This is a genomic window from Streptomyces wedmorensis (assembly GCF_000716445.1).
GTDB lineage: Bacteria > Actinomycetota > Actinomycetes > Streptomycetales > Streptomycetaceae > Streptomyces > Streptomyces wedmorensis.
This window is the reverse complement of sequence record NZ_JNWK01000006.1, coordinates 1-57,671: the sequence shown is the minus strand read 5'-3', so window position 1 is coordinate 57,671 and position 57,671 is coordinate 1. Positions and strand designations below refer to the sequence as shown.

44 protein-coding genes (1 of these 44 running past the window's edge) are annotated in these 57,671 nt (G+C 73.1%); 25 read left to right on the top strand and 19 right to left on the bottom strand.

The genetic code is table 11. The annotated features are described in order from the left end of the window. A protein-coding gene (locus tag OO54_RS42285; RefSeq protein ID WP_157856435.1) for a hypothetical protein crosses the window boundary here: on the top strand, positions 1-1,701 show its final stretch. Its footprint begins 1,818 nt before the window's first position; only the last 1,701 of its 3,519 coding nucleotides appear in the window; the start codon falls outside the window, past its left edge; the stop codon is at positions 1,699-1,701. On the opposite strand, the gene OO54_RS06675 is transcribed toward OO54_RS42285, so the two are convergent. The 5 genes from OO54_RS06675 to OO54_RS06655 form a co-directional block, all read right to left on the bottom strand. Beyond that, positions 1,678-2,697 (bottom strand): hydroxyacid dehydrogenase, encoded by a 1,020-nt coding sequence (locus OO54_RS06675; RefSeq protein ID WP_033201951.1) that lies wholly within the window; start codon positions 2,695-2,697, stop codon positions 1,678-1,680. The genes OO54_RS42285 and OO54_RS06675 overlap by 24 nt on opposite strands. Before the next feature lie 18 nt (positions 2,698-2,715). Continuing rightward, on the bottom strand, positions 2,716-3,570 hold the full coding sequence (locus OO54_RS06670) for a carbohydrate ABC transporter permease (protein ID WP_017239624.1): 855 nt from the start codon (positions 3,568-3,570) through the stop codon (positions 2,716-2,718). Beyond that, a complete protein-coding gene (locus OO54_RS06665; RefSeq protein WP_051786757.1) occupies positions 3,567-4,520 on the bottom strand; it encodes a carbohydrate ABC transporter permease in 954 nt (317 codons plus the stop codon). Before OO54_RS06665 ends, OO54_RS06670 begins: the two co-directional genes overlap by 4 nt. A gap of 4 nt (positions 4,521-4,524) precedes the next feature. Next, the gene (locus OO54_RS06660) at positions 4,525-5,841 is read right to left on the bottom strand and encodes an ABC transporter substrate-binding protein (RefSeq protein ID WP_033201950.1); all 1,317 of its coding nucleotides are present in this window, start codon (positions 5,839-5,841) and stop codon (positions 4,525-4,527) included. Between the two features lie 144 nt (positions 5,842-5,985). After that, positions 5,986-7,074, bottom strand: coding sequence for a LacI family DNA-binding transcriptional regulator (locus OO54_RS06655; protein WP_033201949.1), 1,089 nt, complete (start codon positions 7,072-7,074; stop codon positions 5,986-5,988). Between the two features lie 164 nt (positions 7,075-7,238). On the opposite strand from OO54_RS06655, the gene OO54_RS06650 reads away from it, so the two are divergent. Then, positions 7,239-9,038 (top strand): DUF2264 domain-containing protein, encoded by a 1,800-nt coding sequence (locus OO54_RS06650; RefSeq protein WP_033201948.1) that lies wholly within the window; start codon positions 7,239-7,241, stop codon positions 9,036-9,038. 30 nt (positions 9,039-9,068) lie between these two features. Here OO54_RS06650 and OO54_RS06645 read toward each other — a convergent pair whose 3' ends face one another. Beyond that, entirely contained in the window at positions 9,069-9,842 is a 774-nt protein-coding gene (locus OO54_RS06645) for an SDR family NAD(P)-dependent oxidoreductase (RefSeq protein WP_033201947.1), read from the bottom strand. Positions 9,843-9,870: 28 nt separating this feature from the next. Beyond that, positions 9,871-10,581: an MOSC domain-containing protein gene (locus tag OO54_RS06640; protein ID WP_033201946.1), complete on the bottom strand. Its 711-nt coding sequence runs from the start codon at positions 10,579-10,581 to the stop codon at positions 9,871-9,873. An 81-nt stretch (positions 10,582-10,662) separates the two neighbouring features. On the opposite strand from OO54_RS06640, the gene OO54_RS06635 reads away from it, so the two are divergent. After that, positions 10,663-11,556, top strand: coding sequence for a LysR family transcriptional regulator (locus tag OO54_RS06635; protein WP_033202082.1), 894 nt, complete (start codon positions 10,663-10,665; stop codon positions 11,554-11,556). Between the two features lie 131 nt (positions 11,557-11,687). Here the strand turns inward: OO54_RS06635 and OO54_RS06630 are convergent, their stop codons facing one another. Then, the gene (locus OO54_RS06630) at positions 11,688-12,083 is read right to left on the bottom strand and encodes a WhiB family transcriptional regulator (RefSeq protein WP_033201945.1); all 396 of its coding nucleotides are present in this window, start codon (positions 12,081-12,083) and stop codon (positions 11,688-11,690) included. A gap of 433 nt (positions 12,084-12,516) precedes the next feature. On the opposite strand from OO54_RS06630, the gene OO54_RS06625 reads away from it, so the two are divergent. The 4 genes from OO54_RS06625 (at position 12,517) to OO54_RS06610 (ending at position 16,848) form a co-directional block, all read left to right on the top strand. After that, positions 12,517-13,128, top strand: coding sequence for a response regulator transcription factor (locus OO54_RS06625; RefSeq protein WP_003948568.1), 612 nt, complete (start codon positions 12,517-12,519; stop codon positions 13,126-13,128). Positions 13,129-13,371: 243 nt separating this feature from the next. Beyond that, positions 13,372-13,974, top strand: a complete 603-nt coding sequence (locus OO54_RS06620) for a sigma-70 family RNA polymerase sigma factor (RefSeq protein ID WP_026058283.1) — start codon at positions 13,372-13,374, stop codon at positions 13,972-13,974. A 140-nt stretch (positions 13,975-14,114) separates the two neighbouring features. After that, positions 14,115-15,617: an IMP dehydrogenase gene (guaB, locus tag OO54_RS06615; RefSeq protein WP_033201944.1), complete on the top strand. Its 1,503-nt coding sequence runs from the start codon at positions 14,115-14,117 to the stop codon at positions 15,615-15,617. Positions 15,618-15,723: 106 nt separating this feature from the next. Further along, positions 15,724-16,848 carry a GuaB3 family IMP dehydrogenase-related protein gene (locus OO54_RS06610; protein WP_017239635.1) on the top strand — a complete coding sequence of 375 codons (1,125 nt, stop codon included), beginning with the start codon at positions 15,724-15,726 and terminating at the stop codon, positions 16,846-16,848. A gap of 66 nt (positions 16,849-16,914) precedes the next feature. Here OO54_RS06610 and OO54_RS06605 read toward each other — a convergent pair whose 3' ends face one another. The 3 genes from OO54_RS06605 to OO54_RS06595 all read right to left on the bottom strand — a co-directional run bounded on the left by OO54_RS06605 (position 16,915) and on the right by OO54_RS06595 (position 19,101). After that, entirely contained in the window at positions 16,915-17,439 is a 525-nt protein-coding gene (locus tag OO54_RS06605; protein ID WP_033201943.1) for a hypothetical protein, read from the bottom strand. A 49-nt stretch (positions 17,440-17,488) separates the two neighbouring features. Beyond that, positions 17,489-17,755, bottom strand: a complete 267-nt coding sequence (locus OO54_RS06600) for a hypothetical protein (protein ID WP_033201942.1) — start codon at positions 17,753-17,755, stop codon at positions 17,489-17,491. 104 nt (positions 17,756-17,859) lie between these two features. Then, complete coding sequence (locus OO54_RS06595; RefSeq protein WP_033201941.1) at positions 17,860-19,101, bottom strand: nucleotide sugar dehydrogenase; 1,242 nt, start codon at positions 19,099-19,101, stop codon at positions 17,860-17,862. Positions 19,102-19,398: 297 nt separating this feature from the next. On the opposite strand from OO54_RS06595, the gene OO54_RS06590 reads away from it, so the two are divergent. From OO54_RS06590 to OO54_RS06565, 6 genes are all read left to right on the top strand, one after another. Further along, positions 19,399-21,105, top strand: a complete 1,707-nt coding sequence (locus OO54_RS06590; RefSeq protein WP_033201940.1) for a glycerol-3-phosphate dehydrogenase/oxidase — start codon at positions 19,399-19,401, stop codon at positions 21,103-21,105. Positions 21,106-21,359: 254 nt separating this feature from the next. Next, positions 21,360-23,639 (top strand): serine/threonine-protein kinase, encoded by a 2,280-nt coding sequence (locus OO54_RS06585; RefSeq protein WP_200146733.1) that lies wholly within the window; start codon positions 21,360-21,362, stop codon positions 23,637-23,639. Positions 23,640-23,798: 159 nt separating this feature from the next. After that, entirely contained in the window at positions 23,799-26,906 is a 3,108-nt protein-coding gene (locus tag OO54_RS06580) for a protein kinase (protein WP_033201939.1), read from the top strand. Between the two features lie 114 nt (positions 26,907-27,020). Further along, positions 27,021-28,718, top strand: a complete 1,698-nt coding sequence (locus OO54_RS06575) for a serine/threonine-protein kinase (protein ID WP_033201938.1) — start codon at positions 27,021-27,023, stop codon at positions 28,716-28,718. A 318-nt stretch (positions 28,719-29,036) separates the two neighbouring features. Then, a complete protein-coding gene (locus OO54_RS06570) occupies positions 29,037-30,701 on the top strand; it encodes a succinic semialdehyde dehydrogenase (RefSeq protein ID WP_033201937.1) in 1,665 nt (554 codons plus the stop codon). Between the two features lie 73 nt (positions 30,702-30,774). Next, complete coding sequence (locus OO54_RS06565; protein WP_017239643.1) at positions 30,775-32,586, top strand: GMC family oxidoreductase; 1,812 nt, start codon at positions 30,775-30,777, stop codon at positions 32,584-32,586. A 628-nt stretch (positions 32,587-33,214) separates the two neighbouring features. On the opposite strand, the gene OO54_RS06560 is transcribed toward OO54_RS06565, so the two are convergent. After that, complete coding sequence (locus tag OO54_RS06560) at positions 33,215-33,505, bottom strand: chorismate mutase (protein WP_033201936.1); 291 nt, start codon at positions 33,503-33,505, stop codon at positions 33,215-33,217. 324 nt (positions 33,506-33,829) lie between these two features. Between OO54_RS06560 and guaA the strand changes: the two genes are divergently transcribed. The 4 genes from guaA (at position 33,830) to OO54_RS06540 (ending at position 38,450) form a co-directional block, all read left to right on the top strand. Further along, a complete protein-coding gene (gene guaA / locus OO54_RS06555; protein ID WP_033201935.1) occupies positions 33,830-35,422 on the top strand; it encodes a glutamine-hydrolyzing GMP synthase in 1,593 nt (530 codons plus the stop codon). Positions 35,423-35,548: 126 nt separating this feature from the next. Further along, a complete protein-coding gene (locus tag OO54_RS06550) occupies positions 35,549-36,337 on the top strand; it encodes a class II aldolase/adducin family protein (protein WP_033201934.1) in 789 nt (262 codons plus the stop codon). Positions 36,338-36,514: 177 nt separating this feature from the next. Further along, positions 36,515-37,747, top strand: a complete 1,233-nt coding sequence (locus OO54_RS06545; RefSeq protein ID WP_033202080.1) for a hypothetical protein — start codon at positions 36,515-36,517, stop codon at positions 37,745-37,747. Positions 37,748-37,838: 91 nt separating this feature from the next. Next, positions 37,839-38,450 (top strand): DoxX family protein, encoded by a 612-nt coding sequence (locus OO54_RS06540; protein WP_033201933.1) that lies wholly within the window; start codon positions 37,839-37,841, stop codon positions 38,448-38,450. Here the strand turns inward: OO54_RS06540 and OO54_RS43325 are convergent. Together OO54_RS43325 and OO54_RS06535 are read right to left on the bottom strand one after the other, a co-directional pair. Beyond that, a complete protein-coding gene (locus OO54_RS43325) occupies positions 38,360-38,620 on the bottom strand; it encodes a hypothetical protein (protein WP_078905079.1) in 261 nt (86 codons plus the stop codon). The two genes, OO54_RS06540 and OO54_RS43325, sit on opposite strands and share 91 nt — an antisense overlap. Next, positions 38,607-39,953 (bottom strand): PspC domain-containing protein, encoded by a 1,347-nt coding sequence (locus tag OO54_RS06535; protein WP_078905078.1) that lies wholly within the window; start codon positions 39,951-39,953, stop codon positions 38,607-38,609. Before OO54_RS06535 ends, OO54_RS43325 begins: the two co-directional genes overlap by 14 nt. Before the next feature lie 156 nt (positions 39,954-40,109). Between OO54_RS06535 and OO54_RS06530 the strand changes: the two genes are divergently transcribed. Further along, entirely contained in the window at positions 40,110-41,372 is a 1,263-nt protein-coding gene (locus OO54_RS06530) for an ATP-binding protein (RefSeq protein WP_017239650.1), read from the top strand. Continuing rightward, entirely contained in the window at positions 41,369-42,091 is a 723-nt protein-coding gene (locus OO54_RS06525; protein ID WP_033201931.1) for a LuxR C-terminal-related transcriptional regulator, read from the top strand. Before OO54_RS06530 ends, OO54_RS06525 begins: the two co-directional genes overlap by 4 nt. A gap of 11 nt (positions 42,092-42,102) precedes the next feature. On the opposite strand, the gene OO54_RS06520 is transcribed toward OO54_RS06525, so the two are convergent. After that, complete coding sequence (locus OO54_RS06520; RefSeq protein ID WP_033201930.1) at positions 42,103-43,206, bottom strand: C40 family peptidase; 1,104 nt, start codon at positions 43,204-43,206, stop codon at positions 42,103-42,105. Positions 43,207-43,549: 343 nt separating this feature from the next. Here OO54_RS06520 and OO54_RS06515 point away from each other — a divergent pair, with 343 nt between their 5' ends. Both OO54_RS06515 and pcrA read left to right on the top strand, forming a co-directional pair. Beyond that, on the top strand, positions 43,550-43,903 hold the full coding sequence (locus OO54_RS06515) for a hypothetical protein (RefSeq protein WP_033201929.1): 354 nt from the start codon (positions 43,550-43,552) through the stop codon (positions 43,901-43,903). Positions 43,904-44,006: 103 nt separating this feature from the next. Then, positions 44,007-46,454: a DNA helicase PcrA gene (gene pcrA, locus OO54_RS06510; protein ID WP_017239652.1), complete on the top strand. Its 2,448-nt coding sequence runs from the start codon at positions 44,007-44,009 to the stop codon at positions 46,452-46,454. 81 nt (positions 46,455-46,535) lie between these two features. Here pcrA and OO54_RS06505 read toward each other — a convergent pair whose 3' ends face one another. Both OO54_RS06505 and OO54_RS06500 read right to left on the bottom strand, forming a co-directional pair. Continuing rightward, positions 46,536-48,230 (bottom strand): M23 family metallopeptidase, encoded by a 1,695-nt coding sequence (locus tag OO54_RS06505; protein WP_033201928.1) that lies wholly within the window; start codon positions 48,228-48,230, stop codon positions 46,536-46,538. A 223-nt stretch (positions 48,231-48,453) separates the two neighbouring features. Continuing rightward, positions 48,454-49,248 (bottom strand): lipase family alpha/beta hydrolase, encoded by a 795-nt coding sequence (locus OO54_RS06500; RefSeq protein ID WP_033201927.1) that lies wholly within the window; start codon positions 49,246-49,248, stop codon positions 48,454-48,456. A gap of 303 nt (positions 49,249-49,551) precedes the next feature. Here OO54_RS06500 and icmB point away from each other — a divergent pair, with 303 nt between their 5' ends. Further along, positions 49,552-49,959 carry a coenzyme B12-dependent isobutyryl CoA mutase small subunit gene (gene icmB / locus OO54_RS06495; protein WP_017239655.1) on the top strand — a complete coding sequence of 136 codons (408 nt, stop codon included), beginning with the start codon at positions 49,552-49,554 and terminating at the stop codon, positions 49,957-49,959. Positions 49,960-50,081: 122 nt separating this feature from the next. On the opposite strand, the gene OO54_RS06490 is transcribed toward icmB, so the two are convergent. Together OO54_RS06490 and OO54_RS06485 are read right to left on the bottom strand one after the other, a co-directional pair. Continuing rightward, entirely contained in the window at positions 50,082-51,764 is a 1,683-nt protein-coding gene (locus OO54_RS06490; protein ID WP_033201926.1) for a DUF5691 domain-containing protein, read from the bottom strand. 38 nt (positions 51,765-51,802) lie between these two features. Beyond that, a complete protein-coding gene (locus OO54_RS06485) occupies positions 51,803-53,155 on the bottom strand; it encodes an SWIM zinc finger family protein (RefSeq protein ID WP_234439505.1) in 1,353 nt (450 codons plus the stop codon). A 189-nt stretch (positions 53,156-53,344) separates the two neighbouring features. Between OO54_RS06485 and OO54_RS06480 the strand changes: the two genes are divergently transcribed. The 3 genes from OO54_RS06480 to OO54_RS06470 all read left to right on the top strand — a co-directional run bounded on the left by OO54_RS06480 (position 53,345) and on the right by OO54_RS06470 (position 57,617). Beyond that, positions 53,345-53,758, top strand: a complete 414-nt coding sequence (locus tag OO54_RS06480) for a hypothetical protein (RefSeq protein ID WP_033201925.1) — start codon at positions 53,345-53,347, stop codon at positions 53,756-53,758. Between the two features lie 161 nt (positions 53,759-53,919). Beyond that, positions 53,920-55,077, top strand: a complete 1,158-nt coding sequence (locus OO54_RS06475; protein WP_033201924.1) for an ATP-binding protein — start codon at positions 53,920-53,922, stop codon at positions 55,075-55,077. After that, complete coding sequence (locus OO54_RS06470; protein ID WP_033201923.1) at positions 55,074-57,617, top strand: DUF5682 family protein; 2,544 nt, start codon at positions 55,074-55,076, stop codon at positions 57,615-57,617. Before OO54_RS06475 ends, OO54_RS06470 begins: the two co-directional genes overlap by 4 nt. The last annotated feature ends 54 nt before the right edge of the window (positions 57,618-57,671 follow it).

The following is a 57,671-nucleotide window of genomic DNA, read 5'->3' as shown; positions in this document are numbered from 1 at the left end:
GCGTCGGGACGCCAGGCGGAGGCGGATTCCCTGATCGCCCGGGCCGAGACGACAGCGCGGGGAACACCGGTCGTCACCGAGGCGATCGGCCTACTGGCGACGTTGGGTGAACGCGATCGCGCACTCGGTCTCGTAGCCGGTATCGCAGACGGCCCACTCCGCAGCCGGGGGATGACCGAGGTGGTTCATGCGTTGGCGGCAGCGGGCGCATGCGAGGAGGCCGAGGCATTGGCGTTCGCCATCGAGCAGCGTGAAGCCAGGGGGGAGGCGCTGCTTGCGGTCGTCTCCGAACTGGCGGGTGCGGGCCGGTGCGACGAGGCTCGGAGGCTGGGACGACGCATCACCGAACCGCACCTGCGGCAGGTGGCGTTGGGCAGTGTGGTCAAGCAGTTGGCGATCACCGGTGAGTTCGGTCCGGCTGAGGCTCTCGCCCGTGAATGCACCCATGACGACCACCAGCCGATGCGCTGGGTCGTGGAGGCATTGGCGGCTGCGGGCGAGTTCGCCCGCGCGGAGACACTTGCCCGCTCCATTGACTACGACGAGGGGCTTTTCGCTCTGGCACGCGGGGTGGCTCTCTCCACCGACTCGCGAGACCTGGCGGCGAGCCGCATCGCCGCAGTCGAGAGGGAGGTGCGGGTCGCCCGGCCGCCTGGGCTGATGGATCTCGTGGCGTACGCGAATGTTCTGGTGGAGACCGGTCACGGCTCAGCCGCGTTGCCGCTGCTGGCGGACGCTGAAGCAGAGTTGCCTGAACCGGCAGGGCCCCATGCGACGGAGTTCGAGAGGTTGCGGCGGAACCTGATGGTGGAAGCGATAGCCGCGACCTACGCCCGCATCGGGAAGCCGGACGAGGCGGAGTCGCTGATGCACGCCATAGGAAGGGCGTTCCACGAAGGATGGCTTGCCGTCATCGAGGCACATGCTCGGGCAGGCAACGAAGAGCGGCTCGGTGCAGCGTTGGCTGCGCTCGACGACAGTCCCAATGCCGACGCGATGCGGGCGATGGCCTGCCCGGTTCTGGCTGCCGAGGGGCTGGTGGAGACGGCGGTGGCCGTCGCCGGGAGGGTGGAGGGACCCGACGCCAGGGTGCGCGCCTGGGCCTCGACTGCGGCGGCGCTGGCTGCGGCAGGTGAGGACCAGCTGGCGAGGGTCGCCCTCGCGGAGGCCGAAGCCGTCCCGTCGTCCTCGTACATGTGGCTCATGGCGGGCAGCGATCTCGTTACGGCATACGCGCATCTGGGAGACGAGGAGGAAGTCGACCTGATCTCCGCGGAGGTTGAAGCGCACGCGGGTTCCCAGGCCGACTTCACCGCCCTACTTGTACAGGCCCTCGTCCGTCTTGGCCGGTACGAGGAAGCCGAAGCGCTCGTCCGGCGCATCGGCGAGCGGTTGGATGCGGACACTCGTTCCAACCCACCGAAGAGCGTGGTGACTGCTTTGGTGGCCGCGCTGATCGAGGCCGGACAGAACGACCGGTCCCACCGGGTGGCGATCACATATCTGGCGGTCCCTGAGCAAGGGGACACGGAAGCGTGGGCCTTGCTCGCGCCGGTTCTCGGGCCTCGGCGTGGTCGTGTGCTGGCGGCCCGCACGCTCCAGGCCGGCGACTTCCCCGAGGCGTTGCAGGCTGCCCTGCGCCTTGAACCCCGCGCTGTTCCACTCGTCGTCGACGCTCTACGCCGACCACGTCAGGTCTGATTCCCGGATCTCCTCCACGAACGGCTCGCCGACGGCGTACCGCCGCACCTCCTCCAGCGCCTGGTCCGTCATGCGGTGGAGTTCGTTGCCGAGGGAGCCGGCGACGTGGGGGGTGAGGAGGACGTTGGGGAGGGTCCACAACGGCGATTCGACGGGCGGGAGTTCGGGGTCGGTGACGTCGAGGACAGCGTGGAGGCGTCCGGAGACGAGGTGGGGGAGGAGAGCGGTCTCGTCGACGAGGGAGCCGCGGGCCGTGTTGATCAGGGTGGTGCCGTCGGGCATGGCGGCGAGCTGGGCCGGGCCGATCATGCGGTACGTGGAGGGCAGCTGGGGCGCGTGGACGGAGACGACCGAGCTGCGGGCGCAGAGTTCGTCGAGGCCGACGAGTTCGGCGCCGGGCGGCGGGGTCGTCGCGTACGGGTCGTAGAGGAGGATCTCGCAGTCGAAGGGGCGCAGGAGTTCGATGACGCGGCGGCCGATGCGGGAGGCGCCGACGATGCCGATGGTGCGGCGGTAGTTGCCCCGGGGGGTGGACTCGGTGAGCCAGGAGTCCTCGGTGCGGAGTTCGGCGTAGCGCTGGGCGGAGCGGAGGACGCCCTTTCCGGCGAAGAGGATCGCGGCGAGGGTGTACTCGGCGACGGGGAGGGCGTTGGCGGCGGCGGCGGAGGTGACGCGGAGGCCGCGGTCCCAGCAGGCGTCGGTGATGTGGTGTTTGACGGAGCCGGCCGCGTGGACGACCGCCTTGAGGCGGGGGGCGCGGTCGAGGATGTCGGCGGTCAGGGGGGTCGCGCCCCAGCAGGTGAGGAGGAGTTCGGCCTCGGCGAGGGCGGCGGCGACGCGGGGGCCGGGTGCGGTCAGGTCGTGGGCGACGAGGTGCGGGTCGGTGCGGGTGAGGGCGGCGAGGCGGTCGCGGTGGGCGTCGGTGAGGAGGCGGTCGGCGACGTCGGGGCTCATCGCGAGCAGGAGGGAGGGGCGGTTGTCAGTGGTCGGGTGCATCGTGGTGACTGGCCTTCCTCATTTGACGCTGCCGGCGGTGAGGCCGGCCTTCCAGTGGCGCTGGAGGGAGACGAAGGCGACGACGAGGGGGACGACGGCGAGGAGGGACCCGGTGACGACGAGGGGGTAGAAGTCGGGTTCGGCGTGGGCGTTGCTGTTCCACGCGTACAGGCCGAGGCTCAGCGGGTAGAGCTTCTGGTCGGACAGCATGACCAGGGGGAGGAAGAAGTTGTTCCAGACGGCGGTGAACTGGAAGAGGAAGACGGTCACGAAGCCGGGCATGACCATGCGCAGCCCGATGGACCAGAAGACGCGGAGTTCGCCGGCGCCGTCGATGCGGGCGGCCTCCAGGGCCTCGTCGGGGATGTAGCCGGCGCAGAAGACCCGGGAGAGGTAGACGCCGAAGGGGTTGACGAGGACGGGGATCAGGACGGCCCAGTAGGTGTTGACGATGCCGACCTCGCTGGCGAGGAGGTACATCGGCAGGGCGAGCGCGGTGGTGGGGACGAGCACGCCGAGGAGGACGACGCCGAAGAGCTTCTCCTTGCCCCGGAAGTCGTAGACGTGGAAGGCGTATCCCGCGGCGACGCTGACCAGCGAGCAGGCGAGGGCGCCGAGGCCCGCGTAGAGGAGGCTGTTGGCGTACCAGTGGAAGTAGACGCCGTCGTTGTACGCGGCGAGTCGGCTGAGGTTGCCGCCGAGGTCGAAGCCCTCGAAGGAGAAGGCGTTTCCGGCGAGGAGGCCGCCGGCGTCCTTGGTGGCGGCGGTGAGCAGCCACACGAGGGGGAAGAGCATGTAGACGACGGCGAGGAGGAGGGCGCCGTTGACGGCCGCCTTGGACAGCCAGACGTTCGGTGTGCGGGGCTTGCTCATGCCGTCTGCTCCTTCCGGGCCGTGTCCGCCTCGCGTGCGGCGCGTGCCGTGCTCGCCTCGCGTGCCGTTCCGGCCTTGCGGCGGCCGGTCAGGCGGGTGACCGCGAAGGAGAGGAGCGCGGCGGTCAGGGCGAGGAGTACGGATGCCGCGGCCGCGAGCCCGTAGTCGTTGCGGTCGAAGGCCGCGGTGTAGGCGTACATGTTCGGCGTCCAGGTGGAGGTGACGGCGGAGCCGGTGCCCTTGTTGAGGATCAGCGGCTCGGTGAAGAGCTGGAGGGAGCCGATGATCGTGAAGAGGCCGACCATCGCGAGGGAGGCCTTGACGAGGGGGATCTTGACGGCGAAGGCGATCCGCCAGGCTCCGGCGCCGTCGACGGTGGCCGCTTCGAGGACGGAGCGGTCGATGGCCTGGAGGGCCGCGTAGAAGATGACCATGTTGTAGCCGAGCCATTCCCACAGGGCGATGTTGACGACGGAGGGCAGGGTGCCTTCGGGGGAGAAGAAGTCGAAGCCGACGCCTCCGGCCTCCATGGCCTGGACGACCGGGCTGAGCTGGGGCGTGTAGAGGTAGACCCAGATCAGGGCGGCGATGATGCCGGGGACGGCGTGCGGCAGGAAGAGCGCGAGCTGGAAGAAGCGGCGGGCGCGGGCGAGTGCCGAGTCGAGCAGGAGGGCGAGACCGAGGGCTCCGGCGAGCAGCAGCGGGATGTAGAGCAGGCAGTATCCGAGCAGGATGCCGAAGCCCTCGCGGAAGGCCCGGTCACCCAGCGCCACGGTGTAGTTGTCGAGGCCGGTGAAGACGGTCTCGGTGCCGCCGAAGCCCAGTCCGGACTGCTTCTCGGTGAAGAGGCTGAGCCAGACCGCGTATCCGATCGGCAGCACCATCACCGCGGTGAACAGGAGGAAGAAGGGGGTCAGCAGGATCGCCGCGGCGCGGGTTCGGGCCTTCACGCGGTCAGCCCTCGACCTTCAGGCCGCGCTTGGTGAGTTCGGCGACGGTGGCGTCGTGGCCGCCCTTGACGGCGTCGGCGATGCCGGGGCCGCCCTTGGCGATCTTGCCGAACCGGTCCTTGATCGCGGTGTTGGTGGTGCCGGTGGTGGGGCCCCAGGACCAGTTGGGGTTGATGGAGGCGCCGGCGGCCTCGAAGAGGGCGTAGATGTCCTGGCCGCCGTAGTAGCTCGCGTCGAAGGCCTTCTTGGCGACCGGGCGCAGGGCCGCGGCGGCGGGGAAGGCGGAGGAGGTGCCGGAGGCGATCCGGGCCTTCACGCCGTCCTCGGTGGTGGACATCCACTCGGCGAAGGTGACGGCGGCGGCCTTCTGCTTGCTGTCCTTGGTGACGGCGAAGGAGGTGCCGCCGAGCATGCCGCTCGCGGGCTTCCCGTCCCAGGTGGGGATGGGTGCGACGGCCCACTTGCCGCTCAGTTCGGGCGAGTTGCCCTTGAGGACGCCCGCGCCCCAGGAGGCGCCGAGGTAGCCGATGGTGGTGCCGTTCTTGAGGGAGCCGACCCATTCGGGGCTGAAGGAGGCGTCCTTGTGGACGAGGTCGGCGTCGAGGAGGCCCTGCCAGTAGTCGGTGACCTTGGTGGTGGCCGGATCGGTCGTGTCGATCTTCCAGGTGTCGTTCTCGGCCTTGAACCACTGGGCGCCGGCCTGCCAGGCCATGGCCTCGAAGGTGGTCGGGTCGTCGGGGAAGAAGGTGGCGATGCGGGCTTTGGCGTCGGCCTTCTTGACCTGCGCGGCGGCCTTCTGGAACTCGTCCCAGGTGGCGGGGACCGCGACCTTGTACCGGGCGAAGAGGTCCTTGCGGTAGAAGAAGGCCTGCGGGGCGGCGTCGAAGGGGACGGCCCAGGACTTGCCGCCGAGGGTGGTGAGTTCGACGGCCTGGGGGAGGAGCTTGGCGCGGTCGGTCTCGGTGAACTGGTCGCCGATGTCCTGGAGGGCGCCGGAGCTCACGAACTCGGGGAGCGAGGAGTACTCGATGGAGACGAGGTCGGGGGCGTTGCCCGCCTTCACGGCGTTGGAGATCTTGGCGTAGCCGCCGGCGGTGCCGGAGGGGATCTCCTCGAACTTCACCTGGATGTCGGTGTGGGAGGCGTTGAAGGCGTCCACGACGTCCTTCGAGCCCTTGGCCCAGCCCCAGAAGGTGATGGTCACGGGCCCGCTCGACTTGTTCGCGGTGTCGTCACCGCCGCCGCCGCAGGCCGTGAGGACGGCGAGGGCGGTGGCGGTGCCGGCTATGACACGGGACGTTCTGCTCCAACTACGGGTCACGGCTCGACTCCTGGGGGCGGCGCGGCTGGGAGGTTGTGGCCGTGATCCTGTGACCGTTCATGACCGAAGTCAAGAGCGAAAGATTGATTGATCGAAAAAAGATCAGATCGATCGTCTGCGGGGCCCCGCCGGGCGGGCGGCCCGTCAGGCGCCGGGCGCCCCGCACGAGGCCCGCACCCGAAGCCTCGGCAGCAGGCTCAGATGGCGCCGGGCCGCGTCCTCGTCGGGACCCTCGGTGAGCCGCTCGACCAGCAGCTCCGTGGCGTGCCGCCCCACCTGCCGCTTCGGCGGCGCGACCGCCGTCAGCGGAGTGTCGGCGAGGGCCGCGACCTCGTCGTCGTACGCGATCAGGGCCAGGTCCTGGGGCACCCGTACGCCCAGCTCGGCGAGGCGCTGCACGATCTCGATCGCGTCCACGTCGTTGTGGACCAGGGCCGCGCCCGCCAGGCCCGAGCGGACGGCCTCGTGCAGGGCCCGCACCGCACGCTCGAAGCCCTCCGGGTCCGCCTCGGCCGGTACGGAGTCGATGACGGGGCGCGGTTCCTCCAGGCCGAGCGTCCGCAGCGCCTCGGCGTACCCGGCGCGCACGGCGAGTGCGGTCGGGGAGTCTCCCCGGGCCACCAGCAGCGGCGTCGGGTGGCCGAGGGAGAGCAGGTGGCGCAGGGCGAGCAGGACGCCGTGGCCGTGGTCGGAGACGACCCGGTCCAGGCCGTCGAGGGGGCTGCCGGGATCGGCCCTGCGTTCCAGGAGCACCGCCGGCACGGGGAGTTCCGCCAGCCAGTCCCCGTACGCGAGGCGGTCCTCGGGGCCCCGCCAGCCGGGCGCCACGAGCACGCCCTCGGCGCCGGCGGCGAGCAGTCCTTCGGTCCGGGCGCGGTCCTCCTCGGGCCGGTAGTCCGAGATGCGCAGCACGAGCCGGGCGCCGACGCGCGCCGCCGCCTCGTGTGCGCCGCGGATGACCTCGGCGAAGTAGTACGTGGCGGAGGGGGCGAGCAGGCCGAGGACCAGGCCCTCGCCCGCCCGCCCGGCGCCCGGCGCGCTCTGCCCGCGCGGCCAGGACACCTGGCCGTGCACCCGGTCGAGCAGCCCCTGCCCGGCCAGCACCTCGACGTCCCGGCGGGCGGTGACGGGGGAGACCCCGAGGCGCTCGGCCAGTTCGGAGACGCGGGCGGTGCCGCGCTCGCGCACCAGGGCCAGCAGTCGGTCGTGTCGTTCGGCAGCACTCTCGCGCACGGCGCAGTTCCCCCTCGCGGTGGTGGTGGTTCCCCGACCCTAGCCCAGAAATGATCGAACGACGGAAGTTTCGATCATTCGCTCCGATGCTCTTGACGTTCGATCGGAGTCTGTCGAGGATTCCCGGCGACGCAGACGTCATCGCAGGGAGTCCAGGGAGCATCATGCCCACGCCGCCCGAGAACCGTGAGCTCAGCCCGTACACCGGCTGGACCCGTGCCCACTGGGAGGCCGCGGCCGACCGGCTCCTCCTCGCCGTCCGCCCCCACGCCTCGCCGGGACGCGCGCTGATCGACCTCCCCGGCCCCCGTCCCAGCTGGTCCGGCGCCCGCTCCGACGGCCTCGAAGGCTGGGCCCGCACCTTCCTCCTCGCCGCCCTCCGCACCGCGGGCTCCCGTGGCGACGACCCGCACGGCCACCTCGACCGCCATGCCGAAGGGCTCGCGGCCGGAACCGCGACACCGGGGCACGCGGACCCGGACTCCTGGCCCCTGATGGCCGACACCCGCCAGGCGATCGTCGAATCCGCCTCCGTCGCGCTCGGCCTCCGCCTCACCCGTCCCTGGCTCTGGGACCGCCTCGACGACCGCACCCGGCAGCGGGTCGCCGCATGGCTCCTGCCCGCCCTCGGCCCGTCCCCGGTCGACAACAACTGGTGGCTCTTCGGCCTCACCGTCGCGGGCTTCCTCCAGGACGCCGGCATCGAGACCGACCGCGCCGCCGCCACGATCGACCGCTCCCTCGCCCGCGTCGAGGACTGGTACCTCGGAGACGGCTGGTACAGCGACGGCGACAACCGGGCCTTCGACCACTACAACGCCTGGGCCCTGCACTTCTACCCCGTCCTGCACGCCCACCTCGCCGACGACCCGAAGCTCCTCGACCACTACGGGCCCCGCCTCCGCGCCCACCTCGACGACTACGTCCACCTCTTCGACGCGAGCGGCGCCCCCCTCCCGTACGGGCGCTCCCTGATCTACCGCTTCGCCGCGGCCGCCGCCCCCTGGCTCGGCGCCCTCACCGGGCACACCCCGCTCACCCCCGGCGCCACCCGCCGCCTCGCCTCCGGAACCCTCCGGTACTTCCTCGACCGCGGCGCCACCGACGAGCGCGGGCTCCTCACCCTCGGCTGGCACGGCCCGTACCCGCCCCTCGTCCAGGACTACTCCGGCCCCGGCTCCCCCTACTGGGCGTCCAAGGGCTTCCTCGGCCTCCTCCTGCCCGCCGGCCACCCGGCCTGGACCGACCCCGAGGAGCCCCTGCCCGCCGAACGCGCCGACACCGTCCGCCCCGTCGCCCCGGCCGGACTGCTCGTCCAGACCACCGCCGCGGACGGGCTCGTACGCCTCCACAACCACGGCACCAACCACGTGCACAGCGCGGAAGCGGGCGAGGACGACCCCGGGTACGCCCGGCACGCCTACTCGACCCGTACGGGACCCACCACCGGGCCCGACCCCGCCGACAACCACTTCGCCCTGATCGCCGACGGGCGGGCCACCCGGCGCGGCCCCGCCACCCCGGCCGGCACCGGCCCCGGCTGGGCGGCCTCGTCCCACCACCCGCTGCCCGGCGTCCGGGTCCACTCGGCCACCCTCGCCCACGGCCGCGCCGAGGTCCGCGCCCACCTCGTCCTCGGCGCCCCGGAAGGGACCCCCGTACGGCAGACGGGCTGGGCCACGCACGCCGGAGGCCCCGTCTCCCAGCTCCATCCGGTCCTCGGCTACGGGCCCGACGTCGCCGAACTCCCCACCGGGGCCACCCTCCAGGGCCCGGGCCCCACCCGTACCCCCGCGCTGCACGGGGTCACGCACGGCCCCGAGAGCCTCTTCGTGGCCCTCGCCTCCCTCACCGGCGAGCCCGCCCCCGCCCCCGTGTCCGACCTCGCGGACGTCCGGGTCGCCGGCCGTACCCTGCACGTGACCTGGCACGACGGCACGGCCACGCGACTCCCGCTCGCATAGGGGAGTGCCGATCGGGCCGGGCTCACGTGCCTACTTCGGCCCGTACTTGCGTCCGGCCTTGGACGAGACCCCGCCGAGCAGGCCGCGCGGGGCCAGCTTCACCACACCCATCAGCGCCTTGTAGCGGGGGTCGGGGATCGACAGGGTCTTCCCCCGCTCCAGGTCGGACAGCGCCGCGGACACCAGCTTGTCCGCGTCGAGCCACATCCAGCCGGGGATGTTGTCCGTCCCCATGCCGGCCCGCTCGTGGAACTCGGTGCGGACGAAGCCGGGGCAGAGCGCCATGAGCCGTACGCCGCTGCCCGCGAGGTCCCGCGCCGCGCCCTGGGTGAACTGGACGACCCACGCCTTCGAGGCGCCGTACGTGCCGCGGGGCACGAAGGCCGCCACCGAGGCGACGTTCACGACGGCACCCCGGCCCCGCTCCTTCATCGAGGCGGCGGCGGCCGAGGTCAGCCGCAGCACCGCCTCGCAGTGCACCGTCAGCATCTTCAGCTCGTCGGCCATGGAGACCTCGAGGAAGCGGCCCTTGTTGCCGAAGCCGGCGTTGTTCACGAGCATGTCCACCGGCCGCTTCGGGTCCGAGAGACGGGCCTCGACGGCGGCGATGCCCTTCTCGTCGGAGAGGTCCGCCGCGAGCACCTCGGCCTCGACGCCGTGCCGGTCGTGCAGCTCGGTGGCCTGCTCCCGGAGCCGCTTCATGTCCCTCGCCACCAGCACGACATCGTGGCCGTCCGCCGCGAGTCTCCGTGCGAAAGCGGCCCCGATGCCCGCGGTGGCGCCTGTGATCAGTGCAGTCGTCATACGGGCACGGTAGTGCCCCGCCGAGCGGCTACGGGGCGGCGTCCGCCCCGCCGTCCACCCCGCCCCGCCCGGCGTCGTACTTGTCCGCGTACCGGCGTGCCAGCGCGAGCAGTCCCGACTCCATCCACTCCGCGGCCACCAACATCTCGGGCAGCAGGGAGCGTTCGGCGGTCGCCGCGTGGTGCAGGAGCGCGACGGTGACGTGGTGGTCCGGCCGGTGCACGACCGTGACCGGGTCGCCGGCCCGGATCTCGCCGGGCTCGATCACCCGCAGCAGCGCGCCGGGGCCGGCCGTCGACCCCGTGAACCGCTTGACCCACCCCTTCTCGTCGAGGAAACCCGCGAAGGTGCGGCAGGGGATGCGGCCGCCGGTGACCTCGAGGACCACCTCGTCGCCGATCCGCCACCGCTCGCCGATCAGGGCCCCGTTGACGTCGAGGCCGAGGGTCGTGAGGTTCTCGCCGAAGGAGCCGTTGGCCAGCTCACGGCCGAGCTCCGTCTCCCACCGGTCCAGGTCCTCGCGGGCGAACGCGTACGCGGCCCGGTCGTTGCCGCCGTGGAACCGCAGGTCGCAGACGGTGTCCCCGGCGAGTCCGCTGGTGCCGACACCGGGCGGCCCCGGGGCGGCTATCCGTACGGGGCCGTCGACGGGGCGCTTGTCGATGCCCGTCATCCCCGACGCGGAGTCGGTGTACTCCACCGCCTTGGCACGGCCCACATTCACACTCAGCAAGGTCATGGGGGCACCTTAAGGGCATCCATCCCAAAGTTTTCGGCGAAAATTCTCCGCCCCATCCAAGATTCGCTTATGATCGAGCGCATGATCGAGGCCCGCCACCTCCGCGTCCTGCGCGCCGTCGCCGCCACCGGCTCCTTCTCCGCCGCCGCGCGCGAACTCGGCTGCACCCAGCCCGCCGTCAGCCAGCAGATGAAGGCCCTCGAAGCCTCCGCCGGCACCCCGCTGCTGATCCGCACGGGGCGCGAGATGCGCCTCACCCAGGCCGGCGAGGTCCTGGTGCGGCACGCCTCCGGCATCCTGGCCGGGCTCACCGCCGCCGAGGAGGAGGTCGCCGCCATCGCCGGGCTCCGGGCCGGCCGCGTCCGCCTGGTCTCCTTCCCCAGCGGCAGCTCCACCCTCGTCCCCACCGCGCTGGCCGCGCTGCGGGCCGCGCACCCCGGCACCCGGGTCTCCCTCGTCGAGGCGGAACCGCCGCGCTCGATCGAGATGCTCCGGGAGGGCGACTGCGACGTGGCCCTCGCCTTCCGGTACGGAGCGGGGCAGGCCGAGTGGGACGACCTCGTCGTCCGGCCGCTGCTCGCCGACCGTCTCGTGGGCCTGGTGCCCGAGGGGCACCGGCTCGCCGGGTCGGACACGGTCGGCATCGCGCAACTCGCCGACGAGTCCTGGATCGCGGGCTGTCCGCGCTGCCGCCGCCAGCTCGTGGACGTCTGCGAGGAGGCGGGCTTCACCCCTCGCATCGACTTCGCCACCGACGACTACCCGGCCGTCGTGGGCCTGGTCGGCGCGGGCCTGGGCGTGGCGGTCCTGCCGGAGCTCGCCATCGAGTCCGTACGCCCCAAGGGCGCGCGCACCGTCACCGTGGAGCCGGCCGTGGAGCGGGAGATCGTGGCCCTGACACTGCCCGACCTCGCGCAGGTCCCGGCCGTCGCCGCCACGCTCGACGAGCTGACCCGGGCCGCCGCGCGCGCTTGACCGCCGTCCGGCCGGATCGGCGGGACGCTCCCAGGGCGCGGCAGGGCCGGGCCCGAGCCGCCACGCGCGCGTGGGCACCGCCCGGCGCGCGCGTGCGCGAGGCTCCCGGCCTTAGTTGAAGAAACGTTCCTTCACATACGCTCCACGATCGGCCGGCCCGTGGCCGCCGATGTCGTCATGGATGTCATGGGTGTCATGGACGCCGTGCCGGCGGTCGACGCGGTCGCCGGTGCCGCCGAGATCAGGCGGTTCCGGGCGCGTCCCATGAGCTCTTCGCGTTCGTCCTCGGTGAGGCCGCCCCATACGCCGTAGGGCTCGCGTACGGCGAGTGCGTGTGCCGCGCACTCCGCGCGTACCGGGCACCGCATGCAGACCTCTTTCGCCGAGTTCTCACGCGCACTCCGTGCCGCGCCGCGCTCTCCCTCGGGGTGGAAGAACAGGGAACTGTCGACGCCGCGGCAGGCCGCGAGCAGTTGCCAGTCCCACAGATCGGCGTTGGGTCCGGGAAGGCGGGAGAAATCTGCCATTGCGCTTGTCCCCTTGAAACCGTGTCGAACGGATAGGTGGGCGGGTGGATGGCTGATCGCCGGGGCTCCTCCGGGTCCCCGTGAGTCCGGGTCGGACACCTACTGTCGAAGTAGATGTAAATATGACTCATTGCGAATCTAGCCACAGACACCATGAAAAGGGAAGAAAACCCACTAAATGGGGCATAGCTTTCGATGAAGGGCGGATCGCCCGCGAGGCTCTCCTCCGTGTGCGACCCCTCACGTAGAGTGCCGAAGGCCGCCGTCCGACCCGTAACTCTTTCGAGTGACCGTCGTTGAGAGTGCGGAGGCGGTTGAAGGAAGAAGCGATCGGGCAGGTGTCCGAGAGCGTCAATCGCACAGGTGACGATTACGTACAGCCCTGGAGGCTCAAGGTGACGCGCAACAGCTGCGAGAGCCGCGGAGGTCAGGCATGACATCCGTCCTCGTCTGCGACGACTCCCCGCTTGCCCGAGAGGCGCTCCGCCGCGCGGTCGCGACCGTGCCCGGCGTCGAGCGCGTGACCACCGCGGCCAACGGCGAGGAAGTCCTCCGCCGCTGGGGCGCGGACCGCTCGGACCTGATTCTGATGGACGTACGCATGCCCGGTCTGGGCGGCGTGGAGACCGTCCGCCGGCTGCTGTCCGCGGACCCCGGCGCCCGCATCATCATGCTCACGGTCGCCGAGGACCTCGACGGCGTCGCCCTCGCGGTCGCCGCGGGCGCCCGTGGCTACCTGCACAAGGACGCCTCGCGCGCCGAACTGCGGGCCACGGTCACCCAGGCGCTCGCCGACCCCACCTGGCGGCTCGCCCCGCGCCGCCTCCGTTCGGCGGAGATGGGCGCCGCGCCCACCCTCACCGCACGCGAGATCCAGGTACTCGAAGGCATGAGTCACGGCCGGTCCAACGCGGAGATCGGGCGCGAGCTCTTCCTCTCCGAGGACACGGTCAAGACGCACGCCCGGCGCCTCTTCAAGAAGCTGGGCGCCTCGGACCGGGCGCATGCCGTCGCGCTCGGATTCCGCTGGGGCCTGGTCCGCTGAATCGCAGGTCACCCGCCATGCCCCCGTCCGAGTCCGCGTCCGTCGCGGGGCGGACGGGGCCGGCTTGTGTCACTTCCCCGCCGGATGACGCATCCTTGAGATGTGGAGTTCCTCGGGGACGAGTCGATCGAGCGGGAGGGGAGGGCGCGGGAGATGAGTTCCGGCGCACCTGCTCATAACGCTTCGGTGCACAACTACGGACGCGGTGCCGCGAACGGAGAAGCGTCGGGGCACCATGGAGCGATGCGCGACGACGAGACCGTGAGGTCCCCCATGCCTGCCGGGCAGGGGGAGATCGGCGCGCTCGTCGGTCGCGCGGTCGACGGCGACGCCCAGGCGACGCACGACCTGCTCGCCCGGGTGCACCCGCTCGCCCTGCGGTACTGCCGCACCCGCCTCAACCGGCTGCCGGGCGACGCCCGGCACTTCGTCGAGGACCTGGCCCAGGAGGTCTGCGTCGCCGTCCTGATGGCGCTGCCGCGCTACAAGGACACGGGCAGGCCCTTCGAGGCCTTCGTCTTCGCCATCGCCGGACACAAGGTCGCCGACCTCCAGCGGGCCGCCATGCGGCACCCGGGGTCCACGGCCGTGCCCTCCGACGAGATGCCCGAGCGGCCCGACGACTCCCTCGGTCCCGAGGAGCGCGCCCTGCTCAGCGACGACGCCGAGTGGGCCAAGAAGCTGCTCGCCAACCTTCCGGAGAACCAGCGCGAGCTGCTGGTGCTCCGGGTCGCCGTCGGGCTGACCGCCGAGGAGACCGGCCAGATGCTCGGGATGTCCCCGGGGGCCGTCCGGGTCGCCCAGCACCGCGCGCTCAGCAGGCTCCGCGCGCTGGCCGAGCAGTAAGTGTTGCCGGGGCTCCTCGTCCCTTTCGTATACGTGCGAACGTCCAAAGCTGTCCACCGATCTTGATCGTGGAATGAGACACGGGTTTAGCCCGTTAGCATGGACATCCCGCACCGATCAAGGCCATTTGGGAAGGTGTCATGACTGCCAACGTCGACGGAGTGCCCGAGAAATTCGCGACACTCGGGCTGACCTACGACGACGTGCTGCTGCTGCCGGGCGCATCCGAGGTGCTCCCCAACGCGGTCGACACCTCGTCCCGCATCTCGCGCAACGTCCGCGTCAACATCCCGCTGCTCTCGGCGGCGATGGACAAGGTGACCGAGTCCCGCATGGCGATCGCCATGGCCCGGCTGGGCGGCGTCGGCGTGCTGCACCGCAACCTCTCCGTCGAGGACCAGGTCAACCAGGTCGACCTGGTCAAGCGGTCCGAGTCCGGCATGGTCACCGACCCCATCACCGTGCACCCCGAGGCGACCCTCGCCGAGGCGGACGCGCTGTGCGCCAAGTTCCGCATCAGCGGTGTCCCGGTCACCAACCCGGACGGCAAGCTGCTCGGCATCGTGACCAACCGCGACATGGCCTTCGAGAGCGACCGCAGCCGCCAGGTCCGCGAGGTCATGACGCCGATGCCGCTGGTCACCGGCAAGGTCGGCATCTCCGGCGTCGACGCCATGGAGCTGCTCCGCCGCCACAAGATCGAGAAGCTGCCGCTGGTCGACGACGAGGGCGTCCTCAAGGGCCTCATCACCGTCAAGGACTTCGTCAAGGCGGAGAAGTACCCGAACGCCGCGAAGGACGCCGAGGGCCGCCTGCTCGTCGGTGCCGCCGTCGGCGCCAGCCCCGAGGCGCTGGAGCGCGCCCAGGCGCTCGCCGCCGTCGGTGTGGACTTCCTGATCGTCGACACCTCGCACGGCCACAACAGCAACGCGCTGAGCTGGATGTCGAAGATCAAGTCGAGCGTGAACGTCGACGTGATCGGCGGCAACGTCGCCACGCGTGACGGCGCCCAGGCGATGATCGACGCCGGCGTCGACGGCATCAAGGTCGGCGTGGGCCCCGGCTCGATCTGCACCACCCGCGTGGTCGCCGGCATCGGCGTCCCGCAGGTCACCGCCATCTACGAGGCCTCGCTCGCGGCCCGTGCCGCCGGTGTCCCGCTCATCGGCGACGGCGGCCTGCAGTACTCCGGCGACATCGGCAAGGCGCTGGCCGCCGGCGCCGACACCGTGATGCTCGGCAGCCTCCTCGCGGGCTGCGAGGAGTCGCCCGGCGAGCTGATGTTCATCAACGGCAAGCAGTTCAAGTCGTACCGCGGCATGGGCTCGCTCGGCGCCATGCAGTCCCGTGGCCAGGGCAAGTCGTACTCGAAGGACCGCTACTTCCAGGCGGAGGTCACCTCCGACGACAAGCTCGTCCCCGAGGGCATCGAGGGCCAGGTGCCGTACCGCGGCCCCCTGTCCAACGTGCTGCACCAGCTCGTCGGCGGCCTGCGCCAGACCATGGGTTACGTGGGTGCCGCCACCGTCGCGGAGATGGAGTCCAAGGGCCGGTTCGTCCGGATCACCTCGGCGGGCCTCAAGGAGAGCCACCCGCACGACATCCAGATGACGGTCGAGGCGCCGAACTACAGCAGGAAGTAACACAGCGCGACGCGTGGGGGCGGTTCCGGCATGTGGCCGGAGCCGCCCCTCACGCTTGTGTCGGGGATACTGGTAGGCGCAGACGTAGAGGGAAAGGCCACACATCGTGACTGAGATCGAGATCGGGCGCGGCAAGCGCGGCCGCAGGGCGTACGCGTTCGACGACATCGCCGTCGTCCCGAGCCGGCGCACCCGGGACCCGAAGGAGGTCTCGATCGCCTGGCAGATCGACGCCTACCGCTTCGAGCTGCCGTTCCTGGCCGCCCCGATGGACTCGGTCGTGTCGCCGCAGACCGCCATCCGGATCGGCGAGCTGGGCGGCCTCGGTGTCCTGAACCTGGAGGGTCTCTGGACCCGGTACGAGGACCCGCAGCCGCTCCTCGACGAGATCGCCGAGCTGGACGAGGCGACCGCGACCCGCCGCCTGCAGGAGATCTACGCCGCCCCGATCAAGGAAGAGCTGATCGGGCAGCGCATCAAGGAGGTGCGCGACTCCGGTGTCGTCACCGCCGCCGCGCTCTCCCCGCAGCGCACCGCGCAGTTCTCCAAGGCCGTCGTCGACGCCGGCGTGGACATCTTCGTCATCCGCGGCACCACGGTCTCCGCCGAGCACGTCTCCGGCGCCTCCGAGCCGCTGAACCTGAAGCAGTTCATCTACGAGCTCGACGTCCCGGTCATCGTCGGCGGCTGCGCCACGTACACCGCGGCCCTGCACCTGATGCGCACCGGCGCCGCGGGTGTCCTCGTCGGCTTCGGCGGCGGCGCCGCGCACACCACCCGCAACGTGCTGGGCATCCAGGTCCCGATGGCGACCGCGGTCGCCGACGTGGCCGCGGCCCGCCGCGACTACATGGACGAGTCCGGCGGCCGGTACGTGCACGTCATCGCCGACGGCGGCGTCGGCTGGTCCGGCGACCTCCCCAAGGCCATCGCCTGCGGCGCCGACTCGGTCATGATCGGCTCCCCGCTGGCCCGCGCCACGGACGCGCCCGGCAAGGGCCACCACTGGGGCATGGAGGCCGTCCACGAGGACGTGCCGCGCGGCAAGCTCGTCGACCTGGGCATCGTCGGCACCACCGAGGAGATCCTCGCGGGCCCGTCGCACACCCCGGACGGCTCCATGAACTTCTTCGGCGCCCTGCGCCGCGCCATGGCCACCACCGGCTACAGCGAGCTCAAGGAGTTCCAGCGCGTCGAGGTCACCGTCGCCGACGCCCAGCACAAGCGCTGACGCCCGTCTCGTACGCGAAGGGGCCCCGCACCGGACGGTGCGGGGCCCCTTCGCGTACGAGCGGGGTCAGGCGGAGAGCTTCTTGGTGAGGACGTAGCCCTCGTAGCCGGCGATGCCGAAGAACAGGAGATCCATGGCTCCCAGCTCTTCCTTCCACGCCGTGAAGAGGTCGGAGAAGTGCGCGGTGAAGATCTCCGACACCGGCAGGGCCTTGCCGTCCAGCTCGGCCCACCAGCTGGCCATCAGGGCGTAGCCGAAGAGCTGGCCCGCGAAGACGCCGAACAGGGCGATCGGCACGCCCGCGAACGGCAGGACCGGGTTGGAGCCGCCCACCTTGGCGAGGGCGAAGCCGACCAGCGCGCCGACGCCGAGCGCGAGGATGCCGAGCTGCGTGTAGCTCCCGTCCTCCTTGGCCATGGCGCGCATGATGCCGCCGAGTACGAGGGCGCCGACGACGGCGGCACCCAGGCCGGCCAGCAGCCCGAGCGCCAGGTTGTCGCGGGCCGGTGCGGGCGGCGGGGCCATCGGGTAGGACTGCGGGGCGGCGCCGTCGGCGAACGGGTTGCCGGGCGGCGGAACAGGCTGGGACATGTGGTGATCCCCCCAGGGAACGGTGAAGTGCGGTCGGTCGTGAGCGGCGTCAGCCGAGGAGCGCGGCGATCAGCGGCGCGAGGATCAGCCCGAAGCCGAGCAGGGTCAGTACCCCACCGGCCACGCGGAATCCGGTGGCGGTGAGGAGCCGGTCGTGCGGGCCCGGATGTCCGGCGGCCTGTGCGCGCAGGTCGAGGTTGCGCGGGTGCCACCGCTCCAGCCGGACGGCGGATTCCTTCACGTTGAGCGCGACCCAGAGGCCGCGGACTCCTGCCGTCAGGAAGAACGCGAGGAGCAGGAGGATGACGAAGAACACGAAGGGCCCCCGGGACGATGCGCGCACGGAGAAGGGCGCGCGGTGGTCCCGGAGGCTAGCAGCCGCATATGACGCCGGCACAGGGAATTCCGGTGGGGGTGTCCTCAGAGGCGGTGGGCGGCGCCCGCGGGCGTGGCGCCCCGGGTGTCCAGGAGGAGTTGGGCCTTCACCGAGAGGCCGTGGAGGTCGTAGGTGCGGTGGTGCTGGAGGAGGATCGTCAGATCCGCGTGGGCGGCGGCTTCGTAGAGGGAGTCGGCGCGGGGGACGGGTAGTTCGCGGACGCGCCAGTCGGGGACGTGGGGGTCGTGGTAACTGACGGCCGCGCCCAGGTCCATGAGGCGGCGGGCGATCTCGTCGGCGGGGGAGCCCTGCCGGTCGGGGAGGTCGGGCTTGTACGTGATGCCGAGGAGGAGGACCCGGGCGCCGCGGGCCGACTTGCCGTGCTCGTTGAGAAGGGTGGCGGCGCGCTGGACGACGTACCGCGGCATGCGCTCGTTGACCTGGCCGGCGAGTTCGACGAGGCGCAGCGGGCGGTGCGCGCCGACGGTGTCGACGGGTGCGCCGTGGCCGCCGACGCCGGGGCCCGGGCGGAAGGCCTGGAAGCCGAACGGCTTGGTCTCGGCGCAGCGGATGACGTCCCAGAGGTCGACGCCGAGTTCGTTGCAGAGGACCGCCATCTCGTTGACGAGGGCGATGTTGACGTGCCGGAAGTTGGTCTCCAGGAGTTTGACCGTCTCCGCCTCGCGGGGGCCACGCGCGCGTACCACCTTGTCGGTGAGCCGGCCGTAGAACGCGGCCGCGGCCTCGGTGCAGGCCGGGGTGAGGCCGCCGATGACCTTCGGGGTGCCGGCGAAGCCGTGGGTGCGGCTGCCGGGGTCGAGGCGGCCGGGCGAGTACGCGAGGTGGAAGTCGCGGCCGGCCCGGAGGCCCGAGCCGGTCTCGAGGACGTCGCGCAGGAGGCCCTCGGTGGTGCCCGGCGGGACGGGGGACTCCAGGAGGACGGTGGTGTGCGGTCGCAGCCGGGCCGCGAGCACGTGGGCCGCCTCGGTGACGGCGGTGAGGTCGAGCGTGCGGTCGGGGCCGAGGGGTGTGGGGGCGCAGAGTACGGCGGTGCGGACCCGGCCGAGTTCGGCGGGGTGGGTGGTCGGCCGGAAGCTCCCCGCGAGCATGCGGCGGATCTCGGGGGCGGTGAGGGAGCCGTCGACCGGGGAGCGGCCGGCGGCGAGTTCGGCGACGGGGCGGGGGTCGGTGTCGTAGCCGATGGTGTCGATGCCTGCGGCGGTGGCGGCCTGGGCGAGGGGGAGCCCGTGGTGGCCGAGGCCGATGACGGCGAGATCAGCGGGCATGGGGGGTGGACCGTCCTTCCCAGTAGCCGGAGGGGAAGCGAGGCGCAAGCCCCGTGGACAGAACGGGTCGAGCGCAATGTCACACTAGGCGTAAATATGACCGATGTGCGGCATTGTCTGCTTCAAGGTCGCCGAGTGTTATCCACAGGTCGGCGGCGAGGCGGTGGCTGAAGTCACCGGACCGGGACAGAATCAACTCTGTGAGCCGGGCCACACGGGCCCGGCTCGTGCGGTGCGCACCGCTCGTGCGGAACGGGCTCGTGCGGAACAGACGGGGGACGACGGGAGGCAGCAGCCGTGAGGACAGCGACACTGGGACCCGCCGAGCGCGTCGAGGCGCTCGCGGACATGGCCGAGCGCGAGCTGGACGTACTGGTGGTCGGCGCCGGAGTCGTCGGGGCGGGAATCGCGCTCGACGCCGTCACGAGAGGGCTCTCCACCGGCATCGTCGAGGCGCGCGACTGGGCCTCCGGCACCTCGAGCCGGTCCAGCAAACTCATCCACGGCGGCCTGCGGTACCTGGAGATGCTGGACTTCGCGCTGGTCAGGGAGGCGCTCAAGGAGCGCGGACTCCTCCTGGAGCGGCTCGCACCCCACCTGGTGAAGCCCGTCCCCTTCCTCTACCCGCTCCAGCGCAAGGGCTGGGAGCGGTTCTACGCCGGCTCGGGAGTCGCGCTGTACGACGCGATGTCCCTCTCCTCCGGCCACGGCCGGGGCCTCCCCGTCCACCGGCACCTCTCCCGCCGGAACGCCCTGCGGGTCGCGCCCTGCCTGCGCAAGGACGCCCTCGTCGGCGCCCTGCAGTACTACGACGCCCGGATGGACGACGCCCGCTTCGTCACCACCCTCGTGCGCACCGCCGCCTCCTACGGCGCCAGGGCCGCCAGCAGGGCCCGCGTCGTCGGCTTCCTGCGGGAGGGCGAGCGGGTCGTCGGCGCGCGCGTCCAGGACGTCGAAGCCGGAGCCTCGTACGAGATCCGGGCGAAGCAGATCGTCAACGCCACCGGGGTCTGGACGGACGACACCCAGGCCCTCATCGGCGAGCGCGGCCAGTTCCACGTCCGCGCCTCCAAGGGCATCCACCTGGTCGTGCCCAAGGACCGCATCCACTCGACCACCGGACTCATCCTGCGCACCGAGAAGTCCGTGCTGTTCGTGATCCCCTGGGGACGGCACTGGATCGTCGGCACCACCGACACCGACTGGGACCTCGACAAGGCGCACCCCGCCGCGTCCAGCGCCGACATCGACTACCTCCTCGAGCACGTGAACACGGTGCTCGCCACACCGCTCACCCGGGACGACGTCCAGGGCGTCTACGCCGGACTGCGCCCGCTCCTCGCCGGCGAGTCGGACGCCACCAGCAAGCTCTCCCGCGAGCACACCGTCGCCCACCCGGTCCCCGGCCTCGTCGTGGTGGCCGGCGGCAAGTACACGACGTACCGGGTCATGGCGAAGGACGCGGTCGACGAGGCCGTGCACGGCCTCGACCAGCGCGTCGCGCCCTGCGTCACCGAGGACACCCCGCTCCTCGGCGCCGAGGGCTACCGGGCCCTGTGGAACGCGCGCGCCAGGATCGCCGCCCGCACCGGACTGCACGTCGTCCGGATCGAGCATCTCCTCAACCGCTACGGCTCCCTGACGCAGGAGATCCTCGACCTCGTCGCCGAGGACCCCGGCCTCGGCGAGCCGCTCGCCGCGGCCGACGACTACCTGCGCGCCGAGATCGTCTACGCCGCCTCGCACGAAGGGGCCCGCCACCTCGACGACGTCCTCACCCGGCGGACCAGGATCTCCATCGAGACCTTCGACCGCGGCACGCTCAGCGCCCGCGAGTGCGCGGAACTGATGGCGCCGGTCCTGGGCTGGGACGCCACCCAGATCGAGAAGGAGGTGGAGCACTACGAGAAGAGGGTGGAGGCGGAGCGCGAGTCGCAGCGCCAGCCCGACGACCAGACGGCCGACGCGGCGCGGCTGGGCGCGCCCGACATCGTGCCGATCTGACGCCCGTGCGGCGGCCACCGGCGCGGATCCGGCGGCCACGCGGTGTCGGCGGGAGTCGATATGACAGTACGTCCGGGTCGTCCCGACTCCGGTGGGAACCTCGGGGGCGTGGAACGCGTCGTCATCCCGGAGTACGGACCCGGGGGCGCCCCCCGTCCCGAGGTGAGGGACAATGGGCTCTCTTCCAGGGCGGGTTACCGCATCGCGCGGGAAGCGGCAGACGCGGCGAAGATCAGGGATCGCAGAGGGGACGCATGTCGGAGGCGGAGCAGTCGCGGGACACGGCGAAGGACCCCAGGCGGGACGCCGCCGCGGGGGCCGCGACCGACGGCGACCGAGGAGCGGTCCCGGCCGCGCGTGAACCGGGTCGGGACGAGCGGGAAGCGCAGGTCGGAGGGCCTGCGCCGGAACCCGAGGACGCACGTCCCGAGCAGGACGGGCGGCCCGTCGAGGACGCCCGAGACGACGCCGAGGTCGTCGGCGACGGCGTCCGGGACGGTGTCGCGGGTGGCGCCGCCGTGGCCGGTCGGCTGCGGGGGACCGAACCGTCGACCGGACGGGCCGGGTTCGGCGCCGGGGACGGCGACGGGGAGAGCGGCCGGGCCGCCGCCGGTGCCGCGCGGACGTCCGGGAGCGACAGGCTGCGCAAGGATCCGGCGGGCGAGGGGCGACTCCTCGCGGGCCGCTACCGGCTCGGCGTGGTCCTCGGGCGCGGCGGCATGGGCACCGTGTGGCGCGCGGTCGACGAGACCCTCGGTCGCACCGTCGCCGTGAAGGAGCTCCGCTTCCCCACCAGCATCGACGAGGACGAGAAGCGACGCCTCATCACCCGGACCCTGCGCGAGGCGAAGGCCATCGCCCGGATCCGCAACAACGGCGCCGTGACCGTGTACGACGTCGTCGACGAGGACGACCGCCCGTGGATCGTCATGGAGCTCATCGAGGGCAAGTCCCTCGCGGAGGCCGTGCGCGAGGACGGCACGCTCACGCCCCGGCGTGCCGCGGAGGTCGGCCTCGCGATCCTCGACGTGCTGCGTTCGGCGCACCGCGAGGGCATCCTGCACCGCGACGTGAAGCCGTCCAACGTGCTGATCGCCGAGGACGGCCGCGTCGTCCTCACCGACTTCGGCATCGCCCAGGTCGAGGGCGACCCCTCGATCACGTCCACCGGCATGCTCGTCGGTGCCCCTTCGTACATCTCCCCGGAGCGCGCCCGCGGCCACAAGCCCGGTCCCGCCGCCGACCTGTGGTCGCTGGGCGGACTCATCTACGCGGCGGTCGAGGGCAGCCCGCCCTACGACAAGGGTTCCGCCATCGCCACCCTCACGGCGGTGATGACCGAGCCGGTCGACCCGCCGAAGAACGCGGGACCCGAGCTGGAGCAGGTCATCTACGGCCTGCTCGCCAAGGACCCGGCCCAGCGGCTCGACGACGCCCGCGCGCGGGTCCTGCTGCGGGCCGTGCTCGACGCGCCCGACCCGGTGCCCGCGCCCTCGCCCGAGGTCACCACGGTCGTACCGCTGCCGCCCCGCCCCGAGCAGGCGCCGGTGGCGCCGCCGGTCGCGTCGGCGCCCGACCGGACCCAGGGGGCCGAGGCCGCGGCCGACCGGGTGCGGGGCGCCCTGAAGTCCGTACGCAACGCGGCCGCGTCGGCGTCGGCGTCGGGGAAGGCCGAGCCGATCCAGGGCGGCGCGAAGCCGGCAGCGGCCCGCGCGCCGCTCACCGACGTCGTCCCGCGCCGCACGCTGGTGATCATCGCGGCGGTGGCCGTGCTCGCCATGCTCGGGACGATCCTGGCCGTCTCCCTCGGCGGGGGCGGCGACGAGAAGGACCAGGGCAAGGGGAACGGCGGGACCACGGCGTCCGCCGGCGCCTCGGCCGGCGGCGACGCCTCCGGCGGATCCGAGGGCTCCGACGGCGGCAAGGGCCAGTCGTCGGGCGGCCCCGGCCAGCAGGGCGGTGTGCAGCCGGGTGACACCAACTCCACCGGTGCGAACGGCACGACGGCGTCCACGGACGGGGCGAACGGCAACGGCACCACGCCGTCCGCCAAGCCTGGCGGCGGCGCTACGCGGCTGCCCGCCGGCTACGCCGTCGTCACCAACGCCCGGTTCCACTTCTCCATGGCGATGCCCTCGTCCTTCAAACTCAGCGCGATAGCGGGATACGACTCCGGCGGGATCTTCAGCGAGAACGGCGGCTTCCCGCGCGTCCAGGTCGACTTCAACGACAGCCCGAAGGACGACGCGGCCGCCGCCTGGGCCGCGGCCATGACCGGGGTCGCCGCCACCAGCAACGGCTACAAGCACATCGGCATCCGCACGGTCTCGTACAAGGGCTACCCGACCGTCGCCGACTGGGAGTTCGAGCGCACGCAGAAGGGCGTGCGCGTCCACGTGCTCAACCGCGGCTTCAAGGTGGACGCCAAGCACGGCTACTCCATCATGATCACCTGCAAGGCGGACGAGTGGAACGGCGCGGAGTGCCGGACGCTGCGGGAGACGGCGTTCGCCACGTTCACGCCCAAGGACTGACCGGCGCCACGTATCGTGAGAGTTCGTGGACCGTACGCAGCCGAACAGAGCCGTTAACTGCACGGTGCCAGACCGGAATTGACGGACTCGCGTGATCCCGCCCGATCCCGAGGGATCCGCGGGCCCACGGGGGACAGCGTGCGCGCGTGGGGAGGCGTCGTGGACGACTACGCGGGAAGGGTGCTCGCGGACCGCTACCGCCTGCCGCTGCCGCCGGCGGACGCGGACCCGTACGCGGACACGTACGCGCTCGTCGAGACGCGCGCGTTCGACACGTACAGCGGACAGGAGGTCCTGGTCCGCCAGGTGCCGCTGCCGGAGTTCGTCGACGCCGAGGTGCTCGACGGCGAGGGCCGCACCGCCGACCCCTACGGCGGCACGGGGCGGGCGACCCGCCGGCCCGCCGAGCCCGTCGTCCGCCGGGCCATCGAGGCCGCCCAGGCCGCCGCGCAGATCCCCGACCACCCCTTGCTCGACCAGGTCTTCGACGTCTTCGCCGAGGCCGGTTCGCTGTGGATAGTGAGCGAGGTCGTGGCGGCCAGACCGCTGGCCGCGCTCCTCGCCGAGCGCCCCCTCAACCCGTACCGCGCCGCCGAGATCGGCGCCGACGTCCTCACCGCCCTGCGTGCGCTCCACGCCCACGGCTGGGTCCACCGGAACATCACCGCCCGGACCGTGCTCGTCTGCGACGACGGCCGGGTCGTCCTCACGGGCCTCGCGATCGGCGCCGCCGAAGAGGCCCTCTGCGGATACGCACCCGTTCCCACCGAGTCCGAGCCGTTCGGATCCGAGCCGCCCCCGCCCGAGCCGTACACGGTCGAATGGCCCGCGGCCGAGGAGGCGTACGGCTCCGAGCAGTACGTACCCGAGCTGTTCGAAGCCGAGGTCTACGAGGCGGAGGTCCACGAGGCGGAGGTCCACGAGGCGGAGGTCCACGAGGCGGAGGTCCACGAGGCGGAGGTCTACGAGGCGGAGGTCCACGAGGCGGAGGCGCCCGACGCGGCAGCGTCCGAGGAGGCCACCCCGCACGGTACGGACGCGTACGGCACGGAGGCCGACGGTGCCGACCCGTACGACTCCGACTCGTATGGCACCGGCACCGACGGCGCGTACGGAAGCCCCCACGACCAGCCAGAGGAAGCCGACTCGTCCGACCCCGGCGCGGGCGGCGACCTCACCCCGTACGGCGCCACCCCTTACGGTGTCGATCCCTACGGAGCCGACCCCTACGGTCGTGCCGCGCCCGAGCCCGCCGCCACACAGCCCGCGGCGACGCCGCCGACCGCCGATGTGCGGGCCGCGCGGGCCGACGCCATCGCCGCGTACCGGGCGGGTGCGCGCGCCGCGGCTCGGCTCGGTGAGATCGGTGCGCTCCCCGGCCAGCGCCCCGCCCCGCAGGAACCGCACGAGCCGCAGGGGCAGCACGAACCGCAGGAACCGCAAGGGCCGCCGCCCCCGCCGCCGCGGGCCGCCGCCGCGCCCGAGCCGCAGTGGTGGGCGCGGGTGACGGACGAGGACGACGACGAGGACGACGACGAGGACGAAGGCGACGGGCCGTACGGCGGCCGGGGGCCGCAGGCGGGTCCGCCGCGCCTGATGCTGGCCGGCAGCTGGAGCGACGGCCCGCACGCGTCGAGGGACGGCTCGGGGTCGGTCCCGGCCGGTGGCGGTGCGGTACTGCCCGGTTCGGGGCGGCCGGCGCTGCCCGCCGGGTACACGGCCGCGACCCCGGACCCGGCGCGCGTCCCGGCCCCCGCGGGCGCCCGTGACGACGAGCGGGAGCTCGTCGCCGTCACGGCCGGGGAGTACCGCGGCCCGGCCACGCGACTCGACGCCGAACGGGCCCGGCAGACCAGGATCGCGGTCGTCGGCGCCGTCACCGAGCGCTGGGCGCCCGAGCAGGCCGGCCCCGTCCACGAGAACTGGCGCCTCGCGCCGCCCATCGGCCCCGCCACCGACCTCTGGGCGCTGGGCGCGCTCCTCTACCGAGCCGTCCAGGGGCACGCCCCGTACCCGGAGGACAGCGCGGCAGAGCTGGTCCAGCTGGTCTGCGCCGAGCCGCCGGCCTTCGCCGAGGAGTGCGGGCCGCTGCGGCCGGTCGTGGAGTCCCTGCTGCGTCAGGACCCCACCGAGCGGCCGGACTTCGAGGAGCTGCGCGGCTGGCTGCGCTCGCTCGTCCGGTCGGCGCCCGAGCCGGAGGCCGGGGCCGGCGTCGTGCCGCTGCCGTCGTTCGACGAGAAGCGGTTGCCGATCGTGCGCCGGCGCGGCGAGCTGGTGCGCCGTCGGCGCGGGGGAGCGGGGGCGGGCCGCCACCGCCACAAGCGCGGCAAGGACCCGCGCCCGGCCGCCCGCGGCGAGGGTGCCTCCGAGTACGCCCCCGAGCACGACTCCGCGCACGAGCGGGCGTACGAGCGCGGCCACACGTACGAGAGCGCGCGGGCGTCCGAGCGCGAGCCCCGGCGCGTACCGGCGGAACCTCCCGGCGGATTCCGGGAGGAGTACGACGAGGAGATCCCGCAGCGCGCGCCGCGCGCGCCCCGTGCCCCGCGCGGCCCGTCCTCCGGGGGGCAGGACTCTCCGCGGTCCCTCGGCCGTACGCTGCTGATCCTCGTCTTCCTGCTGCTCGGCGGAGCCGTCGCGTACGCGGTCCTCTTCATGCCCGGGGACGGGGAGACCCCCGCGGGCCAGGCCGCGCCGACGTCCGGCGAGCCGACCACGGTGCGGCCGAGCGGCCCGTCCAACGGCCCGTCCACCGATCCGACGACCGAGGCGCCCACCACCGCGCCGCCGGCGGACCCGTCGGCCCCCGCCCCCGCCGCCGGGTACACGGTGCGCCAGGACCCGGAGGGCTTCCGGATCGGGGTGCCGAACGGCTGGCGGCGCAGCCCGATCAACGACGCCGGGCAAGTGCGGTACACCAGCGGCGACTTCACCATGATCGTCGTGCCGGGCCGGGACAGCGTCCGCGACAACGGCGGCGACCCCCTGGAGTACCAGAACTCCAAGGAGCGGGAGCTGGAGCCGTGGCGGGTGTCCAGCTGGTCGGGGGCGGAGCGCACGCGCCGGGTCGACATCGGCAGGACGGTCACGGCCACGGGGAGTTACTGGTGGCTCGACGGCACCGGGCGCGAGGTCTTCGTCCGCAACCTCGCCCTGATCGACGGCGGGAGGTACCACGTCGTCCAGGTCATCGGGCCGTACACCGAGCGCGACAAGGTCGGCGAGATCCATGACGAGGCCACCAAGGCGTTCCGTCCCGGACGATAAGCGGAAGGATCGCCACCGGCCCCTGGTCACAGTGCTGTTCCTATGACCGCCCCGAGGTTCCGCCGCCCGTACCCCCCTCCGTAACCTGTTCTCCGAAGGAATGGGCGGGGGCAAGTGGAACATTCTCAGAGCACAGGCGAGGGGCTGCTGCTCGCCGGACGCTACCGGCTGGGCGAGTCCATCGGGCGCGGCGGCATGGGCAAGGTCTGGCGCGCGCACGACGAGGTACTGCACCGTGTGGTGGCGGTGAAGGAGTTGACGGCCGGTCGTTTCGTGGCCGAGGCCGACCGCCTCGTGCTGCACGCCCGCACGCAGAAGGAGGCGCGGGCGGCCGCCCGGATCACCCATCCGGGTGTCGTGACCGTCCATGACGTCCTGGAGCACGACAGCCGGCCCTGGATCGTCATGCAGTACGTCGACGGGCCCTCGCTCGCCGACGCCGCCAAGGAGGCGGGCACGATCGAGCCGCGCGAGGCGGCCAGGATCGGGCTGCACGTCGTCGGCGCGCTGCGGGCCGCGCACGCGGCCGGGGTGCTGCACCGGGACGTCAAGCCGGGCAACGTCCTGCTGGCGCGCGACGGACGCGTCCTGATCACCGACTTCGGGATCGCGGCGATCGAGGGCGACTCGACCATCACCCGGACCGGCGAGATCGTGGGCTCCATCGACTACCTGGCGCCGGAGCGGGTGCGCGGTGGCGACCCCGGTCCGGCCTCCGACCTGTGGTCCCTCGGCGCGACCCTGTACACGGCGGTGGAGGGCACCTCGCCGTTCCGCCGCACCTCCCCGATCAGCACCATGCAGGCCGTGGTGACCGAGGAGCCGCCGCACCCGGAGAAGGCCGGGCCGCTGGCGCCCGTCATCGTGGCCCTGCTGCGCAAGGACCCGGACCAGCGTCCGCGCGCGGACGAGGCCGAGCGGATGCTGCTCGACGCGATGGAGGGGCGCAGGCCGGAGGCGGCGCAGGCGTACGTGCCGACCCAGCGCGTCGCCATGGAGGACCTGGAGCCGGCACCGGTCGGGAACGCCCCGGCGTCCGGCCCGGCCGGCGGAGCGCGTACGGCGGACGGTGCGGGCGCGGACGGCACGACGGCCGGCGCGCCGCGGAAGACCACCGCGCAGTGGCCCCAGCCGCCCCAGGGGCCCCATCCGCCGCAGTCGCCTCCCACGCTGGTGCCGTCGACGCCCTCCTCGTCGGGCCGTGGCCGCTGGCGTACCGCCGTCCTCGCGGCGCTGCTCGCCGGGGTGGTGGCGGGGGGTGCCGTCTTCGCCGCCATGAACTACGCGGGCGGCGACCGCGACGGCGGGCGGGCCACGCCCCCCACCTCCGCCCCGGCCACCAAGGGCGCCGCCGACGCCGTCCCGGCCGGCTGGCACCGGGTCCAGGACCCGGAGGGCTTCAGCCTCGTCGTGCCGGACGGCTGGAAGCGGCAGACGGAGGGCGACCAGATCGACTACACCCCGGACAACGGCCGCCACCGCATCCGGATCAGCATCGACCGCAGCCCCGACTTCGAGAACCCGTACATGCACGCCATCGACCTGGAGCGCGTGCTGCAGAAGCGGATGGACTACGTCCGGATCAAGCTCAACCAGAACACGTACCGGGACCAGGTCCGCTCCGCCCTCTGGGAGTTCAGCTGGACCGAGAGGAAGGACTTCCCGGGCCCCCGGCACGCGATCGACCAGATGTACTACGAGGACGACGGCACCGAGTACGCCGTGTACATGTCCTCGCCGGAGTCGAGCTGGGAGACCACCCGCGAGCAGTTCGACATCGTCCTCAGGTACTGGCGGGCGCCGGGCGACTGAGCCGCGCCCCGCGCCTCCGGTGGGCGACGGCCGGTCCAGAGGTGGGCGACGGCCGGTCCAGAGGGGGACGACGGCCGGTCCCGAGGGGGACGACGCCGGGCCCCGGGCGGGCCGCGGCCGGCCTCGGGGCGGACGACGGCCGGGCTCCCGCGAGGACGGCGGCCGGTGCGGAGATTTTTCTCCGCGCCCGGCCGTCGGGGGCCGTAAGCCGCTGATCAGGACTTATGTGCCAGTGATCGCTGGCGTGATGTGCACACCCGGTGAAAACGCGTTACCGACGGGTACCCAAAGGGCGGAACGCGGCCTACGCTCGCCCTCATGACGGACTCGCAGGCCCCCGCCGCCCCTCCGCTTTCCGACGCCCCCGCCGCGAAGGGCGGAGCGTCCGCCCCCGCCGGCGCGACCAACCCGGTCGCGCCCGCGCCCGCCGGCGCGCGGACCGCGGCCGACGTCGTGACGCCCGAGGTGGTCGCCCGCCTCACCCGCGGCGTCGTCGGCTCCGGCCGGACCGCCAACCACACCCCGTTCACCGGGAAGAAGCTGGCGGACCTGCCCGAGTCCACCCCCGAGGACGTCGCCGAGGCCTTCGCGCGCGCCCGCGCCGCCCAGGGCGCCTGGGCCGCCACCCCGGTCAAGAGGCGCGCCGCCGTCCTCCTCCGCTTCCACGACCTCGTCCTCCAGCGCCAGTCCGAGGTCCTCGACCTCATCCAGCTGGAGACCGGCAAGGCGCGGCTGCACGCCCACGAGGAGGTGCAGGCGGTCGCCGTCGCCGCCCGCCACTACGGCCGCCGCGCCGCCGCGTACCTGCGCGCCAAGCGCCACACCGGCGTCGTCCCGACCCTCACCAAGGTCACCGAGCTGCGCCAGCCGCGCGGGGTCGTCGGACAGATCGCCCCCTGGAACTACCCGCTCGAACTCTCCGTCGGCGACGCGCTGCCCGCCTTCGTCTCCGGCAACGCCGTGGTCATGAAGCCCGACACGGAGACCGCGCTCACCGCACTCTGGGCCCGCGACCTGCTCATCGAGGCCGGCCTGCCCGCCGAGGTCTTCCAGGTCGTCCTCGGCGACGGCCCGGTCGTCGGCCCCGAGGTCGTCAAGCACGCCGACTACGTCTCCTTCACCGGCTCCACCCGCACCGGCCGCGAGGTCGCGCAGGGCGCCGCGGCCCGCCTCGTCGGCGTCTCCCTCGAACTCGGCGGCAAGAACGCGATGCTCGTCCTGAAGGACGCCGACATCGAGAAGGCCGCCGCCGGCGCCGTCCGCGCCTGCTTCTCCTCCGCCGGACAGCTCTGCATCTCCATCGAGCGGCTGTACGTGCACGAGTCCGTCGCCGACGCGTTCCTGGAGCGCTTCGCCGCCCGCACCAAGGCCATGCGGCTCGGCAGCTCCCTCGCGTACGGGGCCGACATGGGCTCCCTCGTCGGCGACCGGCAGCTGGAGACCGTCAGCCGGCACGTCGAGGAAGCCGTCGCCAAGGGCGCCAAGCTCGTCGCGGGCGGCGTCGCCCGCCCCGACATCGGCCCCCTCTTCTACGAGCCGACCATCCTCGACGGCGTCGAGGCGCCGATGGCCGTCTGCTCCGAGGAGACCTTCGGCCCGGTCGTCTCCGTCTACCGCTTCACGGACGAGGACGAGGTGATCGAGCTCGCCAACGGCACCCCGTACGGCCTGAACTCCTCCGTCTGGACGAAGGACTCGCGGCGCGGCCACGCCGTCGCGGCCCGGCTGCGCACCGGCACCGTCAACATCAACGAGGGGTACGCCCCCGCCTACGGCAGCGTGCAGTCCCCGATGGGCGGCATGAAGGACTCCGGGCTCGGCCGCCGCCACGGATCCGAGGGCATCCTCAAGTACACCGAGGCCCAGACCGTCGCCCAGCAGCGGCTGATGCCGCTCGCGCCGTCCTTCGGCATGGACGACGAGAAGTACGCCGCCTTCATGAGCGCCTCCCTGAAGGCGATGAAGGCCCTGCGCCTGCGCTGACACCCGCCGGGGCGGTCTCCGCGGCCGCCCCGGACTCCCCGCCCGTTTTCGCCCTTTCCGTACGAGGAGAGCCATGACCGCGGTACCCCCTACCCAAAACCAGGAGCAGGCCGAGGACGCCGCGTACGACTACGACGTCCTCGTCGTCGGCTCCGGCTTCGGCGGTTCGGTCACCGCCCTCCGCCTCACCGAGAAGGGCTACCGGGTCGGCGTCCTGGAGGCCGGGCGCCGCTTCACCCGCGCGACCCTGCCGAAGAACTCCTGGGACCTGAAGAACTTCCTGTGGGCGCCGACGCTCGGTCTGTACGGCATCCAGCGCATCCACCTACTGGGCAACGTCATGGTGCTCGCCGGCGCGGGCGTCGGCGGCGGTTCGCTGAACTACGCCAACACGCTCTACGAGCCGCTCGCGCCGTTCTTCGACGACCCGCAGTGGAAGGACATCACGGACTGGCGCGCGGAGCTGAGCCCGTACTACGACCAGGCCAAGCGCATGCTGGGCGTCCGGCTCAACCCCACCATGACCCCGTCGGACGTCCACCTGAAGGCGGCCGCGCAGAGCATGGGCATCGGCGACACCTTCCACATGGCGCCGGTCGGAGTGTTCTTCGGCGACGGCCAGGACGGCGACGGGACGGCGAAGGCGAAGCCGGGCGGTGAGGTGGCCGACCCGTTCTTCGGCGGTGCGGGCCCCACCCGCAAGGCCTGCACCGAATGCGGCGAGTGCATGACCGGCTGCCGGCACGGCGCGAAGAACACCCTCAACGAGAACTACCTCTACCTCGCCGAGAAGGCGGGCGCGGTCGTCCACCCCATGACCTCGGTCGTCGCGGTCACCGAGGACTCGCGCGGCGGCTACGCGGTCAAGACCCTCCCCTCCGACAACCGGAAGAAGGGCAAGGGCCGCACGTTCACGGCCCCCAAGGTCGTCATCGCCGCCGGCACCTACGGCACCCAGACGCTGCTGCACCGGATGAAGGACACCGGCCTGCTGCCCCGGATCTCGGCCCGCCTCGGCGAGCTGACCCGCACCAACTCCGAGGGCCTCGTCGGCTCGCAGACCACCGACCGGCGCTACCGCAGGAAGCACGGCAAGGACAAGGCCGACTTCACCCGCGGCGTCGCCATCACCTCCTCGATCCACCCCGACGAGAACACCCACATCGAGCCGGTCCGCTACGGCAAGGGATCCAACTCGATGGGCGCGCTCACGATCCTCCAGGTGCCCTACGGCGCGCACCGGGTGCGCAGGTGGCTGCTCGAAATCGTCAAGCACCCCGCCCTCGCCGCCCGCTCCCTCTCCAACCGGCGCTGGTCGGAACGGACCATCATCGGCCTCGTCATGCAGTCCCTGGACAACTCGCTGACCACCTACCGCAAGCCGGGCGGCATCGGAAAGGGCCTGCTCACCGCCCGTCAGGGACACGGCGCCCCCAACCCGACGCAGATCGAGGCGGCCACCGAGGCCGCCACCCTCCTCGCCGAGGAGATCAACGGCTTCGCCGGCTCCAACGTGGGCGAGCTGATGGGCACCCCGCTCACCGCGCACTTCCTGGGAGGCTGCCCCATCGGCGCCGACGACGCGACCGGCGTCATCGACCCGTACCACCGGCTCTTCGGCCACCCCGGGATCTCCGTCGTCGACGGAGCGGCGGTCTCCGCCAACCTCGGCGTCAACCCGTCCCTGACGATCACCGCCCAGGCCGAGCGTGCCATGTCCTTCTGGCCGAACAAGGGCGAGGAGGACCCGCGCCCGCGGCAGGGGGAGGCGTACGCACGGCTCTCGGCGGTCGAACCGAAGTCCCCCGCGGTCCCGGCCGAGGCCTTCGGCGCCCTGCGGCTGCCGTTCCTCGGCATGCCGGCGGTCCCGCCGAAGAAGGCCTGACACCGCGACGCCCGCCGCACGAACCCCGGACACAGGAGAGGGCGCTGCACCCCCCTCCGAGTGCAGCGCCCTTCCAGTTCTTGGTGGTGCTGCATAGATGACCCGCGACGGATGGGTTTGGTTGTAGCGGATGTACGGGATCTCCGTGTGACGCGCGTCACGCTGGAGGTTCGGGAACGACGAAGGGCCCCGTGCACGCGATTCCGGTCGCGGCACGGGGCCCTCGGGGTCGGCACCGGTGTCAGGGCAGCGGCGGCGCCGAACGGGCGGCGCCGGGGGATTGCGCCGCGATGAAGGGGGATTCGGGGGGACGGGAGGATCGGGAGATCGGCCGGATGCGGCCGGCCCCGGGCGTCCCCGGGACCGACCGCCCTTTCTGGGTGACCGGGCTGCTGTCCCCTGCTGTCCGGTCACACGCGCTGGTGCGAGGTCCCACGACGTACCTGAGGTACGCCACACGCCCCAGCGAAGCCACGCGTGGTTTCATTCGGGCCCGCCCCTGGCTGGCACGGACACCCGGACCAACGAAGCCGGGTCGCGGCCGGTCACGCGCCGTACGGGTGAGAGCGCGCCCGAACTCGGGTACGGGCGGTGACGCGGGCTTCGGGCGGGGGTGACGGCCCGGTCTTCAGACGCGGCCGCGGCACAGCTCCAGGAGCGTCATCGCCAGCGAGGTGCCGGGCTTGCCGAGCGCGTCCCTGTAGTGGGCGAGGACCTCCATCTCGCGGGCGAGGTTCACCCGACGGCCGCCGGAGGAGATCCGGGCCTCCTGGATGACGGCCGAGACGGCCATCCGTTCCTGGATGAGACCGATGATCCGGTCGTCGAGCGCGTCGATGCGCTCACGGGCGTCACCGATCAGCGTCGCCGCCTCGTCGGTCCGGGCGCCGGTCTTCTCGGTCTGGGTCATCGCGGTCATGTCGGGGCTCCTCGCGGTGTCGGATGCCCCGGAGCGACACGGCCCGGAGACAAGCAGAACGCCCCGGGCCTTGTCGGCCCGGGGCGCCTGGGAAGTCGCTTGTCAGTTGCTCAAGCAGCACGACCATGGCAGCCGGTGGGCCGGTTGCCATAGGTAAAGACGAAGGTCGTGAGCTTGCGCATGGCGACAGTATGGACCCCGCCGACGGGCGGGGGCCAACCCGGGTTCGGATGGTGAGACGAAAAGTCCGACCGGCGCGCCGGTAGAATCGACAAATAGCACCCCCTTCGGGGGACCCTCTCCTACCGCCGGAAGGCCGCCGTAGTGTCATCAGCGACCCCCGCTGCCGCGCCCGACGTCTCCAACCCGGACGTAGTCCTCGTTGTCGACTTCGGCGCCCAGTACGCCCAGCTCATCGCCCGCCGCGTCCGTGAGGCCCGGGTCTACAGCGAGATCGTCCCGTCCACCATGCCGGTGGCCGAGATGCTGGCCAAGAACCCTAAGGCGATCATCCTCTCCGGCGGTCCGTCCTCCGTGTACGCGGAGGGTGCGCCGCGCCTCGACCGCGCGATCTTCGAGGCCGGCGTCCCCGTCTTCGGCATGTGCTACGGCTTCCAGCTGATGGCGACGACCCTCGGCGGCACCGTCGACAACACCGGCGCCCGCGAGTACGGCCGTACGCCGCTGCACGTCTCCAAGGCCGGCTCCACCCTCTTCGAGGGCACCCCGGTCGAGCAGTCGGTGTGGATGTCGCACGGCGACGCCTGCTCCGCCGCCCCCGAGGGCTTCTCCGTCACCGCGTCCACGGACGTCGTGCCGGTCGCCGCCTTCGAGAACGACGAGAAGAAGCTGTACGGCGTCCAGTACCACCCCGAGGTGCTGCACTCCACGCACGGCCAGCAGATCCTGGAGCACTTCCTCTACCGCGGCGCCGGCATCGAGCCCAGCTGGACCACGGGCAACGTGATCGAGGAGCAGGTCGCGGCGATCCGCGCCCAGGTCGGCGGCAAGCGAGCCATCTGCGGTCTCTCCGGCGGCGTCGACTCCGCCGTGGCCGCCGCGCTCGTGCAGAAGGCCATCGGCTCGCAGCTCACCTGCGTGTACGTCGACCACGGTCTGATGCGCAAGGGCGAGACCGAGCAGGTCGAGAAGGACTTCGTGGCCGCCACCGGCGCCAACCTGGTGGTCGTCGACGCGCAGGAGCGCTTCCTCGACGCGCTCGCCGGCGTCTCCGACCCGGAGACCAAGCGGAAGATCATCGGCCGCGAGTTCATCCGCGTCTTCGAGCAGGCGCAGCTGGAGATCCTCCAGGAAGAGGGCCCCGAGGTCGCCTTCCTCGTCCAGGGCACGCTCTACCCGGACATCGTCGAGTCCGGCGGCGGCACCGGCACCGCCAACATCAAGTCCCACCACAACGTGGGCGGCCTCCCCGACGACATCGAGTTCGAGCTCGTCGAGCCGCTGCGCCAGCTGTTCAAGGACGAGGTCCGCATGGTCGGCCAGGAGCTCGGCCTGCCGGAGGAGATCGTCCAGCGCCAGCCCTTCCCGGGCCCCGGCCTCGGCATCCGCATCGTCGGCGAGGTCACCAAGGAGCGCCTGGACCTGCTGCGCGAGGCCGACGCCATCGCCCGCGAGGAGCTCACCGCGGCCGGTCTCGACCGCGAGATCTGGCAGTGCCCGGTGGTCCTCCTCGCCGACGTCCGCTCCGTCGGCGTCCAGGGCGACGGCCGCACCTACGGTCACCCGATCGTGCTGCGCCCCGTCTCCTCCGAGGACGCCATGACGGCCGACTGGTCGCGCCTGCCGTACGAGGTGCTGGCCAAGATCTCGACCCGCATCACCAACGAGGTCGCCGACGTGAACCGCGTCGTCCTCGACGTCACCAGCAAGCCCCCGGGCACCATCGAGTGGGAGTAGTCGCACCCGCCGCTCCCTGAGCCCACCGGAGCCGTCGCCCCCGCGTCCGTCGCGTGGGGCGGCGGCTTCGTCGTGTTCGCGTCCGGACTCTGGTGACTTGCCCTGCCGGGCGTTACCTTCCGGCGCATGAGCGTGATACCGGACCCCGTACCCCTCGAACGGCTCCACTTCGCCATGCCGCCCGTCCACGCGACGGCCGAGGAGGAACGCACCCACCGCAGGCAGCGGCTCGCGGGCGCCCTCCGGCTCTTCGGCCGGCTCGGGTACGAGGAGGGCGTCTCGGGTCACATCACCGCCCGCGACCCCGAGTACCCCGACTGCTTCTGGGTGAACCCGTTCGGGGCGCCCTTCGACGAACTCACCGCGAGCGACCTCATCCTGGTCAACGGCGACGGGCAGGTCGTCCGCGGCGGCCACCACGTGAACCAGGCCGCCTTCACCGTCCACGCCGAGGTCCACCGGGCCAGGCCCGACGTCGTCGCCGTCGCCCACACCCACTCCGTCCACGGGAGGGCGCTCGCCGCGCTCGGCGAACTCCTCGACCCCCTCACCCAGGAGGCCTGCGCCTTCTACCAGGACCACGCCCTCTACGACGCCTACACCGGCGTCGTCGTCGACACCGAGGAAGGGCGCCGGATCGCCGTCGCCCTCGGCGCGTTCAAGGCGATCGTGCTCCGCAACCACGGACTGCTCACCGTCGGCGGCTCCGTCGACGCGGCCGCCTGGTGGTTCATCGCCCTCGAACGCTGCGCCCGGATCCAGCTCACCGCCAAGGCCGCCGGCAAACCGGTCCTGATCGACCACCACGAGGCGGTCGCCACCCGCGAACAGCTCGGCAGCGACCTCGTCGCCTGGATCAACTACCAGCCCCTCTGGCGCAGGATCAGCCGAGCGGAGCCCGAACTCCTGTCGTAACACCATCGCTTCACCCTTCAGTACGTCAATGGGATGGCTCGGCAATCACTCCCCGGCGGGGCGCACGCGGCGGGCGCGAGAGCCTCCGGTACGGCACAATTCCGTGGAATCAACGGTTGGTTGGCCCTTCGGGACGCACCGGTACGTGTCATGAAGTGAGCTCGGGAAGTGAGCACCGTGGCGGTTCAAGAGGCGAGACAGTACGGCGAGCACGCGACGGCCTGCGCCGGCTGCGCCCACTGCGGACAGACCGGCCACCGACGCGCGGTCGCCGCCTTCCTCGCCCGGCGCGACGAGCTCGCCGCCGGACACGGCGTCCCCGCGGCCGTCGCCCACTCCCCGGTCGCCGCCCGGCAGTGGGTCTCCGACGAGCTCGCCCAGTCCGCCCGCGCGGTCGCCGCCCGCGGCCGGGAGGCCGGGCTCGCCTGGCTCGACCGGGTACGGCGCGGCGGCCTCGGCGCGGTCTGGGGCGCCGTCCTCGCCCTCCTCCTCGGCCAGGCCCTCACCGCGATCGGCACCGGCTGGACCGGCGCCCGCACGGCCGGCCTCTGCACCGCCCTGGTCCTCGCCGTTCTGCTCAGCCTCGCCGCCCACGCCCACCGGGCGCGCGGCGGTCTCCTCGCCCCGCTGATCGGCGAGGACAACCGGCTCTCCACCACCCGCGCCGTCGCCGCCGGCTGGCTCCTGCTCCTCGGCTTCACCCTCCTGTTCCTGGCCTTCCGGTCGTCGGACGCGACCGCCTTCGGTCTGGCCCGCGGCGCGGGCCTGCTCACCGGCCTCGCCCTGGTGTCGGCCGTCACCGTCACCGCCCGTCTCGTCGTCGCCCGGGGCATCGCCTCCCGCCGCCTGCAGAAGGTGCGCGCCGACCGCCCGCGCGCCGCCGACCTCCTCTGCGACGACAGCGGCCGCGCCAGCCTCGCCGACGTCCAGTACCTCCTCGTCTCCGTCGCCGTCCCGGCCCTCGCCGCGGTCGGCCTCGCCCGCCACCCCGACCGGCTGCCGGACGTGCCCTGGTCCCTCGTCCTGCTCCTCGGCGTCTCGGCCGCCTGGCACCTCGCCGCGAAGTGCACCGAAGGCGTCCGCCCCACGATCCACTCCGTGGTCCGGTCGCGGGAGGCGGGCGACCTCGACGCCCCGATCCGCACGGGCGACGACATCGAGATCCGCGGCTGCGGCTTCGTCCCGCCCGGTGCCGGCGCCCCCGACCCGCTGACCCGGCTGGTCGTCCGCATCGGCCCCGTCCACGCCCACGTGCCCCTGGTGCCCGTCCCGGGGGGCTTCGCCAACCCCACCGACGCGGCCCTCACCGTCCCCCTCCCCGCCGACGTGGAACCGGGCCGGGTGGAGGTCTCGGTCGTGACGGCGGCGGGCGTGGAGACCAACCGGGTCACGATCGACGTGGTGGACTGACCGTCCGGCCCCTTTCCCGCGCCCCCCGGAGCAGGGTGCGAGGAGAATCGTTCCGCGAACAGTCGTACGGGACGTGGAGAGGTGACCGACGATGACGGGACAGGCGGACCGGACCAGCGACACGAGCGGCCCGGGCGGCGGCCCCGCCGGCTCCGGCGGCCCGGGCGGCTCCGGCGGCCCGGGCGGCTCCGGCGGCCCGGGCGGCACCGGGCGGGTCGCGCGGTGGAGGGCGGCCCTCGACAAGGGGAGGGCGGTCGCCTCCCGCTACGCCCTCCTTCCGCTGCGGGTCTTCCTCGGGGTCACGTTCATCTACGCGGGGCTCGACAAGCTCACCGACCCCGGCTTCTTCGCCGACAGCGGCAGCGGTTCCATCGGCGAGACGATGCGCGGGGTCCGCGACTCGTCCGCGATCCCCGCCCTCGTCGACCTCGCGCTCAACAACCCCACCGGCTTCGGCTACGCCATCGCCTTCGGGGAGATCGCCGTCGGGATCGGGACCCTGCTCGGCTTCTTCGCCCGCCTGGCGGCGCTCGGGGGCGCGCTGATCTCGCTGAGCCTCTGGCTGACCGTGAGCTGGCAGGTGAACCCGTACTACCTCGGCAACGACCTCGCCTATCTGATGTCCTGGCTCCCGCTGGTGCTGGCCGGGGCGTCGGTGCTGTCGGTGGACCGCTTCCTCGCCGAGCGGCGTCGTATTCGATAGGCGACCCAGGTCACGAGGGCCGCCAGGCCGAGCCCGCCGCAGAGGACGGGGACCACCGCGTACCACGGCGTCGTCCAGGCGCCGGTGGCGTCGCCCGCGTAGAGAGCGGCGAGGGCGAGGGCGGTGAGGCCGGCGAGCAGCCGGCCCGGACGGAACTCATGAAGCAGCACGGGTGACCTCCACCTGTCCGATGCCGACCTCGAGCGAGAGGTTCAGAGTGCCCGCCGGGGCGGTCCCGGCCGGCGGGTCGATCGTGCGGGTCACGTCACGGTCCGGCTCGATGTCGACGTCGTTCGCCGGCTCGCCGGGCAGCCGCAGGTCACCGAGGCCCACCTGGGCGTGCACCTTCACGACCGCGTCCTTCGGGACGATCACCTTGAGCTGCCCCGCGCCCACCTCCGCCGACGTCGAGACGGTCGAGCCGACCGGGACCGGGAGCCCCGACAGGTCGAGCGTGCCGACCCCGGTGCCCACCTCGTAGCGCGGCTGCACGGCGGCGACGGACGCCGGCTTCCACGTCTCGCGCATCCAGTCCGTCGTGATCTCGTGGGGCAGCGCCGTCGCCAGGGCGAGCAGTCCCGCCGTGATCACGGTGTGGAAGACCGTGCCGAACCCGGTCCGGCCGAGGAAGCTGCTCACGACCAGGCCGAGCCCGAACACCGCGAGGGCGGCGACCAGACCGGTCTGCAGGCTGGTGCCCAGGGGCTGGGTCTCCCAGGTCAGAGCGGTGCCGAGCACGGCCGCGACGATGGCGAGGAGATGCACGAGACCGCCGATGGAACGCGGGCTCCGTCTGATCGAGGGCTGCGGGCGCCCCGGGGCCGCCGGAGGGGGACCCCACTGGCTGCCGGGCTTCGGCACCTCGCCGCCCACCCGGCCGTCCTCGTCCAGGACGCCGTGCGGCCCCCACAGGTAGCCCACGGCCACCTTGCCCGTCGAACCGTCCTTGACGATCGGGTCCTTCCACCAGGAGGGGAACTCGACCATCGGCGGTGCCTTGGTCTCCGGCGGGGCGTCGGAGGCCACCATCGCGGCGGCAGCCGACTCCACCCGGCCCTCGGGCTCCGCGCCGCCCGTCTGTCGGCGCCGCGACCACACGGCGGCCGCGCTCACCACGAACCCCACCAGGAGGGCGGAGCCCAGCATCGACCCGCTGTGCAGCATCGACAGGAAGATCCCGCAGCCCACGAGGGCCATCAGGACGGCGGCCAGCGACGCCCCGGAGACACGGCCGGTGAGCAGCCTGCGTCCCTCGTTCTCCTCCTCGCCCGCGAGCGGGATCAGCAGCCAGGCGAAGCCGTAGAAGATCAGTCCTATGCCGCCCGGGATCGCCAGCACGCCGACCGCGACCCGGAAGATCACCGGGTCGAGGTCGAAGTACCGGCCGAGGCCGCCGCAGACTCCGCCCACGACCTTGCTGCCGCGCGAGCGCTGCAGGGGCGGGGCGGGAACGGCCTCCGCCGCCGGCGGGGCCTCGTGCTGCGAAGGCATCGAACTCGTCATGCGTCCATGGTGACGGCCCGTGACGCCGAGCGGCACCGGGGCCGACCCTGGCCCGACCCTGATATTCGGTGCCCCTTCGTCCCCGAGTCGGCACCAGGGGCGATCTCAGGGCCGACCCTGATGTCCAGGGAGGGCCGAACGTGTGACGATCGGTGCATGTCCGCAGCCGCTCGTGTCACCGAGATCGACGAACCACCCGTGCGCAGGCTCTACCGGAGCGCCGACGGGCGGTGGCTCGGCGGTGTCGCGCGGGGGCTGGCCGGCCATCTCGGCCTGCCGGTCGTCTGGGTGCGGATGATCTTCGTCGTCCTCCTCTTCACGGACGGACTCGGTCTCGTGATCTATGCAGCGTTCTGGATCGTCGTCCCGCTGGGCGTCGGCGGCCGCGGCCTGCCGCGCCCCCTCTTCGAGACCACCCCCGACGGGCGCCGCCGACTGCGCAAGCCCGACCGGGGGCAGGTCCTCGCGCTGATAGCGCTCGCGATCGGCGGCGCGGTCCTCATCGGGAACATCAGCGTCGACGACGGCTCCGGACGGTACATATGGCCGGGGCTCCTCGTCTGCGGCGGCGTCGCCCTGGTCTGGCGCCAGGCGGACAACGCCCGCCGGGCCAGCTGGACCGAGGCCGGGCGCCGGCGCCGGACGCTCCAGCTCGTCCGCGGCCTGGCCGGGGTCGCCCTGGTCGGCACGGGCCTCGCGGTCTTCGTGGTGGTGCGCGGCTCCGTCGCCCAGCTCGGCACGGCCCTCACCGCCGCGGTCGCGGTCCTCACCGGCATAGCGCTGCTCGCCGGACCCTGGCTGGTCCGGATGTCGCAGGACCTCACCGAGGAGCGCACCATGCGCATCCGCGCCCAGGAGCGCGCCGAGGTCGCGGCCCACGTCCACGACTCCGTGCTGCACACCCTCACCCTGATCCAGCGCAACGCCGACGACGCCGGCGAGGTCCGCCGGCTCGCCCGCGCCCAGGAGCGGGAGCTGCGGAACTGGCTGTACAAGCCCGAGGGCACGGGCAAGGACGAGGAGCCGGAGACCGTGGCGGAGGCCGTGAAGAAGGCCGCGGCCGAGGTCGAGGACAAGCACGGGGTCCCGCTGGAGGTCGTGGTCGTCGGCGACTGTCCGCTCGACGAGGGACTGTCCGCGCAGATGCAGGCCGCACGCGAGGCGATGGTCAACGCCGCCAAGTACGGTGGCGAGGGCGGGGCCGTGCAGGTGTACGCCGAGGTGGACGGCCGGTCGGTGTTCGTCTCGGTGAAGGACCGGGGACCTGGCTTCGACCTGGATTCCGTGCCGGAGGACCGGATGGGCGTAAGAGAATCGATCATCGGCCGGATGCAGCGCAACGGCGGTTCGGCCCGGTTGCGGTCCGTTGAGGGCGGGGGCACCGAAGTGGAGCTTGAGATGGAGAGGGCGGACGGATGAGCGACGAGACCGGTGCGGCGAACGGAGCGGACGCGGACGCGGTGGCGGCGGGCACGGAGCGCCGGGTGCGGGTGGTGCTCGTCGACGACCACCGGATGTTCCGCACGGGCGTGCAGGCCGAGATCGGCCGGACCGACGTCACCGGCGTCGAGGTGGTCGGCGAGGCCGCCGACGTCGACCAGGCGGTCACCGTCATCACGGCGACCCGTCCCGAGGTCGTCCTCCTCGACGTGCACCTCCCCGGTGGCGGCGGCGTCGAGGTGCTGCGGCGCTGCGCGAGTCTGATGGGTGCGTCCGAGGACCCGGTCCGCTTCCTGGCCCTGTCCGTCTCGGACGCCGCCGAGGACGTGATCGGGGTGATCCGGGGCGGTGCCCGCGGCTACGTCACCAAGACGATCACCGGCACGGACCTGGTCGACTCGATCTTCCGCGTCCAGGAGGGCGACGCCGTCTTCTCCCCGCGCCTCGCCGGGTTCGTCCTGGACGCCTTCGCCTCGACGGACGCGCCGCCTGTGGACGAGGACATGGACCGGCTCACCCAGCGGGAGCGGGAGGTGCTGCGGCTGATCGCCCGCGGCTACGCGTACAAGGAGATCGCCAAGCAGCTCTACATCTCGGTGAAGACGGTCGAGTCGCACGTCTCGGCGGTCCTGCGGAAGCTCCAGCTGTCCAACCGGCACGAGCTGACCCGCTGGGCCACCGCCCGCCGCCTGGTCTGAGCCCGGCCCGGTCATCCCACGCGGGTCGCTCCGGCGAAGGGCATCTCGTCGATCGGGGCGATCCGCACCGGGGCGCCCGGCCGGGGGGCGTGGATCATCTGGCCGCCGCCGATGTAGAGCCCGACGTGGCTGATGCCGGAGTAGAAGAAGACCAGGTCGCCGGGGGCGAGCTGGGAGCGGGAGACGCGCTGCCCGGCGTTGATCTGGGTGTACGTCGTGCGGGGGAGGGAGACGCCGGCGGCGCGCCAGGCGGCCTGGGTGAGGCCCGAGCAGTCGTACGCGGAGGGACCCGTCGCTCCCCAGACGTACGGCTTGCCGAGCTGGGCGCGGGCGAAGGAGATGGCCTCGGCGGCCCGTGTGTTCGGGGCGGTCACCGGGCCGCGCTCGCCGCCCGAGGAGCGGTCGGCCCGCGCGGTGGCGGAGCCGGTCGAGTCCGATCCGCCGGTTCCCGCCGAGGTGCCGGAGCCGTCCCGGCCGGCGGTGGCGGCCTCGTACCGCGCCCGTTCCTCGGCGGTGAGCCGGGCGAGCAGGGTCCGGGCCTCCGCCAGCTTGCCGACCACGGCCGCCTTCTGCCGCCGCAGCTCCTCCTCGTGACTCCGCAGAGCGGTGAGGCGTCCCGTCGACTCGCCGCGCAGCTGACGGAGGGCGGCGAGCTCACGTCGTACGGCGCCGATCGCCACGGCCTGACGGTCCCCGGCCTTCTCGGCGAGGGCAGCCCGCTCCAGGTACTCGTCGGGGTCGGAGGTGAGGGCGAGCTGCACGGCCGGGTCGAGTCCACCGGAGCGGTACTGGGCGGCGGCCATGGCCCCGAGTCCGTCCCGGGCGGTGTTGAGCCGCTCGGTCCTGCGGGCCGCCTCGTCGCGCAGCCTGTCGAACGCGGCGCGGGCCTCGTCGGCCTTCTCCTTCGCCCCGTTGTACCGCTCCGTCGCGACCTCGGCCTCCTCGTACAGCCGGTCGACCTTCGCCTTGACCTGGGCCGCGGTGGGCCGGGGGTCCGCGTGCCCGGACCCCTCGAAGAGCGTCGCCGTCGCGGCGGAGGCGAGGGCGAGCGTGGCGGCGGTGCGGACCGCCTGACCACCGAGGGGGGACTGTCGGGACTTCCGGTGCGCTGCCACGAGGGCGGGTCACATCCTCTCCCTGAGGGGGACGGTGCCCGCCGGGCCGACGACGGCCGCCACAGGGGAGACGGCCGCCGCCGGATTTTCTCGGCGGGGGTGACCGACGACCGCCGGATCGCCGGCGGCGGTGGGGAGCCGGTCACCTGGTGGAGGACGCTAAACCTGGGGTCACGCCCCGGCGGGGAGTTGACCGCTATTGACGTCAGTTGACGGGTCGGGGACCGTTCCCGTTCGCTCGGAGTGAGGGGCCTGGGGACATTCGGCGGTCGGGCGACCGAAGCACCGAAGGGAGTGGACCCGGCCGGAGAGCGGTGCTAGGGCCCCGGTTAGGCTCCGCCCCATGGACGTACTCATCAATGTCTTCGTCGCCCTGCACATCATCGGTATCGCCTCGCTGCTCGGCGGGTTCCTCACCCAGATGAAGGCGATGGGCGCCGGTACGGCCCGCTTCAGCCCCGCGATGCTGCACGGCGCGCTGACCATGCTGGTCACCGGCGTCGCGCTCGTCGGCCTCAACCAGGCCGACGACCAGACCGTCAACAACGTCAAGATCGGCATCAAGCTGGCGATCCTCGTCGTCATCCTCGGCCTGGTCTACGTCAAGCGGGACGAGGAGCGGGTCGACAAGGGTCTCTTCGCCGCGGTCGGCGGCCTGACCATGGCGAACATCTTCATCGCGACCCTCTGGGTGTGACCCGGGCCGGCCGCCCGGTGTGACCGGTTCCGCAGGCGGGACGGCGAGGAGGGTTCCGAAGGCGGGCCCGGATGTCGGTGGGGCGTCCTAGACTCGTGAGGCGATGAGCAGCCTCTTTGACGACAGCTTCCTGGCCGGCCTCCAGAACCACTCCTCGGAGGAGCCCCCGCCCCACCCCGAGGACGACGAGCACGGCTCCCCGGCCGCGGAGGAGGTCCCGCACGACCTCTTCGGGGAGCACTTCGACGCGCCCCCGCCCCGGGACACGCACTACCGCGACGGCGCCCCGCGCCCCGTCGTGGACCCCGCCGCGCTCCTGGAGGGGCTGAACGAACAGCAGCGCGCCGCCGTCGTCCACACCGACACCCCGCTGCTCATCGTCGCCGGCGCCGGCTCCGGCAAGACCCGGGTGCTCACCCACCGCATCGCCCACCTCCTGGGCACGCGGCACGTCCACCCCGGCCAGATACTGGCGATCACCTTCACCAACAAGGCCGCCGGCGAGATGAAGGAGCGCGTCGAGCAGCTCGTCGGCCCGCGCGCCAACGCCATGTGGGTCATGACCTTCCACAGCGCGTGCGTCCGCATCCTGCGGCGTGAGTCGAAGAGGCTCGGCTTCACGTCCTCCTTCTCGATCTACGACGCCGCCGACTCGAAGCGGCTGATGTCCCTGGTCTGCCGTGACCTGGACCTCGACCCGAAGAAGTTCCCGCCGAAGTCGTTCAGCGCCAAGATCTCGAACCTCAAGAACGAGCTGATCGACGAGGAGTCCTTCGCCGACCAGGCCGTCGACGGCTTCGAGAAGACGCTCGCCGAGGCGTACCGCATGTACCAGGCACGGCTGCGCGAGGCCAACGCCCTGGACTTCGACGACATCATCATGACGACGGTCCACCTGCTCCAGGCGTTCCCCGACGTCGCCGAGCACTACCGCCGCCGCTTCCGCCACGTCCTCGTCGACGAGTACCAGGACACCAACCACGCCCAGTACACCCTCGTACGGGAGCTCGTCGGCACGGGCTACGAGGACCTCGGCCCCGCCGAGCTGTGCGTCGTCGGCGACGCCGACCAGTCGATCTACGCCTTCCGTGGCGCGACCATCCGCAACATCCTCCAGTTCGAGGAGGACTACCCGGACGCCACGACGATCCTCCTGGAGCAGAACTACCGCTCCACCCAGACGATCCTCTCCGCCGCCAACGCCGTCATCGAGCGCAACGAGTCCCGCCGCCCCAAGAACCTGTGGACGAACGCGGGCGCGGGCGCGCAGATCACCGGCTACGTCGCGGACACCGAGCACGACGAGGCCCAGTTCGTCGCCGACGAGATCGACCGCCTCACCGACACGGGCGACGCCAAGGCCGGGGACGTCGCCGTCTTCTACCGGACCAACGCCCAGTCCCGCGTCTTCGAAGAGATCTTCATCCGCGTCGGACTGCCCTACAAGGTCGTCGGCGGCGTGCGCTTCTACGAGCGCAAGGAGGTCCGGGACGTCCTCGCGTACCTCCGCGTCCTCGCCAACCCCGAGGACAACGTCCCGCTGCGCCGCATCCTCAACGTCCCCAAGCGGGGCATCGGAGAGCGCGCCGAGGCGATGATCGACGCCCTCTCGCTGCGCGAGAAGATCACCTTCCCGCAGGCCCTCAAGCGGGTCGACGAGGCGTACGGCATGGCCGCGCGCTCCGCGAACGCCGTCAAGCGCTTCAACGCGCTGATGGACGAACTGCGCACCGTCGTCGAGTCCGGCGCCGGCCCCGCCGTCGTCCTGGAGGCCGTACTGGAGCGGACCGGCTACCTGGCCGAACTCCAGGCCTCGACCGACCCGCAGGACGAGACCCGGATCGAGAACCTCCAGGAACTCGCCGCCGTCGCCCTCGAGTTCGAACAGGAGCGCGGCGAGGAGCCGGCGACCCTCGCCGAGTTCCTGGAGAAGGTCGCCCTCGTCGCCGACTCCGACCAGATCCCGGACGAGGACGAGGAGGGCCGGGGCGTCATCACGCTGATGACGCTGCACACCGCCAAGGGCCTCGAGTTCCCGGTGGTGTTCCTCACCGGCATGGAGGACGGCGTCTTCCCGCACATGCGCGCCCTCGGCCAGACGAAGGAGCTGGAGGAGGAGCGCCGCCTCGCGTACGTCGGCATCACGCGCGCGCGTGAGCGGCTCTACCTCACCCGCTCGTCGATGCGCAGCGCCTGGGGCCAGCCCTCGTACAACCCGGCCTCGCGCTTCCTGGAGGAGATCCCGCCCGCGTACCTGGAGTGGAAGCGGACCGGTCCGATGGTGAAGCCCGCCGGGCCGACCTCGGGGATCACGTCCTCGCTCTCGTCCTCCCGGTCCCGCTCCGGCCCCTCCGGGTTCGCCACCCGGCGTGCCGGGGAGAAGCCGGTGATCTCCCTCCAGGTCGGCGACCGGGTGACGCACGACCAGTTCGGCCTCGGCACGGTCATGACGGTGACGGGCGCGGGCGCCGACGCCCAGGCGACGATCGACTTCGGTGACGAGAAGCCGAAGCGGCTGCTGCTGCGGTACGCGCCGGTCGAGAAGCTGTAGTCCCGGCCCGCGGGACCCGCGACACCTACGAGAGAGGGCCCCGGCTCATGCCGGGGCCCTCTCTCGTAGGTGCGGGTTCGCTCAGTCGGTCGGGTCGAGGCCGTGGCTGCGCAGCCAGGCCAGCGGGTCGATGGCGCGGGTGCCGTTCGGCCGGACCTCGAAGTGGAGGTGCGGGCCGGTGGAGTTGCCGGAGTCGCCGGAGTACGCGATGACGTCGCCGGCCTTCACCTGGCCGGAGCGGATCTTGGCGCTGCTGAGGTGGCAGTACCAGGTCTCGGTGCCGTCCGGGGCGGTGACGATCACCATGTTGCCGTAGGCGCTGTTCAGCTGGGTGCGGACGGTGCCGTCCGTGGCGGCCATCACGGGCGTGCCGGTCATCACGGGGAAGTCGATCCCGGTGTGCACGGACATCCAGTTGACGCCGGACTGCCCGAAGCGCGCGCTGAGCTGGTGCAGCTTCACCGGCAGCGCGAACTTGGGGCGCAGCGCCTCCTTGCGGGCCGCCTCCTCCTCGCGCTTCTTCTTCTCGGCCTCCTGGCGGAGCCGGAGGTCGATGCGTTCCTGGGTGCGGCTGGCCCGGTCGCCGAAGTCGCGGGCGTCCGCGCTGAGCGCGGCGAGCTGGGTGTCGAGCGCGCTGTTGGCGGCGACCTGCTTGACGGAGGCCGGGTCGGCCGCGGCGAGCGAGGTCGTGTTGTCCTTCTGGCCGCCCTCCGTGGCCCCGGTCAGCCCGCTGACGGAGGCCGCGGCGATGCCGGCGACACCCATGACGCAGGCGGAGGGGACGGCGACGGTCAGCAGCGCGGACCGCTTGGCGGGGGTACGGCGGCGGCCGCGGCCGCCGCCGGAGGTGCGGCGCACCGGGCGGCCGGCGAGCGGGGAGTCCGTGCGGAGCTCGACGGCGGGCGCGTCGTCGGCGTCCGGGAGGTCCTCGTAGGCGTCGGGCTCGTCGAGGTCGTGGAGCTCCTCGACGGAGTCGGAGTCGGAGTCGGCCTCTGTGCCGGAGGCGGCGTCGGGGAAGGCGGCGTCAGGGAAGGCGCCGTCAGGGAAGGCGCCGTCCGTCTCCGCGTCGGGGACGTACTCGAACGCGAACTCGGCGGTGTGCTCGACGGGGCGCTCGGCGTGCTCCGTGTGGCCGACGGAGTGCTCGGACTGCGGGGTGTCCAGCGGCGTGTACTGCTGGGGGACGTGCGCCTCGGCCTCCGGCGTCGCGTGGTTCCACGCGGTCGCGTCATAGGTGCCGGTGCCGTTGTCGGTCACGAAGGCGGGGGCGGCCCACTGGCCGGTGGCGTCGTAGGACTCATAGCCGTACGCGCCCTGGGCGGCGTAGGCGCCGGCGTGGACGGTGTCGTACTGGCCGGTCTGCTGCGCCTCGGTCCACGCGGTGGCGTCCCACTGGCCGGTGGTGTCGTACGAGGCGGTCGTGGCGTACGAGCCGGTGGTGTCGTAACCGGTGGTGTCGTACGAGCCGGTCGCGTCGTAGGAGGCGGCGGCGGTCCACTGCCCCGTGGCGTCCCACTGGCCGGTCGTGTCGTACTGGCCCGTCGTGTCGTACTGCGTGGCGGTGGCGTACTGCCCGGTCGCGTCGTACTGCCCCGACAGGTCGTACTGACCGGTGGTGTCGTACGAGCCGGTGGCGACGCCGTACTGGCCGAGGTCCCACTGGCCGCTCTGGTCCGCCTGGCCGGCGTAGGCGCCGAAGAGCGGGTCGGTGGAGAAGCTGCCGGTGGAGTGGGCGCCGTCTCCGGCGTACCCGGCGTGGGGGTGCTGGTCGTTCACCAACGTCTCTCTCGCCTCGGCAGCAGGACCAGTCCGGGGTCGGGCCCGCTGAGGGGTGACCCGGGGGAAGCAGTGGCGCGACTGTACCCGGCGGTACGCGCGGCGGACAATCTTCCGAGGGGTTTGTGCCCGCAGGAAACGGGCAATCGGCCGTGTTTCGCCAGCTCGGAGAGAGAGCTTTGGCCTTGTGTTCGAGAAACGTTCGAAAAACGCTGTCGTGTGGTCAGGCGACCGATCCTGCGTCCGGCTCCTCCTGCCGGGCCCGCCCGGCCGACGGCCCGGCGGCGTCGAGGGCCTCCAGGACCCCCGCGACCACCGTCGGGTGGACGGAAAGCGCGAGATGGCCGATCCCGCTGACCCGGACGTTGTGCACGAGGAGGTCGGGGTGGTCGAGCCGGGCGGTCTCCACCGGCACCATCACCTGGTCCAGGTCGCTCCAGAAACTGACGAACCGGGTCCGGCAGCCCGGCGCGGGACCGGCCAGCTCCCGCAGCACCTCCGAACCGGGGCGCATCTGCCGGACCAGCGGATGGGCGTCCGCGAGCGGGGCCACGGTGGTGCCGGAGTGCGGGGTGCCGAGCATGACCAGGGTGCGGACCCGCGCGTCGCCGCCGAGCCGCTGCACGTAGTAGCGGGCGACGAGGCCGCCCAGGCTGTGCCCGACGACGTCGACCTCCGCCTGCCCCGTGCGGGCGCAGGTCTCCTCCACGCGGCGGCCGAGCTCCTCCGCGGCGGCCCGCAGGTCCCAGGTGAGCGGCGAGTAGTTCAGCGACTCCACGTGGTCGCGGCCGTGCCGGGCCAGGGCGCGGCGCAGCAGGACGAAGACGGAGCGGTTGTCGACGAAGCCGTGCAGGAGGACGACCGGGCGCCGGCCCGGCAGCGCGGCGGCGGCGGGGGGAGCGGAGGGGGAGAGCCGCTCGGCCACGATCCCCGACGGATAGAGGACGAGGTGGCCGGTCAGGACCGCGAGCTCCAGGGCGGTGGCCTTCATCAGGTTGGTGACCTTGGTGAGCTCCATGGCCGGCCTCCCGTACGGAGCGGGGGGCCGAGCGGTACGCCGGTACGGCGCACCCCCGCGCCGTACGGACGGCGGCACGGAGGTGCGGCGACCTCGTCACGGCTCCCTTTGCGACCGGGCCCCGCTTGCGGCTGGTGGGCCCAGGAGGAGGGCCCGAAAGCGGGGTACGGCGCAGAGCGAACATGTCCCACGTGTGATTTCCCCCTCCGGACGCGTCGCGAAACTGCCCGGTGCGGGATGCTGGGGATAACGTTCGTTCACCTCCCCGGCAGTCGTGCGCGGGGGTCGCATGTGGAGGCAGTGATGGGTGGAGCCGGACCGATCCGCGTGGTGGTGGCCAAGCCGGGTCTCGACGGTCACGACCGTGGCGCGAAGGTGATCGCGCGGGCGCTCCGCGACGCCGGCATGGAGGTCATCTACACCGGGCTGCACCAGACGCCCGAGCAGATCGTCGACACCGCCATCCAGGAGGACGCCGACGCGATCGGCCTGTCGATCCTCTCGGGAGCGCACAACACGCTGTTCGTGAAGGTGCTGGAGCTCCTCAAGGACCGCGACGCCCTGGACATCAAGGTCTTCGGCGGCGGCATCATCCCGGAGGCCGACATCCCGCCGCTCAAGGAGAAGGGCGTGGCGGAGATCTTCACGCCGGGCGCGACGACCGCGTCGATCGTCGACTGGGTGAACGCGAACGTGCGCGTGGCCGCGTAGCGGCGACGCGCCGACGACCTCATAGCCGATGGGTCCTCCCCAGGGGAGGACCCATCGGCTTTTCGCATGGCCCTCCGGAGAGCGCGACCTCGGGTCGCTCTCCGGAGCGGCTTCCCGAGGCGTCAGGCGCCGTACGTCCCCGCTGCCGCGTGTTCTCCGGTGAGCTCGGCGCGCATCGCGGCGCGCAGCCGGAGGGTGGAGACGAGGCGCTGGAAGGCCTCGGACCAGTAGCCGCCCGCGCCGGGGGAGACGTCCTCCGCCTCGTCGGGGAGCGCCGTCAGTGACTCCAGCTGCCGTGCCGCGGCCGGGGCGAGGCAACGCTCCGCCAGGCCCATCACGCCGCTGAAGCTCCACGGGTAGCTGCCCGCGTCCCGGGCGATGTCCAGGGCGTCGATCACCGCGGCGCCGAGCGGCTCCGCCCAGGGCACGTCGCAGACGCCGAGCAGCTGGAACGCCTCCGACAGGCCGTGCGCGGCGACGAAGGAGGCGACCCAGCGGGCCCGTTCCTCGGCGGGCAGCATCGACAGGAGCCGGCCGCGCTCGGCCAGCGACGACGTTCCTGGGCCGGTCGCGGGCGGGGCCGCGGGGGAGCCGAGCAGCGCGCGCGACCAGTCCGCGTCCCGCTGCCGCACGGCCGCCCGGCACCAGGCCGCGTGCAGCTCGGCCCGCCAGTCGTCGGCGACGGGCAGGGCCACGATCTCCTCGGGGCCGCGGCCGCCGAACCGGGCCGGCCAGCAGGACAACGGCGCGGCCTCGACGAGCTGGCCCAGCCACCAGGAACGCTCGCCGCGCCCTGCCGGCGGGACCGCCACCAGGCCGTCCCGCTCCATCGCCGCGTCGCACTCGTGCGGGGCCTCGACCGCGATCCTGGGCGACCCGGCCGTCCGGTCGAGGCCGACGCAGGTGGCGGCCCGGCCGGCCATCCGGCCCGCGAGCGCCGAGGCGGGCAGCGCGGAGAGCAGCTCGGCAGCGGTGGCCCGGACGTTGCGGCTGCGGTCGGCGAGTGCCGCCTCCAGGAACTCCTCGTCCGCGCCGGAGAGCCCGGTCCGCAGAGAATCGAGGAACATCAGCCGGTCCTCCGCCCGCTCGGCGGACCAGGTGGACGCGAGGAGGGCCAGCCCGGCCGCCGGGTCCCGGGTCCGTACGGCCGCGAGCAGGGCGACCCGCTCGGCGAACAGGCCCTCGTCCCACAGGGAGCGGACCCCTTCCGGGTCGTCCGGGGACGGCAGGTTGCCACCGGCGCCCGTGCCCCGCAGGGCGAACCTCCACTCGGGGTTGAGCCGGGCCAGCCACAGGCCGCGCGGCCCGGCGAGCCGGAGGGCCTGCGGCCGCAGATCGGTACGGGCCCGGGCCGCGTCGAGCAGGGCGGGCAGCGCGGCGGGCGGCGCCTTGTAGCCGAGCTCGTTCGCCAGGGCCAGCCACTGGGGGAGCAGTTCGGCGAGGTCCGGAGCGGCGCCGCGCCGCCCGGAGGGCGAGGGCGAGGCCCGGCCGGCGAGCAGCTGCTCCAGCCGGATCCCGGCGGCGGCCGGCAGAGGTCCGCGCGGGTCCTCCGGCGCGGGCTCCGGCGGAGCCACGGCCGCTCCGGGCCGCAGCCCCGCCCTGCGTCGCACGGTGTGCAGGGCCGCCTCGTCGAGCAGCGCGCCCGGCAGGCTCCCCGCGGCCGTTCCCGCGAGGGCGGCGGGCGGCCGGCGGTCGGTGCCGAGCAGAGCCGAGGTGACGAGCTCCTCCCAGGCGCGGGCGGATTCGTCGCCGGTGTCCTCAGGGCGGCCGGTGGGAGGGGTGGAGGCGGTCGTGGTGGTGTCCATCGGGGTCCTCCGGGCGGGCGGTGGGCGGTGGCCGGGGGTCATATGAGGGGGACGGTCTCGCCGGGGGCCTCCGGCGACCAGGCGGCGAGGGGCGTGAAGCCGCGGTGGCCGCACTCTCCGAAGACGGTCACGGGCGCGCCGCCGGACAGGGCGACGAGCCGCCAGAGGCCCGGGCGGGACTGGGCGGCGGGGGTCAGCGGGAGGGCCTCGCGGCCGTCCGCGTCGGCGAGCTGCCAGCCGTACTCAGCGCGCGCCGGTACGACGTCCCGCAGGGTCACGGGCCAGGCGTCCAGCCACGGGTCGTCGCCCAGCGCGCGGCCGTAGGCGTCCAGGGCCGCGCCGACCGGGCCGCCCGGCGGCGGGGCGGCGGGGCCGGCGACCGGGGCGAAGCGCTCGCCCGGCTCGGCCCGCAGCCTGCCGGAGCCGGGGTGCGGGGTCAGTTCGCCGTCGAGCAACGCGCCGACGGGGAACGCCAGTCGGGGTGCCCGGCCCGCCGCGCCGAAGGAGAGCAGGAGGGCGGTGCGCCGGCTCGTCGCGCCGTGCAGCCAGATCCGTCGGGTCGTCAGCCGGGCGTCCGCCGTGTCGTACTGGGCGAGGACGTGCCAGTGGTCGCGCACCGGGGAGCCGTCGGCCGGGGCGGTGAGGCCGACCCGGCTCCGTACGGTCGCCGCGAGGTCGGGAGGCAGCCGGTCGGCGGCGAGCCACGCACGGTCGAGGAGGTGCGTGAGCGCGCACTCCTCCAGGAGGCGCACGGGCCAGCCGGGCCCCGAACCCGGTATCGCCCCCAGTTCGCGGACCCGGCCCGCGAGGCCCGGCGCCTGGGCGTCGACCATGCGGGCGGCCGTCTCCTCCCACAGGCCGTACCCGGTCTGCTCGGCCGTCGCGAGGCCGCCGCGCAGCAGGTCGGCCAGCCGCTGCTCCAGCTCCCGCGCGCCCGCGGTGATCCGGGCGGCCCTGCGCTCGGCGCGGCGGCGCGCGGCCTCGGGATCGGCCGTGGCGCCGGCCGGAGCGCCGGTCTCGGCCCGCCGGGCCGCGCTGTCGGCGCGCTCGCGTCGGCCGGCGAGCCACTGCCCGGCCCAGTCGGGCGCGGCGGCGGCGTCGTCGAACGACGTCGGGTCCGATGCCTGGAGGAGCAGCAGACCCAGCGCGTGCTTGCACGGGAACTTGCGGCTGGGGCAACTGCACGCGTACGCGGGCCCCGTGGTGTCGACGACCGTCCGGTACGGCGCGCCGCCGCTGCCCTTGCACAGGCCCCAGACGGCGCCTTCGCCGCGGCCCGTGCCGGACCACGGCCCGGCCGTGCCGAGCTTGCTTCCCGCTTTGCGCGAGGCGTCGTCAGGAGCAAGTGCCAGCACCTGCCCAGCCATCCAGCGCACCCCCATGGCATTCATGTCACCGACGCTAGAGGCCGCCACTGACAACGGCGCCGACCTGGGGTGTTCGGCGGTGGGGAGGCGCGGGCCAGGTGCCGGCGGGAGACCTGACGACTCCGGCGGAGCGATTTGACTTTACTCTCCCTTTGCGATTCGCTGCGCAAACCGACCGTTCGTTCTGTACCACGTTCCTGGGGGAACCCCGCCATGAATCGCACCGTCCGCACCGCCGTCTCGGCCCTCGCCGTCGCCGGCCTCGCACTCGGCCTCGGCGCCTGCTCGGAGGCCGCGGAGAAGGCCGCCGACCAGGTCGACAAGTCCGTCGGCGAGAGCTACGAGGTCACGTACGAGGTCAGCGGCAAGGGTGTCGAGTCGATCGATTACCACGCAGGTGACGGCACCGCGATGGCCCCGCACGTCGAGTCGGAGAAGAAGCCCACCACCCCGTGGAAGAAGACGGTGACGCTGAAGGGCATCATGCCGCCGGCCGTCATGCCGATCTCGCTCGCCCCCGCGGACCTCACCTGCAAGGTGATCTACAAGGGCGAGGTCATCAAGGAGGCCAAGGGCGAGCAGGCGATGGCGGGCGGCTGCGTCGCCGTCTCGCCGCTCATGAGCTGACCCTCGCTCGACTCCCCGGCGGGGTCCGCCCCCCGTCCTGACCCTTCCTCAACTCCCCGACAGGGCCCCCTCATCGCCTCTGACCAGCGGCGACGGCCCATTGTCAGTGGCATGGTGCACGGTGGATCGCACAGCAGGTCGAACGATCTGGAGGGGGATCCATGCCCGTGCCCGAAACCATCGCGAAGCCCGGTTCCGGTGTCGAGACGGACACCGGACCGGGACGGCCGCAGACCGCCGCGGAGGCCCTGCGGCCGCACGCCGAGCACGCCTTCGCCGACGAACTCGCGGCGCTCGCCGCGGCCGACGACCGCCCCCGGCCCGCCCGCTGGCGCCTCTCGCCGTGGGCCGTCGCCACCTACCTCCTCGGCGGCACCCTCCCCGACGGGACGGTGATCTCGCCCAAGTACGTGGGACCGCGCCGCATCGTCGAGGTCGCCGTCACCACACTCGCCACCGACCGCGCGCTCCTCCTGCTCGGCGTGCCCGGTACCGCCAAGACCTGGGTCTCCGAGCACCTCGCCGCCGCCGTCAGCGGAGACTCCACGCTCCTCGTCCAGGGCACCGCCGGAACGCCCGAGGAGGCCATCCGGTACGGCTGGAACTACGCCCGGCTCCTCGCCCACGGCCCCGACCGGGAGGCCCTCGTGCCGAGCCCCGTGATGCGGGCGATGTCGCAGGGCATGACCGCCCGGGTGGAGGAGCTCACCCGCATCCCCGCCGACGTCCAGGACACCCTCATCACGATCCTGTCCGAGAAGACACTGCCCGTCCCCGAACTGGGCCAGGAAGTGCAGGCCGTCCCCGGGTTCAACCTGATCGCCACGGCCAACGACCGCGACCGCGGCGTCAACGAACTCTCCAGCGCCCTCCGCCGCCGCTTCAACACGGTGGTGCTGCCGCTGCCCGCGACCCCCGAGGCCGAGGTCGACATCGTCACGCGGCGCGTCGAGCAGCTCGGCCGCTCCCTGGAACTCCCGGCCGCACCCGCGGGAGTCGACGAGATCCGCCGCGTCGTCACCGTCTTCCGCGAGCTGCGCGACGGCGTCACCACCGACGGGCGGACGAAGGTCAAGTCCCCCTCGGGGACGCTCTCCACGGCCGAGGCCATCTCCGTCGTCACCGGCGGCCTCGCCCTCGCCGCCCACTTCGGCGACGGCGTCCTGCGCCCCGCGGACATCGCCGCGGGCATCCTCGGCGCGGTCGTCCGCGACCCGGCGGCCGACCGGGTCGTCTGGCAGGAGTACCTGGAGACGGTCGTCAGGGAGAGAGACGGCTGGAAGGACTTCTACCGCGCCTGCCGCGAGGTGAGCGCATGACGCCCACCGCCACCCCGGCCGAGCCCCGAGTGACGAGCGCGGACCTCGACGCCGTGACCGTCGCCGCATCACCCGCCGGAGCGGCCCGGGCCGGCGCCGCGGCCGGCGGGCCGCGGCGCCGGGGGCCGCTGCTGCTCGGGGTGCGGCACCACGGGCCCGGATCCGCGCGGGGCGTGCGGGCCGTGCTGGAGGCGGAGAAGCCCTCGGCCGTGCTGGTCGAGGGACCCGCCGAGGCCGACGCGCTCGTGGCGCTGGCGGGAGAGGAGGACATGCGGCCTCCCGTCGCCCTCCTGGCGCACGCCGTGGACGACCCCGGGCGGGCCGCGTTCTGGCCGCTGGCAGAGTTCTCGCCCGAGTGGGTCGCGATCCGCTGGGCACTGGACCGGGGGGTCGCGGTCCGGTTCATCGACCTGCCCGCCGCGCACACCCTCGCCGCCGACCCGACCTGGGACGACGGGGAGGACGAGGTCACCGGGAGCGGGCGGATCGACCCGGTCGCCGAACTCGCCGGGGCCGCCGGGTACGAGGACGCCGAGCGCTGGTGGGAGGACGTCGTCGAGCTGCGCGGGGACGGCGACCCCACCGCCCCGTTCGAGGCCCTCGCCGAGGCCATGGGCGCCCTGCGCGAGGCGTACGGCCACGGCGGCCACCCCCGCGACCTCGTCCGCGAGGCGCACATGCGGCTCCGGCTGCGGGCCGCCCGCAAGGAGTTCGGCGACGACGTCGCCGTCGTCTGCGGCGCCTGGCACGTCCCCGCCCTCGCCCGGAAGACCACCGTCGCCGCCGACCGGGCCCTGCTCAAGGGCCTCCCCAAGGTACGGACCGAGACGACCTGGGTCCCCTGGACCCACCGCAGGCTCGCCCGCCGCTCCGGATACGGCGCCGGCATCGAGGCACCCGGCTGGTACGGGCACCTCTTCGCCGCACCCGACCGACCCGTCGAACGCTGGATGACCAAGGTCGCCGGACTCCTCAGGGCCGAGGACCACCCGGTGTCCCCCGCCCACGTCATCGAGGCCGTCCGGCTCGCCGAGACCCTCGCCGCCCTGCGCGGCCGGCCGCAGCCAGGCCTCGACGAGACGACGGACGCCGTCCGCGCCGTCCTGTGCGAGGGCTCCGACGTGCCGCTCGACCTCGTCAGGGACCGGCTCGTCGTCGGCGACGTCCTCGGCGAGGTCCCGGCCGGCGCCCCCGCCGTCCCCCTCCAGCGGGACCTGAGCCGCCGACAGCGCACCCTGCGCCTCAAGCCCGAGGCACAGGAGCGCGAACTCGAACTCGACCTGCGCAAGGAGACGGACGCCGAGCGCAGCCGACTGCTGCACCGGCTACGGCTCCTCGGCGTCGCCTGGGGCGAGCCCGCCGCCGGGCGGGCCGGCACCGGCACCTTCCGGGAGACCTGGCGACTGCGCTGGGAGCCCGAGCTGCACGTCCAGGTCGCCGAGGCGGGCGTCTGGGGCACCACCGTCGAGGCCGCCGCCACCGCCAAGGCCGAGACCCGGGCCCTGGCGGCGACCGCCCTCGCCGACATCACCGCCCTCGCCGAGCACTGCCTCCTCGCCGGACTCGCCGACGCGCTCCCCGTCGTGATGCGGTCGCTCGCCGACCGCGCCGCGCTCGACACCGACGTCGCCCACCTCGCCCAGGCCCTCCCCGCCCTGGCCCGCTCCCTCCGCTACGGCGACGTCCGCGGCACCGGCACCGACGCCCTCGCCGAGGTCGCCGCGGGCCTCGCCGAACGGATCTGCGTCGGTCTGCCGCCCGCCTGCACAGGCCTCGACACGGACGCCGCCGCACAGATGCGGGACCGGCTCGACGCCGTCCACACGGCGATCGGCCTCCTCCCGGCCCACCCCGCCCCGCCGGTCCCGCGGGACCCGCCGGACCACCCCGCCCCGCCGGTCCCACCGGACCCGCCGGTCCCATCGGACCCGCCGGTCCTGCGGGTCCCGCAGGCTCCGCGGGACCCGCAGACCCTGACGGATCCGACGACTCAGCCGGACCCGAGTGCCGTGGGCCCCGGCGGCGGCCTCCCCGATCGCTGGGCCGGGACACTGCGCCGCCTCGCCGACCGCGAGCGGATACCGGGCGTCCTGCGGGGGCGGGCGGCCCGGATCCTCCTCGACGAGGGCCGGCTCGCCGCCGACGAGGCGGCACCGCTCATGAGCCGCGCCCTGTCGCCCGGCACCCCGCCGGCCGACGCCGCCGCCTGGATCGACGGCTTCGCCGGCGGGGCCTCCGGCGGCGGACTGCTCCTCGTCCACGACGAGCGGCTCCTCGGCCTGGTCGACGCCTGGCTCACGTCCGTACCGGCCGGGGCGTTCACCGACGTCCTGCCCCTGCTGCGCCGCACCTTCTCCGGATACGAGCCGGGCGTCCGCCGCACCCTCGGCGAACTGGTCGCCCGGGGCCCGCGCTCCGCCGCCGCGGCCCGCCCGGCCCCCGGCGGCACCCCCGGCTTCGCCGCCGGCCTCGACCGGGACCGAGCGGATGCCGTCCTGCCCCTCCTCCACCTCATCCTCGGCACGGAGGCCCTCGCATGACCACCGACACCCGCCCCGGCGGCCCCGCCACCGTGCCCACCCCCGCCCCCAGCC

What these genes read in the sequence shown, in the direction of transcription:
- OO54_RS06675 (WP_033201951.1), bottom strand. Translation starts at nt 2,697, where the DNA reads ATGCACCCGACCACTGACAACCGCCCCTCCCTCCTGCTCGCGATGAGC.
- OO54_RS06670 (WP_017239624.1), bottom strand. Translation starts at nt 3,570, where the DNA reads ATGAGCAAGCCCCGCACACCGAACGTCTGGCTGTCCAAGGCGGCCGTC.
- OO54_RS06650 (WP_033201948.1), top strand. Translation starts at nt 7,239, where the DNA reads ATGCCCACGCCGCCCGAGAACCGTGAGCTCAGCCCGTACACCGGCTGG.
- OO54_RS06645 (WP_033201947.1), bottom strand. Translation starts at nt 9,842, where the DNA reads ATGACGACTGCACTGATCACAGGCGCCACCGCGGGCATCGGGGCCGCT.
- OO54_RS06640 (WP_033201946.1), bottom strand. Translation starts at nt 10,581, where the DNA reads ATGACCTTGCTGAGTGTGAATGTGGGCCGTGCCAAGGCGGTGGAGTAC.
- OO54_RS06635 (WP_033202082.1), top strand. Translation starts at nt 10,663, where the DNA reads ATGATCGAGGCCCGCCACCTCCGCGTCCTGCGCGCCGTCGCCGCCACC.
- OO54_RS06630 (WP_033201945.1), bottom strand. Translation starts at nt 12,083, where the DNA reads ATGGCAGATTTCTCCCGCCTTCCCGGACCCAACGCCGATCTGTGGGAC.
- OO54_RS06625 (WP_003948568.1), top strand. Translation starts at nt 12,517, where the DNA reads ATGACATCCGTCCTCGTCTGCGACGACTCCCCGCTTGCCCGAGAGGCG.
- OO54_RS06620 (WP_026058283.1), top strand. Translation starts at nt 13,372, where the DNA reads ATGCGCGACGACGAGACCGTGAGGTCCCCCATGCCTGCCGGGCAGGGG.
- guaB (WP_033201944.1), top strand. Translation starts at nt 14,115, where the DNA reads ATGACTGCCAACGTCGACGGAGTGCCCGAGAAATTCGCGACACTCGGG.
- OO54_RS06605 (WP_033201943.1), bottom strand. Translation starts at nt 17,439, where the DNA reads ATGTCCCAGCCTGTTCCGCCGCCCGGCAACCCGTTCGCCGACGGCGCC.
- OO54_RS06595 (WP_033201941.1), bottom strand. Translation starts at nt 19,101, where the DNA reads ATGCCCGCTGATCTCGCCGTCATCGGCCTCGGCCACCACGGGCTCCCC.
- OO54_RS06585 (WP_200146733.1), top strand. Translation starts at nt 21,360, where the DNA reads ATGTCGGAGGCGGAGCAGTCGCGGGACACGGCGAAGGACCCCAGGCGG.
- OO54_RS06570 (WP_033201937.1), top strand. Translation starts at nt 29,037, where the DNA reads ATGACGGACTCGCAGGCCCCCGCCGCCCCTCCGCTTTCCGACGCCCCC.
- OO54_RS06565 (WP_017239643.1), top strand. Translation starts at nt 30,775, where the DNA reads ATGACCGCGGTACCCCCTACCCAAAACCAGGAGCAGGCCGAGGACGCC.
- OO54_RS06560 (WP_033201936.1), bottom strand. Translation starts at nt 33,505, where the DNA reads ATGACCGCGATGACCCAGACCGAGAAGACCGGCGCCCGGACCGACGAG.
- OO54_RS06550 (WP_033201934.1), top strand. Translation starts at nt 35,549, where the DNA reads ATGAGCGTGATACCGGACCCCGTACCCCTCGAACGGCTCCACTTCGCC.
- OO54_RS06540 (WP_033201933.1), top strand. Translation starts at nt 37,839, where the DNA reads ATGACGGGACAGGCGGACCGGACCAGCGACACGAGCGGCCCGGGCGGC.
- OO54_RS06535 (WP_078905078.1), bottom strand. Translation starts at nt 39,953, where the DNA reads ATGACGAGTTCGATGCCTTCGCAGCACGAGGCCCCGCCGGCGGCGGAG.
- OO54_RS06530 (WP_017239650.1), top strand. Translation starts at nt 40,110, where the DNA reads ATGTCCGCAGCCGCTCGTGTCACCGAGATCGACGAACCACCCGTGCGC.
- OO54_RS06525 (WP_033201931.1), top strand. Translation starts at nt 41,369, where the DNA reads ATGAGCGACGAGACCGGTGCGGCGAACGGAGCGGACGCGGACGCGGTG.
- OO54_RS06515 (WP_033201929.1), top strand. Translation starts at nt 43,550, where the DNA reads ATGGACGTACTCATCAATGTCTTCGTCGCCCTGCACATCATCGGTATC.
- pcrA (WP_017239652.1), top strand. Translation starts at nt 44,007, where the DNA reads ATGAGCAGCCTCTTTGACGACAGCTTCCTGGCCGGCCTCCAGAACCAC.
- OO54_RS06500 (WP_033201927.1), bottom strand. Translation starts at nt 49,248, where the DNA reads ATGGAGCTCACCAAGGTCACCAACCTGATGAAGGCCACCGCCCTGGAG.
- icmB (WP_017239655.1), top strand. Translation starts at nt 49,552, where the DNA reads ATGGGTGGAGCCGGACCGATCCGCGTGGTGGTGGCCAAGCCGGGTCTC.
- OO54_RS06490 (WP_033201926.1), bottom strand. Translation starts at nt 51,764, where the DNA reads ATGGACACCACCACGACCGCCTCCACCCCTCCCACCGGCCGCCCTGAG.
- OO54_RS06485 (WP_234439505.1), bottom strand. Translation starts at nt 53,155, where the DNA reads ATGAATGCCATGGGGGTGCGCTGGATGGCTGGGCAGGTGCTGGCACTT.
- OO54_RS06480 (WP_033201925.1), top strand. Translation starts at nt 53,345, where the DNA reads ATGAATCGCACCGTCCGCACCGCCGTCTCGGCCCTCGCCGTCGCCGGC.
- OO54_RS06475 (WP_033201924.1), top strand. Translation starts at nt 53,920, where the DNA reads ATGCCCGTGCCCGAAACCATCGCGAAGCCCGGTTCCGGTGTCGAGACG.
- OO54_RS06470 (WP_033201923.1), top strand. Translation starts at nt 55,074, where the DNA reads ATGACGCCCACCGCCACCCCGGCCGAGCCCCGAGTGACGAGCGCGGAC.